This window comes from Streptomyces sp. CNX435, from assembly GCF_059570575.1.
Map to the genome: position 1 here is coordinate 1 of NZ_JCANTA010000018.1, position 57,671 is coordinate 57,671.

Genomic DNA, 57,671 nt, shown 5'->3' on the forward strand with positions numbered 1-57,671 from the left:
GAGATCCGCAAGGTGATCTGTTCCACGAACGCCATCGAGAGCGTCAACGCCCGCATCCGCAAGGCCGTCCGCGCCCGCGGCCACTTCCCCCACGAGCAGGCCGCCCTGAAGTGCATCTACATGGCGCTGATGTCGCTGGATCCCACGGGAAAAGGCCGCCGACGCTGGATGATGCGCTGGAAAGCCCCCTTGAACGCCTTCGAGATCGCCTTCGAAGGACGCCTGGCCGCAGCCAGGCGCTGACCACCAACCAACCGCAGATCAGCCGTCTACTGGACACACCCTGGCGGGGGAGCGCCGGATCCGACACCGAGGTCTTGAGGTCATCCCAGTAGTGGGTGACGATCTCGGCAAAGACCTGCTGGATCTCCGCGTGGGTGTGCTGGTCGTTCTTCGCGTAGTACTTGATCAGACTCTCCGCGTTCTCCGCCTGGAGCTTCTGCGTTTCCCGGGACGCGGCGGCCCGGCCGTCAGATTCCGTTCAGGTCTTCACCAAGGTCGGCCACCGAGGATTACACCGTACGCCGAGATCTCGGACTCAGGCCGGGATCTCGGACTTCAGCTGACTCAAGCTCAGGGAGTTGAATGCCGTGACGGTGCATGCACCCAAGACCCGGTCGGCTACGGCCGTCAGAAAACGGATACCCAGGCGGCGGGGTCTGGTGGTGCCGGCCGCCGCCGCAGCTCTGGTGATCACTGCAAGCGCCGCGTGGGCCGCCGAGGTCTACAACATGGTGCCGAACCCGCGCTACGACCGGCCCTGCCAGCAGACCGACTCGGACGGAGGGGGCGGGGTCTGCAGGACGGACAACGCCAACTGGCGGGTCTACCGGCAGAATTCCCTCGAGTCGACCGACAAGTCCAGGGTGCACGATGTGCTGCGGGAGCAGTACAGCCCCACCGACCTGGCCGTCCACTTCCCGGACTCGCCCGTCTACACGGGAGATTCGGAGACGGACCTCATCTACCAGGAGGGCTCGGTGTCCGGCAGCGCCAATGGCCGGACCTGGTGCAACGACCAGGCGGGAGACACACACGAGTGCGATCAGCAGTATGCGCGCATCGAGCCGGGTCACTACACCTACGGGCTCACCTGCCATGAGTCGGGGCACGCCGTGGGGTTGCTGCACGGGTACAACGCCGACCCCCAGACCTCGAACACTGCCGACATCCTCGGCTGCATGAAGACGCCGGTCAACAGCGACGCGAAGCTCCGGGCGAACCAGAAAGAGAACATCAACTCCGTCTACTGAGAGGGGTCAGCAATGCAACGCAGACTATGGGCCGTCGCCTCGGCCGGAGGAGTACTCGCCTCGATGCTGCTCGTGGCGTCCTGCGGCACGGACAACGGACAGACAAGCGCCACGCGCGCCACGGACGGCACGGACGACATCGTCATGTCGCACGGGGCGGACCGGCTCCCGAACCACACGGCGTCGGACTGGGTGACCTACGCCGACCACGTGGTGGTCGTCACCGCCGAGTCGGAGCGGGAGCTCCCGGCGACCGAGGAGGAGCGGAAGGCCGGGGAGGGCTACCTGCCGCGCGAGGTCACCCTCGAGGTCATGGACACGGTGTGGTCCCGCGACGGCGCGGCGAAGCCGGCCCCGGACCCGGACTTCACCTGGCCGGCCGACGGCTGGGCGTTCGACGGGGACGGCAAGACCCGGATGGCGATGGAGGACCAGCCGCGCATCGAGCTCGGGCACACCTATATCATGGCCCTCGTATGGGAGCCCGAGTTCACCGACGGGGCGGAGACCATCCCCGGGCAGTGGCGCGGGCTCGGGGAGAACTCCGTGCTGCCGTACGACGGCGGGGTGATCGGCAATGGCGAGTCCGAGGGGAGCGAGCAGGCCGCCGCGAAGTCCGAGGACTCGGACGGCGGACCGGACGGCCCCTCCATCGAGGACGCGATGAACGGCAAGTCGGTGGCTGACCTCGCCGGCGCGCTGAACACCGCGCAGCCCACCGTGCGGCAGGACTTCGGTCCGGAGAGCTGACACGCGCCCCGTAGCCGATCCTCAAGCTGAGCCCTCACATATGTGTTGCCCGGGGGCTTTGGTGTTCCCCGGCGGCGTGGGCAACACCTGGGACGACCCGGAGCGCTTCGCCTCCCTCCTGCACGACGTGGAGACGAAGATCTTCGCCGAACTCCCCGACGAGACCTGGGTCTACCCGGGCCACGGCGACGACACCACCCTGGGCGCGGAGCGCCCGCACCTGCCGGAGTGGCGCGAACACGGCTGGTGAGGGCGAAGATCCAAGCGGCCGACACCCTCGGCGGAGGTAACCTGTCGCAGCCCCGCACCGGCGGGAGGGACCGTGGAGGGAGCCGGTGGACGCATCGGATGACGTCGGGCGGGTCGTGCGCCCCCAGACGCTTCTGCTTGCCCTGTTCGGCGACCAGGTGCTCGGCCGCGGCGTGGCCGTCGCCGCGGGCAGCATCATCGCGGTGCTGAACCGGCTGGGGGTCGGCGAGCACGCCACGCGCGCCACCGTGGCCCGGATGGCACGCCGCGGCCTCCTGCGGCCGATACGCCGTGGCCGTCAGGTCTTCTACGGGCTGACACCGCGCGGGGACGCGGTGCTGCGCGACGGCCAGCGCAAGCTGGAGGCCGAGATCGTGGACCGGGAGTGGGACGGCCGCTGGACTCTGCTGGCGTTCTCCGTGCCGGAGACGCGGCGCGCCGACCGTCACGCGCTGCGGATCCGGCTGGGGTGGGCCGGGTTCGCCCCCCTGCGCAGTGGGCTGTGGGTCTCGCCGGGCACGACGGACGTCTCGCAGGTGCTGGCCGAGCTGGACCTGCTCGACCATGCGGCGGTCTTCCGGGGCGAGGCGGCGATGTGGAGCGACCCGGCGAAGATCGCCCGGGAGGCGTGGGACCTGCGGGCGCTCGCCGCGAGCTACCGGGGTTTCCTCGACCGCTGGTCGGGCGGTGCCTTCGGTGAGTTGGACGCGCTGTCGCAGCGGACGCGGATGACGGCGGAGTGGTTGCTGCTGATCCGCCAGGACCCGCGGCTGCCTCCCGCCCTGCTGCCGCCGGACTGGCCGGGTGTGCGGGCACAGGAGATGTTCCGGACCCTGCAGGCCGAGTTGATCGGCCCCGCGGACGAACTCGCCGCGGCGCGGCTCGCGACCATCGCCGACGCAGGGGCACAGCACCCTTCGGCCAATATTTGACACATCATTGACGGTCGTTTCAAAGCTGCCTAGCTTGATGCGCGCGGGGCCAGAACAGGAGGCAGCATGACTCGCATCAGAGCCGCACTCGCCGCCATCGCCAGCGGCTTACTGATCGCCCTCGCCGGCATCGCCGTCCCGGCGTCGGCAACCGCGGCCGAACTCGTCGAGGTAACCGACTTCGGCGATAATCCCGGCAATCTGCGTATGCACATCTACGTTCCGGATTCCACTCCCGCCAGCCCGGCGATCGTTGTCGCCATGCACGGCTGCGGCGGCTCGGGTCCGGGCTTCGCCGGGACCAGCGAGTTCATCTCGCTGGCCGATCAGTACGGGTTCGTCGTCATCTACCCGACCGCGACGAAGCAGACGGCGATGGGCAACTGCTTCGACGTGTGGTCACCGGAGTCCAAGATCCACGGCGGCGGCAGCGATCCCGCGTCGATCGTCTCGATGGTCGGCTACGCGGAGCGGCAGTACGGCGGCGATCCTGCACGGGTCTTCGCCACCGGCAGCTCGTCCGGCGGAATGGAGACGCAAGCCCTGCTCGCCGTCTACCCGGACGTGTTCAAGGCCGGGGCGTCGTTCATGGGCGTTCCCTTCACCTGCTTCGCCAACGAGGCCGATTTCCCGCCCGCCACGAGCCGGTGCGTGAACGGCAGCATGGACAGGACCCCGCAGGAGTGGGGTGACGCGGTCCGCGCGGCGTACCCGGACTACACCGGCGCCCGCCCCCGGGTACAGCTGTGGCACGGCACCGTAGACCCCCTCGTGCCGTACCAGCTTCAGCGGGAAGCGGTCGACCAATGGACCAACGTCTTCGAGCTGAATCAGACCCCGACCTCGACGGACCAGCCGCAACCCGGTTGGACGCGAGACCGGTTCGCCGACTCAAGCGGGACCGTGCAGGTCGAGGCCATCAGCGTCCAGGGCGCCGGCCACAGCCTGCCCATGAGCGGCATGGCCGCCGCGGCGGTGTCGTTCTTCGGCATCGTCGGCACCTGACCGCCTATGGCGGGACTTGACGGGGGAGGGAGCCGCAGTGCGGTCCCGCACTGACGGCTTCCCCCCGGCCGTCCGGCGGAAGCACGGCTGGCGGCAGCCGATGTCACCCTCGTGGGTGGCTCGTGGGTGGCGAATTCTGACTTCGTAGGGTAGTCGCTCGATTACGTGAATAGCCTGGCCGCGTCGGCATCTCACGAAGGGTGACGCGCATGGGCACGGACGGCAGCGAGCGGGCGAGGCAGCAGCGCAAGCCGGAAAAGAGAGTCCGGAGGGACAGGGACTGTGTACCGCCCATCTGGATCGCATACGCAAAGCTGCTCAAACTGCACCGCGACCGCGCGGGCATGACACAGCCCCAACTCGGCGAGGCGGTGGGCTACTCCACCGACACGGTCGCCGCCATCGAACAGGCCAGGCGCCCGGCGAAGCTGGCCTTCACCCGTGGCGCGGAGCGGGAACTCGACGCACAGGGCACGCTGATGGTGCTCCAGGACGACGTGGACCGGGCGAAGCTGCCGGAGTTCTTCCGGAACGTGGCGCTTCTGGAGGAGGAGGCGCTGAGCCGATACGACTGGGACCCGCTGCTGGTACCGGGGCTGTTGCAGACGGAGGACTACGCGCGCGCGTTGTTCTCGGCACACTGTCCGCCGCTGTCGGAGGACGAGATCGAGCTGAGCGTGGAGGCCCGTCTGGCGCGGCAGAGGTTGCTCACGCGGACGAAGCCGGTGGAGCTGTGCTTCATCATCGGCGAGGCGGCGCTGCGCAACTCGGTGGGCGGGAAGCGAGTACAACGGGAACAGCTGGAGGCGCTGCTCAAGCATGCGGAGCTGCCGCATGTGGAGATCCAGGTGATGCCCTGGACCTGCGGCTTCCACCCCGGGCTGAACGGGCCCATGGTTGTCATGGAAACGGCGGAGCACGAGGTGTTGGGGTACGTGGAGTCGCAGGAGGCCGGGTTCGTCGTCTCCGACCCTGAACAGGTCAGCGCGTTCACTCACCGGTATGGAAAGATGCGCTCACTGGCACTGAACCCCGATGAATCGGCACAGTTCATCGACCGCCTGGCAGGAGAGCTATGAGCGTGGAGCAGGCAGCGGACGCAGCCAGTTCGCATGAGTTGGCATGGGTGAAGAGCAGCTACAGCGGGTCGGACGGCGGCAACTGCGTCGAGGTGGCCGTCGCGTGGACGAAGAGCAGCTACAGCGGATCAGGCGGCGGCAACTGCGTAGAGGTGGCCGTCGCGCCCGAACACGTGCACGTGCGCGACTCCAAGGATCCTTCCGGCCCCGTCCTCACGGTCTCGCCCGAGGCATGGGCCTCGTTCGTCGCCTTCGCGGCGACCCAGGAGCCCCGCTGACGCGGTGAGTCGTACGTGCCCTGCCCCGGACGCCCTCCGGGGCAGGGCACACGTGTGAGCGGGCTGCGTTGGTGAAACGGCACAACGGATCACGCGAATACGACAGCGTCGCGTGGCAGGAATGGACCTTACGACACCCACGTAGGCAAAGATCCCGCCCCCACCCCCGATAAATACCTGCTGACCGTCCACCAGTGCAGCCCGACGGCTCTATGGCCAATCGTCGCCGGTTGTATCGACACGGTGCCGGGTACAGTTTGGTCACGTCGGCCACAAAGTCAGCTGGATACGGACGGCCAGCCATGTCGTATGAGTTCAGCCCCGAGCACAACGCATTCCTCAGCTCCGTCTCGGCGAAGCTGGTGCGGACCGCACCCCGGCTGATGCGCGACTACCTGGTCAGAACCGCGGTCGATGACGGCCGCCGGGAGGCGGAGATCTGGTTCAAGACCGCCGGCTGTCGCTTCTTCCTGCGCGGCGGCTGCACGATGTGCAACTACGGCCACAGCCAGAAGGTCCAGGTGGAGACCATGGTGGCCGGGGTGCGGGCGGCGCTCGCCGAGGCCGAGGTCGGGCAGGAGGACAAGCTGCTCGTCACGCCCTCGGGAAGCATGTTCGACCGCGTGGAGGTGCCGATCGAGGCATACCGCGGGATCATGGCCCTGGTCCGCGACCGCGCAAGCCACAGCTTCAAGACCGAGGCGCAGGCGCACTACATCACCCCGGACGCGGTCCGGCTGCACCGGGAGCTGATCGGTGACGACCGGAAGGCGCTGATCGTCTGTGGCCTGGAGTCGGCGAACCCCTGGCTCCGCCGGAACTGCCTGAACAAGGACCTGCCGACCGGCACCTTCCTCTCGGCACTGGCCACAGCCCACGCGCACGGCCTCGGGTTCTCCACGAACGTGCTGCTCGGCGTTCCACTCCTCACCGCCGCGGAGGCGATCGAGGACGCCGTCGACTCGCTCCGTTGGGTCCTCGGCCACGGCGTCGACGAGGCATACCTGTTCCCCGTGCACGTCAAACCGGGCACCGTCACCCACTGGTTCTGGGAGCACGGGCAATTCAGCCCGCCCTCGCTGTGGAGCCTGGTCGAGGTGCTGTCCCGATTCTCGGCCGAGGAGCTGCGCCGGATCTCGGTGGCCTGGCACAAGGCGTACTACGTGCCCGCAGCGGACGCGGATGCGAAGCGGCACCGCATCCCCTTCAGCTGCCCCGACTGCTATCAGCGGGTCGTCGGCCTGCTGGACGCGTTCGTCGCCACCCGCTCACCCGAGCCGGTGGCGAAGCTGGGCGGGTTGACCTGCGCCTGCCGGGACGTCTGGCGACGCGAGCTGGAGGCGGAGGCCGCGGCCATCACGCCTCCCCTGACCGACCGCGTACGGGCCGGATTCCGGGCCATGGCGACCGAGGTGCTCGGCCCCGGCTGGTTGGACCGCGAGGGACACGTCCTCGACGCGACGCTGGCCACCCGCGCCACCGACCGCCTCTAGGGAGCCGATGTGACCGACATTCCGATCAGCGCGTCCCTGGGCCGGTTCCGCGACGGCGTGCTGCTCGCGCACCCGGACGCCATCCTGGACGTGCTCGACTCGCTGGATCTGATCGAGCTCGCCCGTTATCTGGAGCGGACCTTCGGCATCAGAGTCGGCTTGGCCGACATCGACGCGACGAACTTCGGTACGCTCGACGGCCTGATCACCATGGTCCGGCAGAAGCTCGACTCAAAGGTGGGCTAATCCGGTGACAGCGCCGGCATCGAGAGGGCAACGAGCGGCGCTCGTGGATGAGTTATGCGCCCGGCACCCGGATCGGCGCCTGCTGGTGGATCTGCGTTCCGGGCGGACGGTCACCTTCGGCGAGTTACCCGGACTGAGCGGCGGGCTGGCGTCGGCGCTCCCGGTCGGTTCCAGCCGGGTGCTGCTGCGGTTCCGCTCCCCGTTCCTGTTCACGATCGCCTACCTGGCGCTGTTCCGTTGCGGGGCCACCATCATCCCCGTCAGCCCGGCCCTGCCCGCCGACGCCCTGGAACGGATCACGGCCGTGGCCCACGCGGACTGCCTCCTCACCGATCTGCCGACCGCGGAGCCCGGCTGCCGGGTGCGCCGGCTCACGGAAGCGGACCTGCGGCCCGGTCCCGGCCCGGTCCTGCCCGTCCCGCTGGACGAGACCGGCGTGGTCCTGTTCACCTCCGGCACCACGGGACGGCCGAAGGGCGTCCGGTTGAGCGCCCGCAGCCTGATCGACAACGCCGGGGACGTGGCCGCCGCGGCCGGCATCAACTCCTCACGCCTGCTGGGCATCCTGCCGCCCCACCACACGAACGGCCAGGTCTTCAACATCCTGATCCCGCTGCTCACGGGGTCCACCGTGTACGTCGGCGGCGACTACAGCCTGACCGCGCTCGCCGGGTTCTGGTCCGTGATCGCCGGCCACCGGATCGAGTACGTCGACCTGGTGCCCACGGTGATGCTGACCCTGCTCGCGCTGCCACCGGAGCACCCGCCCGACACCTCCTCGCTGCGCTATGTGATCTGCGGCGCGGCCCCTATCCCCGCGGAGACCCTGGCCGAGTTCGAGCGCCGCTTCGCCGTCCGCGTGCTGCAGGAGTACGGCCTGACCGAAGCGACCTGCGTCTCCGCCATGGAGACGCCCCAGCACCGGCGGCCGGGCACGGTCGGCCGGCCGCTTCCCGGCACCCGGATCGAGATCCGTGACCCGGCGGGCCGGCCGCTGGCGCCCGGCGAGCGCGGGGCGATCTGGCTCCGCGGCGGCGCCCTGATGCAGGGCTACGTCGGCGACACGGGCGACACCCGCGGCTACGGGCTGCCCGTCGTGGACGGCTGGCTCGGCACCGGCGACATCGGATCGTTCGACCAGGACGGGTTCCTGACCATCAGCGGCCGGGCGAAGGACGTGATCATCAAGGGCGGGGAGAACATCCAGCCCGAGGATGTCGAACGCGTCGCGCACCGGCATCCGGGGATCGCCGACGCGGCGGCCGTCGGCAGGCCCGACCCGTTCTACGGCCAGGTGGTCGAGCTGTTCGTGGTCTGGCGGAACCGGCACAGCGATCCGACCACCGAACCGGCGGAGCTGGCGGACCTGCTCCAGGCGGAGCTGCCGAAGGCGTGGCTGCCGGCACGAATCCACCCGGTGGCCAGGATTCCGCGCACTCCGTCCGGGAAGATCCTCCGCGACAGCCTGACGGCAGAGACAGATACGGACACGGACACGGACGGCCCAGAGCGGCCGGAGTAGGAGACGACGTGGCAGGGTGGCAGATCTCGGGGGCCTCCGACCTGAGGGAGAGGGCGGCGCAGTTGCCCCTCCCCGACCAGATGTGGGTGGGGGGCGCCTGGTCTGGGGCCGCTGACGGACGCACCCTGGAGGTGATCGACCCCTACACCGAGTCGGGGATCGTCACGGTGCCGGCCGGCGGCCCGGCGGACGCGGTGGCCGCCGTCGCCGCGGCCCGTGACGCGTTCGACCGCGGGCCGTGGCCGCGACTGAGCGGCCGGGAGCGGGCCCGGTACCTGTTCCGGGTGGCCGAGTTGATCAGGCAGCACCAGGAGGAGTTCGCACTGATCGAATCGCTCGACAACGGGAAACCCGTCCGGGAGTCGCAGTGGGCGGCGCCGACGGCCGCCGAGGTCTTCGAGTACTACGCCGGCTGGGCCGACAAGTTCCACGGCGAGGTGGTGCCGCTGAAGTCTAAGCACCTGAACGTGGTCACCCATGAACCCGTCGGGGTGGTCGCCGCGATCACCCCGTGGAACTTTCCGACCACCCAGGCCACCTTCAAGACCGTGCCGGCGATCGCCATGGGCAACACCGTGGTGCACAAGCCGGCCGAGTGGGCCCCGCTGACGGCGTTGCTGCTGGCCCGGCTGTGCGCCGAGGCCGGTATCCCTGACGGGGTGTGGAACGTCCTCACCGGCGTCGGCGAGGAAGCCGGCGCGGCGCTGTGCGAGCAGGACGGGGTCGACGCGATCGCGTTCACCGGTTCGACCGAGACCGGCCGGCTGGTGATGCGGGCCGCCAGCCGGGGCCTGAAGCCCGTATCCCTGGAGTGTGGGGGCAAGTCGCCGCACATCCTCTTCGCCGACGCGGACCTGGATGCCGCGATCCCGTCGGCGTGTTCCGGCATCTTCTACAACCAGGGCGAGGTCTGTAACGCCGGCTCGCGGCTGCTGGTCCAGGACGAGATCTACGACGAGGTGCTGCACCGGCTGGTGCGGTCCGCCAGGGAACTCCGGCTCGGCGACCCGCTGGAGCCGGAGACACAGATGGGCTGTCTGATCTCGGCCGAGCAGCTGGCGCGCAACCTGCGATACGTCGAGCTGGGGCTGGCCGAGGGCGCCGAGCTGGTCACGGGCGGTCGACGCTGGGGCGAGCGCGGTTTCTTCCTTGAGCCGACCGTCTTCACCGGCGTCGACAACGGCATGCGGATCGCCCGGGAGGAGATCTTCGGCCCGGTGCTGAGCGTGCTGCGCTTCGCGACCCCGGACCAGGCCGTCGAGCTGGCCAACGACTCCGCTTACGGCTTGGCCGCCGGCCTCTGGACCCGGGACCTCGGCACCGCGCGGCGCGTGTCCGAGCGGCTCAGGGCTGGCACGGTCTGGGTGAACACCTTCGGGCCCTTCGACATCGCGTCGCCTTGGACCGGCTGGGGCCACAGCGGCGTGGGTACCGAATGGGGGCGCAACATGCTGGACTTCGTGACGCTCCCCAAGAGCGTGTGGATCGCGGGATAGGGGCGGACATGCTGACCGAAGTGGGTGGGATCCGGGTGGGGCACTGCTCGGATCACGAGCACCAGACCGGCTGTACAGTGGTGATCTTCGACGAGCCGACGGTGGCCGGCGTCGACGTCCGTGGCGCCAATCCCTCGACCAAGGACACCGACCTGCTGCGGCCCACCTCCACCATGCCGGAGGTCCACGCCGTCCTGCTGACCGGCGGCAGCTCCTACGGGCTTGAGGCCGCGATGGGCGTGACGCGGTACCTGGAGGGCGTCGGCCGCGGCTACGACGTCGGCGTGGCCCGTATCCCGATCGTGCCGGCCGCGGTGATCTTCGACCTGGCCGTCGGCAGCCCCGACGTGCGGCCCAACCTCGCGATGGGCGTCAAGGCGTGCGAGGACGCCCGGGACGGCGTCTTCGAGACCGGGCGAGTCGGCGCCGGCACCGGTGCCGCCGTCGGCAAGCTCAACGGGATCCGCTTCGCCTCCGAGGGCGGCGTCGGCACAGCGCTGGTCACACTCAACGGCGGCGTCAAGGTCGGGGCGCTGCTCGTCGTGAACGCCTACGGCGACGTGATCGACCGCAGCACCGGCAGGATCGTCGCCGGCGCCCGTGACGAATCCGGCGCGTTCGTCGACACCTATGCGCGGCAGAAGGCCGGCCAGACCGGCGCCTCCTCGTTCAGGTACGGCACCAACACCCTGATCGGCGTGGTCAGCTGCAACGCCCGGCTCACCAAGGAGGAGGCCAACCGGGTCGCCACCCTGGCTCACAACGGGATCGCGCGCGCGGTGTCGCCGGCGCACACTAGCGTCGACGGCGACGCGATCTTCGCCACCGGGAAGCTGGACAGCGAACTGAGCTGCCCGGTCGACCTGCTCGGCAGCGCGGGTGCCGAAGCGGTCGAACTCGCGATCCTCAACGCCGTGCGGGCCGTGTGACGTGAGGTACCTCGTGCTGCGCGGGCGCCCTGCCGCCGCCGCGGACCCCTTCCTCGAACCGGTGGGGGTGTCGGCGGCCCAGGACGACGGGCCGTTACCGTTCGCGGCGGAGAGCGTCGAGCTGACCGACCGGGAGGCCGACGAGTTGGCCGGCAGCCCGGCCGTCGAGGATCTGGTGCCGTCCATCCCGTTGGCGCTGGTCGAGCCGCTCGCCGCGCCGGAACGCGGGCCGGAGACCGGCAGCACCTGGGGCCTGGAGGCCATCGGCGCCCACCGCTCGCCGTTCACCGGGGCCGGGGTGACCGTCGCGGTGCTCGACACCGGTATCGACCTGCGCTCTCCTGCGTTCGCCGGCCGGCAGATCGGCCCGCGGGACCTGATGGACTTCACCGAGGACGAGCGCGGCGTGCCCGGGGGGACCGACACGCACGGCCACGGCACTCACGTCGCGGCCACCCTCGTTGGCTCCCCGGTGGACGGGGTCAGGATCGGCGTTGCGGGCGGCGTCGACCGGGTCCTCATCGGCAAGGTACTCGGCCCCGCAGGCGGTTCCACCGAGACGCTGGTCAACGCGATCGAGTGGTCGCTTCGCCAGGGGGCCGACGTCATCTCGATGTCGCTGGGTATCGACTATCCCGGCATGGTCGCCCGGCTGGCCGGCAGCGGGCTGCCTGCCGAGGTGGCCACCTCCCGGGCCCTGTACGCCTACCGGGCCAACCTTCGGCTGTTCGACCGGTTGGCCGCCGCGATCGAGGCGTACGCCGCCCTCGGCCGCGGTGCGCTGGTCGTCGCGGCGGCCGGCAACGAGAGCCGCCGCGACGGGACGCCGCACCACACGGTCGGCGTCGCCCCGCCGGCTGCCGCGGACGGCTTCCTCTCCGTCGGCGCAGTCGGACCGGCCGAGGCCGGGGAGACTCCGTTCGCCGTCGCCCCGTTCTCGAACACCGGCTGCCACGTCTCCGCGCCGGGCGTCGGGATCTGCTCGGCGGCCCTGGGGTCCGGGCTGACCCGCCTGAGCGGCACCAGCATGGCGGTGCCGCACGTCGCCGGGGTGCTGGCGCTGTGGATACAGCAGCAGTTCCCCGACGGCACCCGGACGCCGCACTGGACGGCGGACGTCCGGCGGGAACTCGAACGGCACGTGATCCCCGTACCCAGACGGGTGCGCGGCGACTACGGCCTCGGCGTGGTGCAGGCCCCCCGATAGTGCGATCACAGGAGGATCGCGGGTGAGAACCGTGGAAACCAGTGGCGTCTGCGCGGTGGTCCCGGCGGGTCAGGCCGGGTTCCGGCCGCGGGTGCTCGGGATGGGACTGCTCACCGCCGACCGGGAAGTGGTGACGTGTGCCCACGTCGTCGACCTGGCGCTCGGCGTCGGCTGGCAGCGCGACGGCCGGCCGGCCCGGCTGCGGATCTGCTTCCCCTTCCATGATCGGGCCCTGTGCCTGGACGGGTACGTCGACCCTGACCGATGGTTCCCACCCGGCCGGTCCCTCGACGGAGAGCCCGCCGACGTGGCCGTGATCCGACTGGACGAGCCCGCCCCGGTGGAGGTCGGCCGGATGCGGTGGGGACCGTACCGGCCCGGCGCGGCGGTCCAGGTGTACGGCTTTCGCGGCACGGCACTCGCCGACGGCTCCTGGCGCAGCCATCCGGACGGTGAGTGGGCGTTCGGGAAGGTGGTCGGCCCTCAGCCGGGCGGGCGGGCTCAGTTCGACGGGCAGCGGACCACCGGCGCCCGGATCACCGGCGGCTTCAGCGGCGGCGCCGTCTACGATCCGGAGCAGCGGGCCGCCGTCGGCATGATCGTCGAGGCTGACCGGAACGCCGATAGCCGCATCGCCCAGTTCATCGACGCCGCGAGCCTGCGACAGGCGCTTGGCGAAGGGCAGGCGGCGGCGCCCTCACCGCCCGGCACGCTGTTCGACTCCAGCCTGCCGCACCAGAGCGAGCGGCTGTTCGTCGGCCGGGTGGGCCTGCAGGACCTGCTCCTTGAGCACACCACCGGCGAACGCCAACTGCCCCCGGTGCACCTGGTCGGGCACGGCGGGATCGGCAAGACCGCCCTGCTGCGCCAGATGCTCGACCGGGTGCCCGGCTCCGTCTACGTGGACGTGGCCTTCATCCGCAGTCCGCTGGACCTGCTGCGCAGGCTGGTCACCGAGCTGCTGCCGCAGCGGATCGGCTTCCCGAACTACCTGCGGGAGAGCGGCCGGTACGCCGATCTCGAACGCGGCCTGCTGCTGCGGCCGGACCTGAACCGGCAGGCCATCCTGTTCCTGTCCAAGCTGGCCGACCTGCAGCCCACGGGCGACGGGGGCGAGATCGGCTCGGCCAGCAGGCTCACACAGGGGGAGGCGCCGGGGGCGGCCCAGACGATGCCCATCTTCGAGGCGCTGTCACCGGCCGACCGCGAATTGTTCGTCAACCCGCTGCCGAGGATGACCCGCGCCTTCGCCGCCGACCTGGGCGCCGCGGGATACCGGCTCTGCCTCGCCCTCGACCGTACCGAGAGAGCACCGGCCCACCTGGGCGAATGGCTGTGGCGGGAGGTGCTGCCCGAATGCCCGGGGGTGCGCCTGATGACCGCGGGCCGGGACGACATCTCCCAGGCGTGGCGGCTGTCGCCGGGCCGGGTCAGGGTCCGGGAACTGGGGCCGCTGTCCGAGGCGGAGGGGGCGCGGATGATCAGCCGGATCGGGATCACCGACCCCGCCAGCCAGGACCGGATCCTGGCCTCGGCCGGGGGCATCCCGCTGGCCATCGAACTCGCTGCGGAGAGCATCGCCTGGGCATCGGCCGAACCGCCGGTCTCCAACGGCGCGGTGGACGCCTTCGTGGTGGACCGGATGGTCAAGGTGTTCATGGAGGAACTCGCGGGCCCGGAGCGGCGGTTGCTGCAGCACCTGGCGATCTTCCGCCGGTTCAACCGGGAGACGCTCAACGAACTGCGGCTCGGCAGCGAGCAGACCATCGACGCGATGCTCGCCATCCGGTTCGTGAAGCACGTGGAGCACGGCTACGCGCTGCACGACAGCGTCCGCGACTTCATCCTGCGCGACCTGCGCCGCCAGGAGCCGAGCACGTACCGCACGCTGCACGTCCGGGCCGCCGATCACTACCGGAACCAGCCGGGGCCGTTCACCGAGGGCGGGCCCAGATTCCTTGAGTGGCTCTACCACACGCTGTCCGCGAACGGCCCCGACGGCTTCGATCAGCTCCGCAGGTACTTCACGGTCGCGGCACTCGCGATCCGGCCGGACTTCTGCGGCGCGGTGATCCGTGTGGCCAGGGAGAGCGACGTCGACGGCGAACTGCCGCAACTGTGGCTGCGGTTCTTCGAGGGCGCGGTCAGCCGGCAGCGCTTCGACTTCGCCGACTGCGTCGCGATCTACGAGGAGATCCTGCGAGACGCCGACATCGAACTCGATCAGGAGCTCAAGGCCGAGCTGCTCTACCAGCACAGCGTGGCCCTGTGGTACCTGTGCCGCTTCGAGGAGGCCGAGCGGGTGGCCCGGGCCAGCATGGATCTGAACCGGACCCTGGGAAAAAACCACTTCTACAACCGCTCCCAGGGCGTGATCGGGCTGGCCCTCGACCGGATGGGCCGGTTCCCGGCCGCCATCCGGCAGGTCAGGCAGCTGGCCAGGCGGGCGGCCACCAGCGATCCGGTGAGCGAGGCGTACGCCCTGAACAGCGTGGGGTACTTCTCCTGGCACGCCGGCGACTGGCGGGGCAGCGAGTCCGCCCTGCTGGCCTGCCGGGAACGGTGGATCGCGCTGAAGAACCCGCTCGGCGAGTGCTACCCGCTGGGCCACCTCGGCCTGCTGTACACCGGCGTGCGGCAGTACGGGCTCGCCTGGGAACTGCTGCAACGCAGCGAGCACCTCTCCCAGGTCTCCGGCAACCCCGAGATGACCTCCGTCACCCTGCAGAACCTGAGCGCCTACCACCGCCGGACGGGAGACTTCCCCGCCAGCGTGGCCTGCGGCGAGGAGGCGGTGGAGGTCAGCCGCCGGCTGAAGCACCCCTACTTCCAGGCCGACAGCCTGCGCTGCCTCGGCGAGACCTACCTGGCGCTGGGCGAGGTGGACCGCGCGCGGCAGGCGGTCGACGCCGGACTGGCCGAGATGACCGGCTCCCAGGCGATCTACCTCCAGACCCGGCTCACGGCGCTCGGGCTGGCCGTGCGGGTCGAGGAGTGCCTGACCGCCGGCGGCGGCACGGGCGACCAGGAGCGGTTGCACGACGAGCTGCGCGCCCTGACCACGTCCTGCGTCGACAACGGCTTCCTGAACACCGCGGCGGACACCGTGTTCTCCACCCTCCGGCTCGTTCGGCCCGGAAGGGCCATCCCCGGCGACGCGGATCTCGTCACCCTCTTCGCGCAGGGCGCCGATCTGGCGTTCGCGTACAACTGGTACGTCGGCATGGACTACCTGGAGCGGGTGCGACAGCTCGGCGACGCGCGGCTCGACTCCGCGCTGGACGCCGCCTACGGCCCGGACCGGCTGCGCGAGCTGCACGACAGCCGGACCGCCCGGACCCTGAAGTCCTTCCACGCCGCCGAACTCGACCGGGTGGCCCGGTTCTGCGGCCCGCCGTGATCGCCGCCGGCTGGACCCTGGACCACGACCGCGATCTGATGTCCCCGGTGCTCGGCGAACCGGTCCGGCGCGGCCGGCTGCTGCTCTACCGGCACGACGCGGAGGTGTTCCTCTGCGGCTGGCCGCTGACCGGCGAACGCACACCCTCGGCGGCCGAACTGCTGGACGCCGCGGCATGGGCGGCTGAGGCGGGCGCCACCCGGCTCCACCTGTGGGGCCCGGCTCTGATCGAGCCGCCCGGCTGGGACCACTGGTACCTGCGGGTGCCCGCGGCGCACGACCGGCTGCTCCAGATCGAGCTGGCCGACTACGACCATGCCGCGGTCCGGCGGCAGCGCAACCACCAGCGGGCCCGGAACAGCCGGTACGGGCTGAGGACGGCAGAGGGGTACCCCGGTCCGGAGCCCCTCCGCCTGCTTCTCCCGTCCTATCTCGAACGACCGGACATCCCCGCACCGCAGCGGGAGATCATCGCGCTGGCCACCCGCCCGGAGCTCTACGTGGGCGCCCGGTGCTTCCTGGCCCTGGACGGCGAGCGCCCCGTCGGTCTGCAGGTCTGCCGGCCGCTGCCCCGCGGCACGGTGCTCGCCCGGTGGTCGCTGTTCGCCCCCGTCGCGACGGGCGCGTCCGATCTGCTCTACCTGGCGATGATCGAGCACTACCGGCGGGCGGGCGCCCGCGCCCTCGACCTCGGGTACGGGGTCACCCCCACGCTGTACGCGTACAAGCTGCGCTGGGGCGTCAACCGCCTGCTCGGCCCCGTATGGCGCTGCGGTTTCCGCCGCCCGCCGTCGCACCACGCGAGCGCTCGGACCGCCGGGGACCAGACGCGCGTGGGGCCGTTGGGCTGGTCCAGGCGCAGCACGGAATCACTGTGAGGGTGATCGGCGGTGGTGGTGGGGCCCCGCTGACGCGGTGAGTCGTACGTGCCCTGCCCCGGACACCCTCCGGGGCAGGGCACAACCGTGGGTCCGTCAGTCGTTGCCCGTGCCGGGGCGGCGGGCCGCTTCTGCCGGGTGCTCCTTCTCCTCCGCGTCGATGCGGCGGGAGGCGCGGAGGCTCGTGATCGTCGTGACGAGCAGGACGCCGCCGATGACGCTCAGGGACACCGCCGTGCTGATCTCGGGGACGTGGACTCCGGACTCGTGCAGGGCGTGGAGCACCAGCTTCACGCCGATGAAGCCGAGGATGATCGACAGGCCGTAGGAGAGGTGGACCAGCTTCTTCAACAGGCCGCCGATCAGGAAGTACAGCTGCCGCAGGCCCATCAGCGCGAAGGCGTTGGCCGTGAAGACGATGTAGGGGTCCTGGGTGAGGCCGAAGATCGCGGGGATGGAGTCCAGCGCGAAGAGCAGGTCCGTGGTGCCTATCGCCAGCATGACGATCAGCATCGGCGTCATCAGCCGCTTGCCGTTCTCGGTGATGAACAGCTTCGTGCCGTGGTACTTGTCCGTGGCGGCGAAGCGACGCTCGACCGCCTTGAGCAGCCGGTTCTCCTCCCACTCCCCTGCCTCTTCCTCGTTCCTGGCCTCCTCGACGAGCTTCCAGGCGGTGTAGATGAGGAACGCGCCGAAGATGTAGAAGACCCAGGAGAACGACGCGATCAGCGCGGCGCCGGCGGCGATGAAGGCCGCGCGCATCACCAGCGCGATGAGGACGCCGACCATGAGCACCCGAGCCTGGTACTGCGGCGGGACGGCGAACTTGCCCATGATGAGCACGAAGACGAAGAGGTTGTCGACGCTCAGGGACTTCTCGGTGACGTAGCCGGCGAAGAACTCACCGGACGCCTGGCCGTCGCCCCAGATCCACAGCCCGATGCCGAAGAGTCCGGCGAGAACGATCCAGATGATCGTCCAGGTGCCGGCCTCCTTGAGCGACACCTCGTGCGGTTTCCGGCCGACGAAGAAGTCGGTGCCGATCAGGGCACACAGGCCCACGATCGTGAGCACCCACAGGGTCAGCGATACGTCCACTCGTCCTCCGCGGCAGGTCCGGCATCGTTCAGCGTCATGGTTGCCGGGCGTGCCTCCCACCTGAAGGACTGGAAGTCCACCCCCAGCACTCGACTGTATAGAACGAGCCAAGGCATGGCAAAGTCCAGATCAAATACCGAGGTCACACGGGTCGCCAGCCGTCCACGCGGAGCATGCGAACGGCCCGCAGGCGCCATGCCTGCGGGCCGTACGTATAGCGGGACCGACCGGTCAGCGGCGCAGTGCGCGGCGGGCCGCCGCGACCTGGGCCAGCACCTGTTCCAGCACCCGGCTGCCCAGGGGGGCGCGGGCCGGTTCGTACGTCCAGGCGTGGCCGATCCAGGGGTCGGCCAGGTGGTCGTCCGGTGTGGGGGTGAGGCGCAGCATGCTGCGCCAGAGCGGGTCCAGCAGCGGACCGTAGCCCTTGGCGTCCTCGCGGTCGGCGACGATCAGCAGGTGCACGCCGACCGAGGGGCCCTCGTCGGCGAGGTACCGCAGCTGGTTGATGGCGCGGTCGTCGAAGCCGTGCGGGAAGTCGTTGACCACGAGGAGCTGCTGTGCCGGGTCGAGGTCCGGCGGCAGCGCGTCGGCCGCGCCGCTGCGCAGCGCCATCTGTACGAGGTCGATGCGCTGGGTCAGCCGGGTGAGGGTGTCGGTGACGCCCGCGGCGCCCTTCGGCGGCGGCTCGGCGAGGACGCCGGAGTGGAGCAGCGGAGTGAGCGCCGCGGTGGCGGTGCCGCCCGGGTCGATGAAGTGGACGTTGAACTCGCCCGCCGGGTGCACCGACAGCAGCCGTGCGGCGTGCGCCACGGCGGTGTCGAGCGCCAGCACGCGCCGCTCCGCGGAGTCCGGGAAGCCCAGCTCCGGGTCGCCTTCGAGCGCGCCCGGGCCGAGCGAGGACGTGCCGCTGTCCACCCACAGGCCGCGCTCCAGCGGCAGCCGTACGAGCAGCGGGATGCGCAGGTCCGTGTGCTCGGGGAGGTGGAGGTCGCCGAGGCGCAGGGCCATCGGGGCGTCCCCGGGCACCTCGTACTCGTGCCAGACCGGGCTCGCCCAGGAGGCGAACGCGGGCGGCAGCGCGGGCTCGACGACGCCGGCCTCGGCGTCGAGCTGCGCGAGGTCGCGGTCGAGGACCTCGCGCGCCCGGTCGACCAGGGTCGAGTGACGGGCGAGCACCTCGGCGCGCGCCGAGTCGGCGATGGAGCCCATGCGGGCGCGCGGGTCGGCCAGGAGCTGGTCCAGCTCGCGGTCCATGCGGGAGTCGGCGAAGTCGACGGCGCTGCGGTACGCGGCGACCGTGCGGGCCAGGTCCTCGAACATGCCCCAGACCTGGTTGTACAGCCGCTCCTCCATGCTCCAGCCGGCGGCGTCGCCGGCGACCGGTTCGGCGGGGCCCGTGGCGGAGCGGTCGGTCTGCGGCGGTACGCGACCGCCGCCCGCGGAGGCGGTCCCGGCACCCGGCCGTGCTCCCGCTCCGGTGCCGCTCGCGGCCCCGACCCCGGGGGTCGGCGCGGGCGGGGGCGCCGCGGCGGACGCGGGGGCGCGCGGCGCGCTGGACGCGCCCGGTCCGCCGTTCGTCGCGCCCGCGGCTCCCGCCGCGGCGGCGCGGCGCGGGTGGCGGTAGTCGACGGGTCCGGTCTGTGTCTGCCGCTCCTCGGCCGCCGGCTGCGGACGCCGTGCGCCCGCAGCCGGCGGCCCGCCCGCGGTCGGCGGCGGCGCCGGGGCGACGGCGCGCGCGAGCCCTTCGGCCACGGCCCGTTCGATGTCCGCGGCGAGCTGCTGTGCCCCCGGGAGGCCCTGGTCCGCGAGCATGGCGGCGAGCCCGCCCGCGTACCCCTGGCCCACGGCCCGGATCTTCCACGCGTCGGACCGCCGGTACAGCTCCACGGCGGTGACCGCCGACTCGCTGTCCAGGCCGGTGATGACGAACCGCGCGATCGCCGTGCCGTCGAGGCCGGTGACGGCCACCGACGGCGGCGGGATGGCGCCGAAGCTCCGCGGCCCCGGGACGCCCGCGGGCAGCGCCAGCAGGACGTGCACGCGCTCCACGTCCGGCGGCATCGCGTCCAGGTCCACCGCCAACCGGTGCTCCGCCGCCGCCTGGCCGGGCACTTCGAGCCCCGGCAGGTGCGGCGTACCGGGGTGCGCGATCCGGCCGGGGTCGCTGACCCTGCCGTCCTCTCCCCCCAGCGTGGCGCCCGGCGTCACCGGACTCCCCGCCGAAATCCTGATCTCCACCCGGGCCTGCGGCAGCGGATGATTCTGCCCGCGGACCAGTTCGGCCGTCATGCGGCCCTCCCCTGCACTCGCTGCGGCCGTCGACGTCGTGACATGCCTCTGAACCCGGTCCCGCCGCTTTAGAGAAGCGGCTGGAGCGACGGCATGAGGTCCTGGAATGTGCGGCCGTTCGCCGGCGAGCCGAGGGCCGTCATGCCCCAGCCGCCGCCCGTCCGGTGCACCTTGGCCATGATCTGGGCGGTGTACGTGCCGCCGCCGGTGAGGGTGTAGCGCGCGAGCTCCTGGCCGTTGCTCTCGTCCACGAGCCGGCAGAAGGCGTTCTGCACCTCCTCGAAGGTCTGGCCGGTGAAGGAGTTCACGGTGAAGATGATCTGGTCGATGTGCACCGGCACGCGCTGCAGGTCGACCAGGATCGACTCGTCGTCGCCGCCCTGGCCGGCGCCGCCCACGAGGTTGTCACCGGTGTGCCGCACCGAGCCGTCGTCGCTCACCAGGTGGCGGAAGAAGACGACGTCGACGGGCTCCTTGTCGGCGAAGAGCACGGCGGAGGCGTCGAGGTCGATCTCGCGCGTGCGCTTACCGAAGAGTCCGCGGCGTTCCGCGGCCTGCCAGCCCAGTCCCATGCGTACCGCGCTGAGGGTGCCGCCGTCGGACTTCTGCAGGCTGATGGCCTGGCCCTTGGACAAGTTGATCGACACGCTTACGTTCCCCTCCTGCTCCGAACGCGCCATGACCGGCGCGCTTCCACGCACATTACGCAGGACAGCGGCCCTGTGCTCCCCCCGGGGAAGGATTTGTGGCGCTCCTGCTACACAGCACCGGTTGTGCGCTCCCGGACGGCCACGCTCCGCGCACGCCCCGCCGGTCGTCCGCCTGCCCGCACGCCCCGCGCACCCCGGCTCTACGACAGCCCGGCCTCCTTCATCTGCCGCAGCTCCTTCTTCATCTCCGCCACCTCGTCCCGCAGCCGGGCCGCCACCTCGAACTGCAGGTCCGCGGCCGCGGCCCGCATCCGGGCGGTCATGTCCTCGATCTGCGCGGCGAGATCGGCGGCGGGCGTCTCGGTGGGCGCGGCCCCGGCCCCGGCACCCTTGTCGGACCGGCCGGCGGGCTTCGTCTTCTGCCGCAGCTCGGGCACCGGCGACTTCACGGGGGTCTCGGGCTTCGTGGACCGGTAGCCCGTGCCGAGCAGCGCCTCGGTATCGACCTCCTCGCGGGCGATCTGCGCGACGATGTCGTTGATCTTCTTGCGCAGCGGCTGCGGGTCGATCCCGTGTTCCTCGTTGTACGCGATCTGCTTGGCGCGGCGCCGGTTGGTCTCGTCGATCGCCTTCTCCATGCCCGGCGTGATCTTGTCCGCGTACATGTGCACCTGGCCGGAGACGTTGCGCGCCGCGCGGCCGATGGTCTGGATGAGCGACGTGCCCGACCGGAGGAAGCCCTCCTTGTCGGCGTCGAGGATGGCGACGAGCGAGACCTCGGGCAGGTCCAGGCCCTCGCGCAGCAGGTTGATGCCCACCAGCACGTCGAACTCGCCGGCGCGCAGCTCGCGCAGCAGCTCGACGCGGCGCAGCGTGTCGACGTCGCTGTGCAGATAGCGCACCTGGATGCCCAGCTCCAGGAAGTAGTCGGTCAGGTCCTCGGCCATCTTCTTCGTCAGCGTGGTGACAAGGACGCGCTCGTCCTTCTCCGCGCGCGTGCGGATCTCGTGCACCAGGTCGTCGATCTGGCCCTCGGTCGGCTTGACGACGACCTCGGGGTCGACGAGCCCGGTGGGCCGGATGATCTGCTCCACGACGCCGTCGCCGCGCGACAGCTCGTACGGCCCGGGGGTGGCGGAAAGGTAGACCGTCTGGCCGATGCGCTCCAGGAACTCCTCCCACTTCAGCGGGCGGTTGTCCAGCGCGGACGGCAGCCGGAAGCCGTGGTCGACGAGGGTGCGCTTGCGGGAGGCGTCGCCCTCGTACATGGCGCCGACCTGCGGGACGGTGACGTGTGACTCGTCGATGACGAGGACGAAGTCCTCCGGGAAGTAGTCCAGCAGGGTGTGCGGCGGGGAGCCGGTCTCGCGGCCGTCCATGTGCAGCGAGTAGTTCTCGACGCCGGAGCAGGTGCCGATCTGCTGGAGCATCTCCAGGTCGTACGTCGTACGCATGCGCAGCCGCTGGGCCTCCAGCAGCTTGCCCTGCTTCTCCAGGGCACCGAGCTGGACGCCCAGCTCGGTCTCGATGCCGGCGACGGCCTTGGCCATGCGCTCCGGCCCGGCGATGTAGTGGGAGGCGGGGAAGACGTACAGCCCGTCGTCCTCGCTCATCACCTCGCCGGTCAGCGGGTGGAGCGTGGACAGGGCCTCGATCTCGTCCCCGAACATCTCGATGCGGACGGCCAGCTCCTCGTACACCGGGAAGATCTCGATGGTGTCGCCGCGGACCCGGAACGTCCCGCGCGTGAACGCCTGGTCGTTGCGCGTGTACTGGATGTCGACGAAGCGGCGCAGCAGCTGGTCCCGATCGATCTCCTCGCCGATCTTCAGCGGCACCATGCGGTCGACGTACTCCTGCGGCGTGCCCAGGCCGTAGATGCAGGAGACGGAGGCGACCACGATGACGTCGCGCCGGGTGAGCAGCGAGTTCGTCGCGGAGTGGCGCAGGCGCTCGACCTCCTCGTTGATCGAGGAGTCCTTTTCGATGTAGGTGTCCGTCTGGGGGACGTACGCCTCGGGCTGGTAGTAGTCGTAGTACGAGACGAAATACTCCACGGCGTTGTTCGGCAGCAGCTCGCGGAACTCGTTCGCCAACTGGGCGGCCAGGGTCTTGTTGGGCGCGAGGACCAGTGTGGGCCGCTGGAGGCGCTCGACCATCCAGGCCGTCGTCGCCGACTTGCCCGTGCCGGTCGCGCCGAGCAGCACGACGTCCGTCTCGCCCGCCCGGATCCGCCGTTCGAGCTCTTCGATGGCGGCGGGCTGGTCGCCACTCGGCTGGTACGAGCTGACGACCTCGAAGGGCGCCGTGGTGCGTTCGATGTCTGTAACGGGCCGCATGCTCCCACCGTACGACCCGCCACCGACAACGCGGACCGGATCGCCCGGGCACCCTCACCGGCCCGGCCCCATACCGAAGGATCCGCTCAGTCGACCAGATGATTTCCAGCCAGATCTGCGGGGCTCACACACGGACGGTAAGCGCTTCCCCAATCCTTTCACCTGCACCGACCCGGGTCCGTCCGCGTTCACCGCGCCGATATCGGCGTTCATTCTCTGGCCATCCCCGGCCTCGTACTCTGTCGCCTGCCACTGGGACCCTGCGGCGACAAGTGATCACCTCTAGTCGAGGAGACTGCATGCCCTCCCGCACGCTTACGCGCGCGTCCGGCGCCCTGACGGCCCTGGCCGGCATCGTGCTCACCGCCGCCGCCACGACCGCCACCGCGACCGCTGCCGAGCCCGCAGCCGACTCCGCCTCCGCCGCACCGGTCGTGACCGTCGCGCACCGCGGCGCCTCGGCCGTCGCCCCCGAGAACACCCTCGAAGCCATCGACACCGCCCGCGAGATGGGGATCGACTGGGTCGAGAACGACGTGCAGCGCAGCAAGGACGGCGAGCTGGTCATCATGCACGACGACACTCTCGCCCGGACCACGAACGTGGAGGAGCTCTACCCCGACCGCGCCCCCTGGAAGGTCTCCGACTTCACCTGGAAGGAGATCAGCACCCTCGACGCGGGCAGCTGGAAGGGCGAGGAGTGGGCCGGCGCGCGGGTGCCGACCCTGCGGCAGTACATGCTGCAGGTGACGAAGAACCAGCAGAAGCTGGTGCTGGAGATAAAGAAGCCGGAGCTGTACCCGGGGATCGAGGAGGAGATCCTCACCGAGCTGCGCAAGACGGGCTGGCTGAGCCGCGAGGCGGTGGAGAGCAAGCTGGTCGTGCAGAGCTTCGGCGCGGACTCCATCAAGGCCGTGCACGAACTGCGGCCGGACGTGAAGACCGGCTTCCTCGGCACCCCCGCGGTGGCGGACCTGCCCGAGTACGCCGCCTTCTCCGACCAGATCAACTCCAACCACGGCACCGTGTCCGCGGACTACTACGCGGCGGTGCACGCTCTGACGGGCCCGCACGGCAAGCAGCTGGAGAGCTACACCTGGACGGTCGACGACCCGGCGCGGGCCGTCGAGCTGGCCGGGTGGGGTGCGGACGGCATCATCACCAACAAGCCGGACGTGATCGCCGCGGCGCTGGAGGACGCCGGCTTCGGGGTTGCCGCGGAGTAGTGTGCGGTGGAGTAGTGCTCGATGGCGTAGTGCTCAGCGGGGCGGTGCCCGCTCGGCGGTCCGGTACGGACCGGGCGCGGCGGGCGGTGAGCCCGGGCGCGGGTCGGTGAGCCCGCCGCGGTCAGCCGCCGCCGTGCCGGCCGCCCCGCTCGACGTACGACGCCGCTCCCGAGCCCGCCGGCTCGGGAGCGGCGGTGCCTCCGCCGCCGGTGCCGCCCTCGCCGTCGTCGACGGGCACCCGCCACTCGTTCTCCAGCGGGTCCATGCCGACGAACAGCCCGACGAACACCAGGAGCAGCACCGGCCCGATGAGGATCGGCGCCAGGATCTCCGCCGGGCTCCTGCCCTCCGCCGCCGCGTTCGTGGCGTGGGCCTGTACCTCCAGCGCCGCCATCCCCGTGTAGTGCATGCCGGAGACGGCCACGCCCATGATCAGCGCGGCGCCCACCGCGACGCCGAACCGCTTGACGGTCATCGACAGCCACAGCGCGGCGGTGGCGGCGACCACGGCGATGAGCACGGACAGCGCGACGACCGTGCCGTCGTACACCAGCCGGCCGCGGTCCATGTTCATGCCCGCCATGCCGAGGTAGTGCATGGCCGCGATGCCGAGTCCGGTGACGATGCCGCCGGTGGTGAGGGCGAACGCGGTGCGGCCGAGGTAGCCGACGACGAAGACGCCGATGCCGACCACGGCGACGGCGACGGCGAGGCTCGCCAGCGTGGTCGGCACGTGGTAACTGATGTGGACGGAGTCGGCGGTGAAGCCCATCATCGCGATGAAGTGCATGGAGAAGATGCCCGTGCCGATCGCGACCGCGCCGAGCAGCAGCCAGCCGGCCCGGCGCGCGGGTTCGACGGTCAGCGCGCGCATGGTGCAGCGAAGCCCCAGGGCGCTGCCGGCCGCGGCCATGACGAAGGCGGTGACGGGGGTGAGCAGGCCGTACGTGAGACCGTCGACGGGCACGGGGGCAGCAAGCACAGAGTGACTCCCGGGTCTACTGATGCGTCTACAGAAGTGTCGACAGACGTACGGGGCGACCAGAGAGAATCGTAGATCTGTGCGAGTCGGGACCGAAATGTTTCGATGCCGCGCGGCGCAGCCGATACGCAATCGGTACCCGGGCGTCCTGCCGTGTCGAACCGGAATCTTCCCTGCCGGAAGGCACGCGCAGGCGGTTGTCGGTGCCGTGTCCTACGCTCGCGGCATGAACGCCACCGATGCCCTCGCACCCCGGCAGAGCCGCCGGGTGGTCGACTCACCGATCGGCCCGCTGCTGCTCGCCGCCACGGACCGCGGGCTGGTCAAGGTCGGGTTTCACGCCAAGCTGGGCACCGCGGGCACGGGCGGCGGGGCGGAGCCGGCGGGTCCCGCGGAGCACATAGCGGTGGCCGAGCGGCAGCTGCGGGCGTATTTCGCGGGTGAGCTGACGGACTTCCGGCTGGAGCTGGACTGGTCGCTGTCCGACGGTTTCCACCGGCGGGTGCTGGAGGCGCTGGCGGCCCGGGTGCCGTACGGCTCGGTCGTCAGCTACCAGTTCCTCGCCGACCGCGTCGGCGAGCCGGGCGCCGCGCAGGCGGTCGGCCGGGCCATGGCCTCGAACCCGCTGCCGATCGTGGTGCCCTGCCACCGCGTGATCGAGAGCGACGGCGGCCTGGGCGGCTTCGGCGGCGGGCTGGAAACGAAGCGGAGCCTGCTGGCGCTGGAGGGTGTGCTGCCGGAGCCGCTGTTCTGACACCGCCGCTCTGCCGCGCTGAGAGATCGGCGGGACAGGGACAGGGACAGGGACAGGGCGCGGGACGGAGCCGGGGACGGGGCCGGGGATGGGCGTGGCCCGGGCCCGGGCGGCCGGCGTGACGAACGTACGAGGGAGGCTCCGGGAGTGAGCAAGCAGATCGCCCTGCTGCGCGGCATCAACGTCGGCGGCAAGAACAAGGTCCCCATGGCCGGGCTGCGCACCGCGCTGACCGACCGCGGCTTCCGCGGCGTCGTCACGTACGTCGCCAGCGGGAACGTGGTCTTCGACGACCCCGGCACCCCGCCGGAGGAGACCGCCGCGGCCGTGGAGGCGGTCGTCGAGGGGGAGTTCGGCCTGCGGACAGGGGTCGTCGTCCGCACCCGGGACGAGATCGCCGCCGTCGTCGCCGCCAACCCGCTGCCGGAGGGCGCCGCGGAACCGGCCCGCTTCCTGGCCGTGTTCCTGTCCGAACCGGCGCCGGAGGACGCCTGGTTCCGTACCGCCGACCGCGCGGCGTACGCCCCCGACCGGTACGAGATCGGGGACCGCGTCGTCTACGTCTGGTGCCCCGGCGGGCTCGGGCGGTCGAAGCTGGCCGCCGACTTCTCCGGCCGCAAGCTGGCGGTGACGGCGACGGCCCGTAACTGGAACACGGTCCTCAAGCTGCTGGCGCTGGCGGACGGCTGACGTGCGCCGCCGCCCGTCGGCCGCCCTCCTGCCGGCTCATCCGGGCCGGCGCTGATCCAGCTCCCGGGCCCACTCCTCCAGCGCCTCGAAGTCCTCCTCCACCAGCCCGCGCGCCGGGCTGATCTGCCGCAGCAGCGCCTCCCCCGCGTGGTGCTCGGCGATCCACGCCGCGTCGGCCGCCGTGATCTCGTCGTCCACCCAGGCGAACGTCCGGCCGGCGGCCCAGGCGGCGACGTGCCGCGTCTTCCAGTACAGCCCGTCCGGGTCGTCGGTGGTGAACATCGACGGCCACTCGATGACCGGCAGCGGCGGCAGCCCCAGCACCCGGTCGCCGATGACGGTGTTGGCCTCGTGCATCCACGTCGTCGCCCACACCAGTTCGTACGGCAGCGACAGCAGCCGCTCCCCGTGCGCCGGCCGCAGCCACAGCCGGATGGGCCCGGCGGGCATGCCGGTGACCACGTACTCACGGTAGCCCGGCGGCTGTGTCCCCGCGGCGTACGGGTTGAGAGGGCCGTCGACGTCGAGCAGGAGGAGGGGGCGGGCGGGGGTGTCGGAGGCGTCGGTGGGCGGGGCGGCGTCACGGTCGGCAGCACGGTCAACGTCGTCCATCCTCCGAAGGTAAGCGCTGCCGCCGCCGGTGTAGCCTCCCGCGCGTCCGCGCGCTCGCCCGGCATGCCGCCGCGCCCGCCCCGGGCGGGGCCCGGACGCCGGCCGCTCCGCCCACCCCTTAAGGTCTGGGCCATGGCGATCCCTGAGGTCATCCCGATACGTCACGAGCCCGGCTACCGCACCGAGAACATCGGCCGGTACGACCGCGGGCAGTTCCTGGCCTCGATCACCGCCGCATACCCGCCCGACTACCGCATGGGCCCGGACTGGCTGGAGCACCGCCGCTGGTTCGCCGTCCTGCACCGCTTCGACGCCGAGGGCCACCACACCGGCTCCGACATCTGGACCCCGGGCCCCGGTGTGCCCGCCGACGGGCGGCTGGACGCGAAGATGGAGGGCTGGCTCGACGAGTTGCCGGGGCTGGTCTTCGGCGACATCGCGATCAGGCCGTTCGAGGTCACGGTGGACGGGATCCGCTTCGGGCTGGTCGCGGAGCGGCACGCGGCGCCGGCACCGGGCACCGCGGGCGGCCCGGAGGACGAGCCGGACTGGGCGGAGTTGTACCCGGACCAGCTCGGGTTCCACGAGCCGTGGGACGGCCTGTACGACACGTAGGGGCTGATCAACGGCGTACGGACAGCACGTACGGTGGGCCCATGCACCTCACCGACGAGGTCCGCGACGCGCTCGCGGACCGGCGCCCGGTCGTCGCCCTGGAGTCGACGATCATCGCCCACGGCCTGCCCCGCCCCCGCAACCTGCAGGTGGCGGCGGAGCTGGAGGACATCGTCCGCTCCGCCGGCGCCGTGCCCGCCACCGTCGCCGTCCTCGACGGCACCCCGCGCATCGGCCTCGACGGGGAGCAGTTGGCACGGATCGCGTCCGACGACACCGTACGCAAGCTGACCGTACGCGACCTCGCGCCCGCCGCCGCCCTCGGCGCGAGCGGCGCGACGACCGTCGCGGCCACGGCGTTCCTCGCGGCCCGCGCCGGCATCGGCGTCTTCGCCACCGGCGGGCTGGGCGGGGTGCACCGGGAGTGGACGGAGTCGCAGGACGAGTCAGCAGACCTGCGGCTGCTGGCGGAGACGCGGATCGCGGTGGTGTGCGCGGGGGTGAAGTCGATCCTGGACGTGCCGGCGACGCTGCAGCGCCTGGAGACGCTGGGCGTGACGGTGCTCGGCTACGGCACGGCGGAGTTCCCGGGGTTCTACCTCCGTACCTCCGGCGAGCCGGTGGACTGGACGGTCCGTACGCCCGCGGAGGTCGCGGCGGTGCTGCGTGCCCAGCGGGACCTCGGCGTGCCGCCGTCGGCGGTGATCGTGGCCAATCCGGTGCCGGCCGACGAGCAGTTGGACCCGGCGGTGCACGACGCGGTGCTGGCCGACGCCCTGCGCGAGGCGGACCGGCGGGGGGTGAGCGGGCAGGCGATCACGCCGTTCCTGCTGGGATACCTCACCGAGCACACGCGGGGGGCGTCACTGGAGGCGAACCTCGCGGCGGTACGGGGAAATGTCCGGCTCGCCGCGGAGATCGCGGTGCAGGGCGGCGCATGAGCGGCCCGGTGCTGCTGGTGGTCGGCGACGTCGTCACCGACGTGGTCGCCCGCCACGCCGCACCCCTCGCCCCCGGCACGGACACACCCGCCGAGATCGCGATCCTGCCCGGCGGCGCCGGCGCGAACGTCGCCGCGTGGGCGGCGCATTGCGGCGCGCGGACGCGCCTGCTGGCGCGCGCGGGCCGGGACTCCGCCGACTGGCACCGCACCGAGCTGGTACGCGCCGGGGTCGACGCCCGCGTCCGCGTCGACCCGGCGGCGCCCACGGGCAAGGTCGTCGCCCTGGTCGACGGCGGCGGCGAGCGGTCCTTCCTGACGGACAGCGGGGCGGCATTCCGGCTGGGCCCGGACGACTGGGAGCCGGAGCTGCTGGCCGGCGTCACGCACGTACACCTCTCCGGCTATCTGTACTTCACCGCCCCCGGCCGCGCCCTCGCCGCGCTCGCCGCCGCCGAGGCGCACGCGCGCGGGGCGACGGTCAGCGTGGACCCGGCGTCGGCGGGATTCATCGCGGTGTCGGGCGTACGGGACTTCCTCGCCGCGATCGCGGGCGCCGACACCGTCCTCCCCAACGCCGCGGAGGCGACGCTGCTCACCGGCGTCCCCTCCCCCGCCGCCGCGGCCGAGGCCCTGGCCACGGCCCTCGACGCCACCGCCGTGGTCACCGCCGCCGCCGAGGGCGCCCACCTCGCCGCCCCCGGCGCTCCGGCCGTGCACATCCCCGCGACACCGGTCACCCCGCTGGACACGACGGGCGCCGGCGACGCCTTCACGGGCGCGTATCTGGCCGCCGTGCAGGCGGGCCGTGCCCCGCACGAAGCCGCGGCGGCGGGGAGTGCGAGGGCGGCGACGGCGGTTCGTACGCCGGGCGGGCGGCCGGGGCGCCGGGCGTAGTCGCCCGGCCGCGCGCCTCAGCCCTCCGCCGCCCGCCTCCCCCACGCGATGTACGCGTCGACCTCCCCGGTGGAGAACCCGCCCCGCACCAGCGCGAACACCGGCTCCCCCGCCGGCTCGTCCCCGCTCTCCAGCCGCCCCAGATACGCGTCGACCTGCCCGCGGTCGTATCCGACCCGCGCGACACGGAGGCCCCGTGGCCCCGACTCCCCGTGTTCTGCGCCCACTTGGTCAAGACTCGCGCGCTTGCGCCACGGGCGTGCCCGCAGCCGCCCGTCGGCCGGGCCGTACGGGCCGGCGGCGAGGGCGTCGCGGACGGCGGCGGTGAAGGCGTCCGGTTCGCGGAACAGCTGGCGGGGCGTGGTGTGGACGAGGTGCAGGCCCATGGATTCGAGGGCGTTGTGGTGGTCCACGGTGCCGTCGTCGTCGCGGTACGGCGGCTCGGCGAGGTGGAGGAGGACGCCGGTGCGGGGCCAGTGGGCGTGCGGGGTGGTGAGCCAGTAGCCGTCGAGGTGCAGGGGGACGCGCCAGAGCGGGGGCGGCAGGGCGGCGGCGCGGAGCACGGCGCGGGCCCGGACCTCGGCGGGCGGGCGGACGGCGCGGCCGAGGGCGGCGAGTGCGGCGGCGACGTCGGGGCGGGTGTGCAGGGCGGCGGCGCGCAGTGCGGTGGCCAGGTCGGCGGGCGGGGTGCCGTGGGTGTCCTGCAGTTCGCGGAGGAGGGCGGCGGTGCGGTCGCGGTCGAGTACGCCGCGTACGGCATCGCCGGCCGCGACGGCGGCGACGGCATCGACGGCGGCGCGGAGCGGCGGGGCGGCGGGGAGCCCGGGTGGCAGGCGGACGGGCGGCGGCAGGCGGCGCGGGGGGTGGTGGATGCGTACCCCGGGCGGCGGGGTGAGGCGCCGGGCGGGCGGTACGAGGACGTCGACCACGCGCACGTCAGCGGCGGCGGGCACGCTGCGGAACCCGTACAGCGCCAGCGCCGCAACCCCCGTCAGCAGCGCCTCCCCCCGGCCGCCGGCCCGCCGGAGCGCGGCGCGGTAGCGCGTTTCCCAGTCGCCGGGCGGGGTCTCGCGGGGGCCGTTCGCGTACGTCATGGGGGCGCCCTGCCCGCCGCCGCCCGCGGCTACGGCGTTCCGGCGGCGGACTCACCGGGTCGGGTGGCGGCAGGGGGGCGGGAGTTGACCGTACGCGCTACGCCGCGTGGACGGCCGGGTCCGCGGGGGCTTCCGCCTCGGGGGCGGTGCAGGCGCCGGCCAGGGCGTCGAGGGAGACGCCCAGGGTGGTGGCCAGGGCGGCGATCGTGAAGAAGGCCGGGGTGGGGGCGCGGCCGGTCTCGATCTTCCGGAGCGTCTCGGCGGAGATGCCGGCTGCCGCGGCGACGTCGGTCATGCTGCGCTCGCCCCGGGCGGCGCGCAGCAGGGCGCCGAAGCGCTCGCCGCGGCGGCGCTCCTCGGGGGTCAGTGGAGTACGAACCATGAGCGTGATACTAATACCGGTATAGTAATTGGGAGGCCGAGGGAGAGCCACGTCATGGTCGAAATCAAGAACGACGCAGCGCTGGACGCCATGCGCGAGGCCGGTCGTGTCGTCGCCGACGCCCTCGCCGCCGCGCGGGACGCGGCCGGCGTCGGGGTCAGCCTGCTGGAGCTGGACGAGGTCGCGCGCGAGGTGTTGGACAAGGCGGGGGCGGGATCGCCGTTCCTCGGCTACCGGCCGACATTCGCCACCACGCCCTTCCCCGCGGTCGTGTGCACCTCCGTCAACGACGCGATCGTGCACGGCATCCCCACCGGCTACCGGCTGCGCGACGGCGACCTGGTGTCCCTCGACTGCGGTGCCGAGCTGGACGGCTGGACGGGCGACGCGGCGATCAGCTTCACCGTGGGCACGGCGCGGCCCGAGGACACCGCGCTGATCGCCGCCACGCGGCGCGCGCTCGACGCCGGGATCGCGGCCGCGGTCGCGGGCGGGCGGCTGGGCGACATCTCGTCCGCCGTGGGGCGCGTGGCCGCGGAGGCGGGCTGCGGGATGCCGGCGGACTTCGGCGGGCACGGCATCGGGCGGCGGATGCACGAGGACCCGCCCGTGCCCAACCGCGGGCGCCCGGGGCGGGGTTTCCCGCTGCGGCACGGGCTGACGCTGTCGATCGAGCCGATGCTGCTGTCGGGGGGCTCGGACGCGTACGGGGTGGACGGCGACGGCTGGACGCTGCGGACGACGGACGGGAGCAGGGCGGCGCACATCGAGCACACGATCGCGGTGACGGAGGACGGGCCGCGGGTGCTGACGGTGCAGTGACGAGCGCGTGGTGAGGCGGGGTGCTCTGCGGCGGGGCGCTCTGGGGCCGGGGCGCTCTGCGGCGTGGTGCTGTTGAGGCGTGGTGCTGTGAGGCGTGCGGCGTAAGCGGGCGGCGGTGTGGCGGTCAGCGCCACCCGTAGCGCAGGCGCAGGCGGTGCTCGACGAGGTGGAACCGCTGGCGGTCGAGGGCGCATGCCTCGCGGCGCATGCCGCCGTCGTGGACGCGCAGCACGCGGTCCAGGTCGACCCACGACTCGCGGCCCGCGCGGTCCCAGGGGCCGACGCCGATGCGTACCCAGTCGTGGTCGTCGTCGCGGCGCCTGCTGGACAGCTGGACGGCGAGGACCGTACCGGTGCGCTCGCGGGCGACGACGAGGACGGGGCGGTCCTTGCCGCGGCCGTCGTTCTCCTCGTACGGCACCCAGGTCCAGACGATCTCGCCGGGGTCCGGGTCGCCGTCGGGGTCGGGGGCGTAGGAGGTGCGGACGGCGCCGGCGGCGCGCGGGTCTATCTCGGCGGTGGCGGTCGGGCCGTGCTGGCCGGGCTGGCTCGGTCGGCCGTTGCCGTCGGTGGGCGTGGTCACGCCAGGCACCGTAGCAACCCGGGGGCGGCAGGCCGTCATATGCCGGGGAAAAAGGGACGCAGAGGCCGGGCGGGGCGGGCGTTGTCAGTGGGGGGTTGTAGCTTCCAGGGCATGGACTACCACGACGTTGTCGACGAGCTCGAGTCGGCGGAGCAAGAGCTCGGCCTGGCCGCGTGCGACGTGGACGAGACCGAGGGGGCCGGGCTGGACCTGGCAGGGCTGGCCGCCGAGCTGGCGGAGCGCACGGAGCCGGCCGGGGCGGGCCGGCCGGGCGCACCGGCGGATGTCCGGGACGCGCCGGACGCCGCGGTGTGGGCCGCCCGCAGGGCCGACGGGCTCGCGGACGCCGAGCGGGCGGAGGAGCTGCCCGAAGCGGCGTGGCAGCCGGGCCGGCAGATATCCCTCGCGCGCAGCGCGCGGTAGGCGGTCGTACGCGCAGCGTGCCACGTTGGACCTCGACCCCCGGATGGCCGGATGCTGGAGGCAGGAGGTGCTACGCATGAGGCCGCTCCGCACCGGCGACGAGCCCGTGCACGCCCGCTCTCCGCTCCGGATGCGCTTCTGGCTGGCGCTCTGGGGAGTGCTCTGGATGATCGCGGGCACGGTGTTCTTCGTCGCCGTCGACCAACCGGTCTGGGCCGCGGTGACCGCGGCTCTCGCCGCGATCACGGCCGTCGACATGGTGGTGGTGGTCCGGCACATCAGACAGGGCCCGCACTTCCAGCCGGGCCGGAACATACCCCCGTACGAGCCGGTGCGGGAGGAGGGCGAACCGCCCAAGCCGAAGCGGCTGCCCTGAGGCCGGGGCGCACGCGCCGCCGGCGGGGCGCAGGCCGGAAGCCGCCGGCACCGGGCGGCGCGGGGGTTCCCGCCTGACCCAACGGCCACCGGCCGGTCTCGCTCCGTAGCGACCGGCGCGACCGGCGCGACCGGTGCGACCGGTGCGACCGGTGCCGACCGCCTACGGCCGCTCCGGGCGCCAGGCCGGGCGGCGCGGGTCATCGAGCCGTACGAGTACGTCTGCGGTCTCCGCGGGGTCGGCTTCTTCCTCGTAGCGGGCGAAGGCGGGCAGCGTCCAGCGGTCCTGCTCCGGTGTGCGCCGGGCAAGGGCGGAGGCGGAGAGACGGAGGTGAACGGTCAGGTCGAAGGGGAACCAGCGGCCGAGCAGCAGCGGCCCGTGCAGCAGCACGACGGCGCCGGGCGGGAGTTGCGTGTACGGGCTGCGCGTCGCGCGGTCGGTGACGGGGTCCCACAGGTCGGGCAGGACGCGGCCGTCGCCGCCGGGCTCCAGCGGACCGAAGACCTCGCGCCAGAGTGCGCCGGTGTCGAGCCAGGTGTCGTAGTACGCGTCGGGGTCCTCACGCCCGAACTCGTAGCGGAGGGAGGCCGGCCGCAGAAACGCGCCCTCGTCGAGGACGAGGCTCTCGCGCCCGCGCACGCGCAGGGCGTCGCCGACGCGGGCGGCGAGCGCACCCGGCTCCGCCGCGGGGGCGCCGTCCACCGCGACGCGCAGCCACGGGCCGCCGTCCGCCGCCTTCGACTCCGCGACGCGCTCGGCCAGCGCGTCGGTCAGCCGCTCCCAGGAGATCGCTTCGAGGCGCACGGTTCCATGATGCCCGGGGGCCGGGAGGGGCTGCTGCCCGGGCAGCGGGGCCCAGCCCGTGGGCCGTCCCGCGGGAGCTCGCGCTCCTCGCGGTGGTCGGACGGCTCGGCATGCGCCGGGGACGTCCCCGGTGCCGCGGCGTCGCGTCGGCGCGTCCGCGTGGCGCTCCCGGGTACGGGCGGCGGCATCCGGCGGGCCGTGCACTCCCGGAGGGTCGGCGGTGGTGCGGTGCCGCCACCTGACGGGCTGCCCAACCGGGCGGCCGGCGGGGGTGATTGAGTACGGAGGCGGACCCGAGCGCGCGTACCGCGTTCGGAACGGGAAACGAGGGGGGAACGGCACACGTGGGACCGGAGGATCTGAGCCCGCCCGAACGGCGGCTGTGGGACGCCTTCCCCACCGCCGGCCGCGTCGACCTCCGCGTCGGCGACCCCGCCGCGGACGACCCGGCCCGCGGCGCCGCCTGGGGCCCGGAGCGCGTCGTGCGCGCCGAGGTCGTCGCCGCGCTGCTGCTCGGCGCGCGCGAGGCCGAGTCGGGGCACACCGCCGGGGTGCAGCTCGTCGGCGCCCGGATCGCCGGCCGACTCGCGCTCGACCACGCCGAGATTCACCAACATCTGCGGCTCACGGACTGCTCGTTCGAGGAGTCCGTCGACCTCTACGGCGCCCGCACCCGCCAGCTCACCTTCAACGGCTCGCACCTGCCGGGCATGCTCGCCTCCCACCTCTGGGCGGAGGGCAGCCTCCGCCTGACCGGCTGCACGACGACCGGCAAGGTCCGGCTCGTCGCCACCCGCATCGCCGGCGCCCTCATACTCAACGCAGCCCGGCTCCACAACCCCGACGGCGAGGCCCTCAACGCCACCCGTCTGCAGGTCGACAACGACATCCTCATGCGCGACGGCTGCACAGCCCAGGGCACCGTCGTGCTGCGCAGCGCCCGCGTCGGCGGCAGCATCGACCTGCGCGGCGCCCGGCTCGACGCCACCACCGGCGAGGCCGCGCTCGACGCCGCCCGGGTGCAGATCGAGGGCGACTTCTCCGCGTACCGGCTGTCGGCCACCGGCAGGCTCGCCCTGCGGAACGCCACCGTCGCCGGCGCGACGTTCCTGCGCGCCGCCGAGCTCGACAACGCCGCCGGCCGCACCCTGGACGCCCCCGGCGCGCACCTCGGTTCCGATGTCGTGCTCGACAACGGCTTCCGCTCCCACGGCCAGATACGGCTCGCGGACGCGACCGTCGGCGGCCGGCTGGTGATGAGCGGCGCAGAGCTGCGGGCGGATGCGGACGACGCCGCACTCGACGCGTACGGGATCCAGATAGGCGCCGACGCCGTGCTGGACCGCCTGACTGCCACCGGCCTGGTCCGGATGTCGGGCGCGCAGATCACCGGCCGCATCCAGGCCGGCGGGAGCCGCATCAGCGCGCACAGCCCCGGCGGCAGCGGCATCTACGGCCCCGGCACCACCGCGCTCAGCCTGCGCCGCACCGCCGCCCGCGAGGCCGACCTGCACACCACACGCCTCGACGGCGCCCTCGACCTGCGCTACTCCGCCCTCGGCGTCCTGCACGACGCGGCCGACACCTGGCCGGCCCGCATCCGCCTCGACGGCGCGGTGTACGAACAGCTCCACAACCCGCTCTCCGCCGCCGAGCGCCTGCCCTGGCTGAACCCCGGCGACGGCACCTACGTCCCGCAGCCGTACGAGCAGCTCGCCGCGGCGTACCGCGGCCTCGGCCACGAGGACGACGCCCGCCGCGTCCTGCTCGCCAAGCAGCGGGCCCGCCGCGCCCGGCTGCCCTGGTACGCCCGCGCCTGGGGCATCGTCCAGGACGCCACCGTCGGCTACGGCTACCGGCCCGAACGCGCCGTCGGCTGGCTGGCCGGGCTGCTGGCGCTGGGCTCCCTGCTCTTCCACGCCGACCCGCCGCGGCCGTTGGAGCCCGACAAGAAGGTCGACTTCAACCCGTTCGTCTACACGCTCGACACGCTGCTGCCGGTCGTCGACTTCGGCCAGGGCACCGCCTTCACGCCGGACGGCGGCACCCGGTGGGTGGCGTACCTGCTCGTCGCCGCCGGCTGGATCCTCGCCACCGCCGTGGCCGCGGGCGCGGCCAGAGCGCTGAACCGGCCGTAGCGGCGGGCGCGGCCCGGGCGGCAGCGGCCTTCGACGGGGGCCAGGAGAGCCCGCCGAGAGGGCCGCTGCCGCCGCGCCGGGACCCGCGAACACCCGCCCGGGTGCGGGTCCGCCCGGCGCGTTCCCCGCCCGGGAACGCGCCGGAGGCACTCGGCGAAACGGCAGCGCGTCAGTAGCGCAGTGCGTCGAGGTACTCGTAGCTGTTGCGCGCCGTCGCGAACGGGTCGGACGGGTTGTCGTGCTCGACGAGCCACTGCCTGACCCCGCCGCTCTTCGCCCCCTGGAACATCCCCGCGAAGTCCAGCACGCCGGAGCCGACGTCGGCGAAGTCGCCGTTCGGCGCCATGTCCTTGACGTGCAGCGCGGGGAAGCGGCCGGGGTGCCGGCGGAAGTACGTGAGCGGGTCGGCCCCGCCGCTCACCGCCCAGTACAGGTCGAACTCGAAGGCGACCAGCTGGGGATCGGTCTCGTTGACGAGGATGTCGAAGAGCACCTCGCCGTCGACGGTGGCGTGGTCGTTGCCGTGGTTGTGGAAGAGCACCTGCTGCAGACCGGCGTCGCGGCAGGCGCGGCCCGCCTCGTTCAGGACGCGGGCGGCCTCGCGGAAGCCGGCCGGCGTGTGCAGGGAGCCGGGCAGGCTGGGGACGACGACCCACTGGCCGCCCAGGGTGTGGACGTCCTCGATCGCCTGCGGCAGGCCGCTGCCGGAGACGATGTCGTACGCGACGTGCTCCAGCACCGCCGAGAGCCCGGCGTCGTCGATCATGCCGCGGATCTGCTGGGCGTTGTGGCCGTGCCGGCCGCTGACGCCGACGGTGGCGTAGCCGATGTCGGACAGCTGCTGCAGGGTGCCGGCGAAGTCGGTGGCCAGGGGCCCGCGCATGGTGTACAGGTGCATGCCGATGCCGCCCGGCGGGATGCGCCGCTTGCCGTCCGGGCCGCACCCGGCGAGGCCCGCCGCGTCGGCGGCCGCGGCCGGACCGGCCGCGCCGCCGAGCGCCGCGGCGGTGCCGGCGCCGAGCGCCGCGGCGAGCAGCGCGCGCCGTCCCATCCCGCTGTTCGCCGGCCGCCGGGACCTGCCCGTCCCGTCGGCTCCGTGGTCCGTCTCGTGCCTGCCGTTCATGCGCACAACCGCCTCTCCCGCGTCTGACGAGCCATTTAGAAAGCGCTTACTGGCATGCGCGCCTCAGAGTAAGCGCGCCGCGTCACGTGGTCAACGGGTCGGCACGCGCCGTGCGGTGGACGGCTCAGCCCGCGGCGTACGCCACCTGGCACGCCCGGCACGCGCAGCGTGCCCCGCGACGCCCGTCCGGCGACCGGCCGCAGTCGGACCAAAGGCGAGGATGGCCGACGGTGCCGGCAGGTGGCGGCGATCGCGGTTGCCTTCAGGTGGGTCCTGTCCGGTGGAGAAGGGGCGTCAGGCGGTCATTGCGTCGCGGACCTTGGCGGTGTCGACGAACTGCTCGAAGCGGACGATTCGACCGCCCCGTACGACGAAGTGGTGGGCGACACGTACGTCGATGTCCTTGCCGGTGGCCTTGTTGGTGCCGGTGTAGCGGGCCAGGACCACGACGTTCTCGCCGTCGACGACGTAGGTGTCGTCATGGGCGGCCCAGCCGTCCCAGTCCTTGCCGAGCCGTTCCATGACCGCGGAGGTGACGCCAGCCGGGGTGCGGTAGGTGCCGGCAAGGGGGAAGCCTGCCATCTCGGTCCACTCCACGTCGTCGGCCAGGGTGGCGCGCAGGGCTTCGAGGTCGCCGTTCGCGGAGGCGATGTACTGGCGGCGCACCACGTCGGCGGGGGCGGCCGAGGTGGCGAAATCGGTGGTCTCACACATGGGTCGGGCCTTTCTCAGAACGAGTCGGGGTCGGCGGTCGGGCACAGGCGGTAGGTGGGTACGCGCCTGACTCCGGCGTGGCGTCGCAAAAGCAGGTGGATGCCCGCGCCGAGGGCGGCGCCGATGATCGGCGCGAGCAGATAGACGCCCAGGTATCCGTACGTGCCGGACAGAAGCGCGGGACCGCCTCGGCGAGGAAGACGGTGAAGGTGTTCCAGGCGGGGGCCGGCTGGACGGCGGCGTACCCGACGGGAGCGGCGGCCACGACATGGCCCCAGACCTGGCGGGCGAGTCCCGCCCCGGCCAGCGACCCGCCCAGCTGGGCGATGACGTACGGCACGACGCTGCGCGCGGGGAAGGCACCCATCGGCCACAGGGCGACGCTGACCGCCGGGTTTATGTGCGCGCCCGAACGCCGTCCCCACCGGCCTGCGGATCAGCAGGAGCAGCACCAAGCCCACGATCACTCCAGCGACGGCCAGGGCGGCCTGGACGTCGGCGATGAGGAACGGAGAGCCGGGGGCCGTGATCCAGCGGACGGCGGTGACGACCGTGAACAGCAGGACGGTGGTCAGCGCGAACTCGCACAGCGAGTAGGCGGGGAGGACGGCAGGCGCGGGGTGCGCGGCCTGGCTGTCGCGGGCGGTGGTGCTCATCGGCCCTCACAGGGGAGGCGTCGCGATCTGACAGAGGCCCGGTGCCGGGGGTCGCCCGGCACCGGGCTCGTGGGGGCGGGGTCAGCCCCAGGTCATCTCGCCCTTGGCGACCTTCGCGCCGAGCTGGGCCGCGATGAGCATGCCGGACTCGGGGTAGCGGGCGACCAGTGCGTTCGTCAGGGCCTCGCCGCTGCTGGCCTTGCCCAGCTCGTCCTCGAAGGCGGCGAGATAGGTGCGGGTGTACGTGATCGGGCTTGCGTCGAGGGCGGCGGTAGTGGGCAGCCGGTGGCCGGGGACGGCGAAGGCGGGGTTCAGGGCGCTCATCTCGTCCAGCAGCTCGGTCCATACGGCGCGGTCCTCGGGCTTGCCGGTGTCGGCGACCCAGACGTGCTCGTTGTCGAAGAGGAGGACCCCGGCGACGATCGCCCGGTGCTCGGCCTGCCACAGGTAGTGCCGGTCGGGGAGGCCGGGGTGGCCGCCCTTGAGCTGGAAGACGTGCCCTTCGAAGGTGATGTCACCGGTCAGCGGGGCCAGCTCGACCAAGCGGGTGGGGCGGTTGACACCAACCGGCTCCCACGCCTTGAGCTTGCCTTCGTACGCGTCCTTGATGTGCTCGATCACCAGCGGGGTGGCGACGATCGCGGCGTCGGGGAATGCGTCGGCGATCACCTCGGCGCCCCAGTAGTAGTCCGGGTCGGCATGGCTGACGAACACCGTGGTCAGCGTTTTGCCGGAGTCGAGGATCTCGGCGACCAGACGGTGACCGTCGGCGCGGGTGAACCCGGCGTCGATCAGGAATGCCTCCTCCTCGCCGGTGATGAGGGTGGCGGTCTTGTTCTTCGAGCCGACTGGGAAGTCCAGGTCGATGACCTTGAAGTCGAGGGTGCTCATGACGATGTCCTTCGTAAGTGGAGAGAGCTGGTCAGGATGCGGCGGTGAGGTTGTTCAGGCGTTGGTCGATCTCATCGGCGGTGGCATGGCCGACGGCCAGAGGGGTGGCGTGCCGGCCGTCGACGGCCAGCAGGGTGGGGAAGCCTTCGACGCCCAGACGCGCCGCCCGTGCGAAGTCGGCCTGCGCGGCGGCGGCGGACTCCGGTGCGGTGTACGCCGCAACGACGCTGTCCGCGTCCACTCCGGCCGCCTCGGCGACCGCCCGGTAGGTGGCCGGATCCGACAGGCTCAGACCGTCCAGGTAGAACGCGTCCTGGAGCGCGGCGGCCATCTCCACCATGCGACCGGGCGTGACCTCCCGCAACGCGGCCACCCCGCGCGCGGCGGCTTCGGAATCCATGACGAACGAACCGTCCGCGATGCGCTGCACGTAACCGGCTCCGAACACGGCCCCGGTCAGTTCAGTGATCTTGGCGTTGGCGCCCTGGACGTAACCGAACTCGCGCACCGGCACGGCCCGCGGGCCGGTGAACAAGCCACCCGATACGACCTCGACGGACACCTCGGGATGGCGCCGGGTGACCTCAGCGAGGGTGGGGGCAAAGCCGTATGACCAGCCGCAGTAGGCGTCGAAGACGTAAACGAGTTTCATGGGGACCTTTGCTGAAGCAGGGGGAGCCGCTCCGCACGGGAGCGATTTACCTTCCTCAACAGTATCTGAACCATCAGGTATTCCCTGTGAGGCGAAAGTCCTCCCTCCCCGGGACCTCCGCCCCTGTCACCGCAGGCGCGGCAGGGCCTCCCGTGCGGAGTGGGACAGGATCCGCAGGCAGTCCATGAACTGCTCCCGGGCCTCCTCGGGCAGCGGCGCCAGGAAATACCGGCGGATGTTCTCCACGTGCAGCCGGCTGGCCCGCACCACGATGCCCTCACCCTGCCTGGTGAGCCGCACCAGCTTGCCCCTGCGGTCCGCGGGATCGTCGGCGCGCACCACCAGGCCGGCCGCTTCCATCCGGTCCACCAGCCGGGTCATCCCGCCGGTCGTCAGGACCCGCTCCTGCGCGATCGCCCGCATCGAGAGGCCCGGATCGCCCGCCCGGCCCACGATCAGCAGCACCTCGTACATCAGATGGCTGATCCCGAACTCCTCCTCGATCGCACCGCCGAGCAGGTACTCCAGCCGTCCCGCGGCCCCCTGCAGCCGCCCGAACGCAAGCACCAGCTCATCGTTCGCCGCCTCCTGCGCCGAAGTGATCCCCGCACCTTCACCCACCCGCCACACCCTTCGCTCGTCCGCACTCAGCACGATCATCGCCCCTCCCGCCGCCCGGCTCGCAGCAATGCCCTCCCTGGGCAGGCGCCGGGGAGAGCTCCGACCCGACGGGTCCGGTGGTCTGGCCGTCACTGTGCGCCGGCTCCGCCGGAGTGCTCCCGGCTCTGGCGGATCAGTCGTGGCGGGTAGGCGGCCCAGTCGATCAGGGAGGCCGCGATGCCGTTGAGGCCGGCGCCCAGCAGGGCGAGAGCGCATTCCCCCCGCTACAGCCGGGCCGCCCACCATCAGCAACTGAAACCGGGTTCTCAGAAACGTTCCTTTGCGCGAGCAAGATCAGAAACGGGCCGCCGAACCCCCGCCGATCCCCCGGGTCCATGACGGCCCCTCAGCAGCCCTCCCTGGCCGACCGGTCGGACGCCAACGACGTCGAACAGCACGCCGGTCCGAAGTGTGACGCCCAGCCCGGCCCACCCTGCCGCTCACGCGGCGGAACACGGCCCGGAGGACGTGGCCCAGACCTGATACGGCCCCGGTAAGCCCCCGCCGCGCCCCTCCGGCACGGGCACCAGCGTCGTGGTCCCCGGACCCCGCTTACTCCTCGAACCCCGCCGCGTCCACGAAGTCCGGCCGCGGGTCGAGCGCCGCCGCCAGCCGGAAGTGCCGGCGCACCTCGTCCGGGTCGCCCCCGGCGCGCTCCAGCGTGCGGGCCAGTGCGAAGTGCGCGTAGGCGTTGTCCGGTTCCCGGTCGATGACCGTGCGGAAGTCGGCCTCCGCCGCGCGCAGGCGGGCGCTCATGAAGTAGGCCCGGGCGCGCAGCAGCCGCGGCGAGACCTTCTCGGGATGGGCCTCGACCAGCGGGTCGAGCAGTTGGACCGCGCCGCGCGGATCACGGGCGGCGAGCAGCTGCTCGGCCGCCCGGTAGTCGACGACGTCGGTTTCCGGGCTGCGCTCGGCCACGGCGACTCCTTCCTCGTCTTCTCGGTCTTCGTCTTCGGTCTGCCGTCTTTTGTCTGGCGTCTTCGTCATCCGGCGGCGATTCGTCCCCCCAACACGGGATCATGCCCCGCTATTCCGCCCCCTGACCCCCTTGAGCGCCACCAGTTCCTCCCAGACCTTCCGCACCCGCAGCTCCAGTTCCCCCGGGGTCCCGTCGTTGTCGACGACGATGTCGGCGACCGCGAGCCGCTGCTCGCGCGTGGCCTGCGCCGCCATGCGGGCGCGCGCCTCGTCCTCGGCCATGCCGCGCAGCCGCACCAGCCGGTCGAGCTGGGTGGCGGGCGCGACGTCGACGACCACGACGACGTCGTACAGCCCGGCGAGCCCGTTCTCGGCGAGCAGTGGCACGTCGTTCACGACGATCGCGTCCGGGCCCGCCGCCTCCTGCAGGGCGGCGGAGCGCTCGCGCACCAGGGGGTGGACGATGGCGTTCAGCGCCCGGCGCCGCTCGGCGTCGGCGAAGACGATGGCGCCGAGCTTCGCCCGGTCCAGGCTCCCGTCCGCCGCGAGGACGTCCGTCCCGAACTCCGCGACGACCGCCGCCAGCCCCGCGGTGCCGGGCTCCACCACCTCGCGGGCGATCTTGTCGGAGTCGACGATCACGGCACCGTACGAGGCCAGCAGCTGCGCCACCGCGCTCTTACCGGCGCCGATCCCGCCGGTCAGTCCCACCGTCAGCATGCGCCCAAGCCTAGGGCGCGCACGCGCCCGGGGCGGCGGCCGCGCGCCCGGGCCGGGGCCGGAGCGCAACGTCCGCGCTCCGGCCCCGCCACACGCCACCGGGTCGCCTCCTCGGCCACCCTCCTCGGCCGCCGCCCTCTCAGTCGCCCTCCTCGCGCTCCGCGAGGAACTGCTCGAAGGCGTTGCCCAGCTCGTCCGCCGAGGGCAGCTCGGCGGGCTCGGCCATCAGGTTCTCCCGGTCCGCGCCGCCGGCCAGCGCGTCGTACTGGTGCTCAAGTCCGCGGACCATGCCTACCAGTTCCTCGTCGCCCTCGTCGACCTGGCGCTCGATCTCGTTCTGCACCTTCAGCGCCTCGGAGCGCAGCGCGTGCGCGACGCCCGGGAGGACGAGGCCGGTCGCCGAGGTGATCGACTCCAGCACGGTCAGTGCCGCGTCGGGGTAGGGGGTGCGGGCCAGGTAGTGCGGCACGTGGGCGGCGACGCCGAGGACGTCGTGCCCGGCCTCGCCGAGCCGGTACTCCAGGAGCGCGTCAGCGCTGCCGGGGACCTGGGCCTCGTCGAAGACGCTGCGGTGGCCCGGCACCAGGTCGATGCGGTTGCCGTGCGGGGTGAGGCCCACCGGGCGGGTGTGCGGCACGCCCATGGGGACACCGTGGAAGTTGACCGCCAGGCGCACGTTCAGCCGCTCGACGATCTCGCGCACGGCCTCGGCGAAGCGCTCCCACTCCACGTCCGGCTCGGGGCCGGAGAGCAGCAGGAACGGGCTCGCGGTCGCGTCACGCACGAGGTGCAGTTCGAGCGCGGGGACCTCGTACGCGGCCCAGTGGTCGCGGCGGAAGGTCATGAGGGGGCGGCGCGCACGGTAATCGACGAGCCGGTCGTGGTCGAAGCGGGCGACGACCTCGTGCGGCAGGTCGTCGAGCAGCCGCTCAGTGATCTGCGCACCGGTCTCGCCGGCGTCGATGAAGCCTTCGAGGTGGTAGAGCAGGGTCAGCCCCGCCGAGTCGTGCTCCAGCACCGTGTCGACAGCCGCGAGCCCGCTGGGGTCCCATTCGTACATGCTCATGAGGGTGTAACACCCCGCGTGCCCGCGGTGATTCCCGGTGACGCGGACGGATTGTGCGCGCGCCGGCCCGGCACCCGCCGCGGAGCGCCGGTGCGGCAGGTCAGCGCCGCTGCCGCCACCGGAGGTCCGGCTGGATCTTCCTGTCCGGCGACGGAACCTCGCCGCGGCCGATTGCGTCCTTCTCCGCGGAAGGAGGGGGTCGTCGTGCCTGAGGAGGGGCCGGGAGGCGAAGTCCCGGGCGGGCGCGGCACGTTGCGGGAGCCGCTACGGCCCCGGCGCGAGGGCCGGCGCCGGGTGTCGCGCTCTCTGACGTTCGCCGCGATCGGTGCCTGCGTCCTCGTGATCGCGAGCATCGTCGTGTCCGCATGGCCCGGCGGCACCGGGCTGGGACCGCCCGGAGGGCCGTCGCCCGACGCCACCACGGCCGCCGCCTTCACCGGCGTGTACCGCATCGGCGCCCTCGGGGACGCCGACCCGGGCGGCGGGCGGGACACCGTCCTGACCCGGAGCGTGACCCGCGCGCTCGCCGACCACAGCGGCGGCGGCGCCGGCAACGGCGGCGTGGCCGCGCCGCCGCTGGGCGTCGCGGACCTCACCGCCCACAAGGAGTCCACCGAACCCGCGAACCGCCGGCTGATAGCGCGCTGGCTGGAGATGGAACCGGGCCTCACCGGAGTCGTCGGCGGCGACCACACCCTCAAGCTGCCGGAGAGCGGCCTGACGTCCTTCCGCCTCCCGGTCGTACGCGCCTGCCGCCACGACAGCGCCGGCCCCGAGCCCCGCTACGCCGACACCGGCGAGCTGCGCTCCTCCGCCTCCACCGCCGACATGGGCGTTGTCATGGCCCGCCACCTCGCCGCCACGCCCGGCCTGCGCAAGGTCTACGTCCGCGGCGACACCGCCGCCGACCCCACCCGCGCCCTGGTCGACCGGCTGCGCGCGGACGGCGTCGAGGTGCGCACCGACGACGCGGAGCCGCTCGCCGACGGCATCGGCCGGTTCCGGCCGGACGCGGTGTTCCTGGAGGGCGGGGTGCGGAACCTGGCGGAGTGGCTGGAGGAGGTGGAGGACAGCGGGTTCGCCGGGGTGAAGGCGCTGTGGGACCCCACCGCGCCGACCTGCACCGGCCGCAACGCCGCCGACGCGGACTTCTCCGTACCGGACGGCTGGCTGACCGTCCGCGGCCACTACGACGTCCGCCTGGACCCCGACGCCGACCGCCGCGCCGCCGTGCGCCGGGCCCTCGGCACCGACCTGGCCACCCGCCCGTACGCCGTCGAGACCTACGACGCCGCCCGCGCCCTGCTCTCCGCCTGGGACACCGTCTCCGCCGAGGACCGCAACAGCGACGAGCCGGACATGGCCCGCGCCGCGCTGGCCGAGGAGCTGCCGACGGTGCCGGTGCGGGTGGCGCTCGGCGGCTGGTGGACGCGGCTGTCGGAGGCCGAGGCGCACCCGGTGGTGTGGCTCGACCGCCGGGAGGGCGGGGAGTGGCGGCAGGAGGCGGAGAAGCGCCGCTGAGCGCGGGCGGCACGGGTGCGGGCGCGCCGCCCGCGCCTGGCGCGGGTACGTACGACGCCGGTGCGTAGGTACGACGACGCCCGCGGGCCGGCCCGCGGACCCGCCCGTGGCCGTGACCGCAGCCATGGCTGTACGGGCGGACCCGCCGCGCCGCACCCGCGCGCATCGCGGTGCCTACGAGACCCCGACGCCCCGCGGCGCGGAGCGCTCCGGCCCCTCGTCCGCGTACCCCGCACGCCCCTCGGGCCGCTCCAGCGCCACCTTCGGCAGCCTCCTGGCCAGCGGACCCGGCAGCCACCAGGCGTGCCGGCCGAGCAGCTGCATCACCGCGGGCACGATCAGGCAGCGGATCACCAGGGCGTCCAGCAGGATCGCCACCGCCAGCCCCAGGCCGAACTGCTGCAGCATCCGGCTCGGGCTGAGGACGAACGCCGCGAACACCACGATCATGATCAGCGCCGCCGCGGTGATCACCTGCCCGGTGACGGCCAGGCCCTCGCGCACCGCGTGCGAGGCGTTCTTCGTACGCTCCCACTCCTCGTGCATCCGGGAGACGAGGAAGACCTCGTAGTCCATGGAGAGCCCGAAGACGATCGCGAAGATCATCACGGGGATGAACGCCTCGATGGGCCCCGGCTCGACGCCGAACCAGCCTTCCTGGAACACCAGCGTGATCACGCCGAGCGCGGCCCCGATGGACAGCAGGTTGAGCGCGGCGGCCTTGAGGGGGATCCACAGCGACCGGAACACCACCATCAGCAGCAGCGTCGACAGCCCGACGACCAGGGCGACGAACAGCGGCATCCGGTCGGCAACGGTGTCGGAGAAGTCCTGGGTGCCGGCGGTGGCGCCGCCGACCAGGTACTCCGCACCCGTCTCCGCCGCCAGCGGCGGCAGCACGTCGTCGCGCAGGTCGTGGACGAGGTCCGCGGTCGCGGCGTCCTGCGGCGCCGACTCGGGGAAGACGACGACGGTGGCGACCTCGCCGTCCTCGGACGGCAGCGGCGGGGTCGTCGCGGCGACCCCGCCGGCCTGCGCGATCCGGGCCTGCGCCTGCTCGCCGGCCTCGGCGGCGCCGGCGTCGCCACCGCCCTGCGCAACGACGACGAGCGGGCCGTTGAAGCCGGGCCCGAAGCCCTCGGCGAGCAGGTCGTACGCCTGCCTGCTGGTGCTGGAGGCGGCGTCGTTCCCGGCGTCGGCGAAGCCGAGCCGCAGGCCGAGCGCGGGCGCCGACAGGGCCAGCAGCGCGACCAGGGCCGCGACCAGCGCGGGCAGCGGACGGCGCTGCACGGCGGCGGCCAGGGCCCGCCAGCGGCGGCCCTCGGCCTTGCCCTTGGCCGCCGCCTTCTCGGCGCGCTTGAGGACGTGGCGCTGGATGCGCCGGCCGAACACGCTGAGCAGCGCGGGCAGCAGCACCAGCGACGCGGCCATCGTGACCAGCACGGTCAGCGCCACCGCGAGCGCCACGCCCTGCAGCGAACCGAGGCCGAGGGCGACCAGGCCGAGGAGGGCGATGATGACGGTGCAGCCGGCGAAGAAGACCGTGCGCCCGGCGGCGTCGAGCGCGATACGTGCGGCGCCGTCCCGGTCGGCGCCGCGGATCAGCTCGTGGCGGTACCGGTAGAAGATCAGCAGAGCGTAGTCGACACCGACGCCGAGGCCGACGAGCATCATGATCGGCGGGGTGAAGTCGGCGACGGTGAAGGCGTGCCCGGCCAGGGTGATCAGACCAACGGCGGTGCCGACCGCGAACAGCGCGGTGACCAGCGGCACGGCCGCCGCCACCAGCGAGCCGAAGAGCAGCACGAGGATCACCAGCGCGGCGAGCATGCCGGCGCCCTCGGCGGCACCCCCGCCCGCCTCCTCGGCGCCGCGCACGGCCTCACCGCCCAGCTCGACCTGCCGCACGTCGCTCCCAGCCTGCCGCGCGGTGTCGATGATCTTCTCGACATCCGCCTTCGGCACGGTCTCCGCCTTGCCGTCGAGGGTGACGGTGGCGTACGCGATGTCGCCGTCCGCGGAGACCGCCGCGCCGCCGTCGGCGTACGGGCTACGTACGTCCACGACGCTCGGCAGCCCGCGCACCCGCTCCAGCATGCGCTCGACGTCCTGCTCGGTGCCCGCGGCGCGCATCCCGCGCCGGTCCTTGAACACGATCTCCACGCTGTCGCCCGCCTGCGCGGAGCCGTGCCGCTCCAGCAGGTCGATGGCGGCCTGCGAGTCGGTGCCGGGGAGGGAGAAATCGTTGCGCCAGCTGCTTCCGGCGGCCTGGGAGGCGGCGGTGACGCCGAGGAGGACGACGACCCAGAGCAGGATCGCGACCCGGCGGCGCCGGCGCGACCAGTCGGCGAGACGGGCGAAGAGCCCGGGCCGTACGGCGGGGGCGGCGGGCGGTGGAGCTGCGCTGTGTGCGGACATGACGCCAGCGTGCGGCGCCGCCTGCGGCGGGCGCGTCGCCCGGGCGCGGACACCGTCCCTACCCCGCTGGTTGCGGCCTCCGCCGGCCCCGTACTACCCGGGTTGCGCCCGGCCCCCGAATCCGGACCGATCCCCTAAGGGACCCCCTACAGAACCCCCCAGGGCCCCCACAACCCTGCACACCCGCCCCAGGGTAGGCCGCCCCGCCGACATCGACGTGTGCGCCGGACGCCGACGGTCTGCTACGCCAGGGACGCACCACCACGACAGCCGCTCCCACGGCGCCGCCGCACCCGCCTCCCGCCGGTCCCGCACGCACGCCCCCCGTCAGGGCGCCAACCACCCCGGCCGCACCATCCCCGACTCGTACGCCAGCACCACCAGCTGCGCCCGGTCCCGTACCCCCAGCTTCGTCATGATCCGGCTCACGTGCGTCTTCGCCGTCGCCGGGCTCAGCACCAGCCGCGCCGCGATCTCGTCGTTCGACAGCCCCGCCGCCACCAGCTCCATCACCTCGGCCTCCCGCTCCGTCAGCGCGTTCAGCCGCGGGCTCGGCTCCGGCGCCTTCACCCGGCCGGCGAACTCGGCGATCAGCCGCCGCGTCACCGACGGGCTGATCAGCGCGTCGCCGCGCGCCGCCACCCGCACCGCGTGGATCAGCTCCTCCGGCTCGGTGTCCTTGACCAGGAACCCGGCGGCGCCGGCGCGCAGCGCCCCGTACACGTAGTCGTCGAGGTCGAACGTCGTCAGGATGACGACCCTCACGTCCGCCAGCCGCTCGTCCGCGGCGATCCGCCGGGCGGCCTCCAGGCCGTCGGTGCCCGGCATCCGGATGTCCATCAGCACGACGTCGGGGCGCAGTTCGCGGCAGGCGGCCACCGCCTCGTCGCCGTCGCTCGCCTCCCCGACCACGTCGAGGTCGTCCTCGTCCGCCAGTATCGAGCGGAAGCCGGCGCGCACCAGCTTCTGGTCGTCCGCGAGCAGAATCCTGATCATGCCTGCGCGTGCTCCGTTCCGTAGGGCAGCCGGGCGGTGACGACGAAGCCGGCGCCGCCCGGCCGCGGCCCGGCGGCCAGTTCCCCGCCGACCGCCCGCGCCCGCTCCCGCATGCCGCCGATCCCGCTGCCGCCGCCGGGCCCGCCGCCCCCTCCGATGCCGGCCCCGACTCCGCTCCCGGCTCCGGCCCCGCTCCCGGCTCCGCCCCGGGCGTCACCGGCGGCCGGCAGCGGCCCGCCCCGCCCGTCGTCCTCGACCTCCAGCCGCAGCTCACGCTCACCGTAGTCCACCCGTACGGTCACGGACGTCGCTCCCCGCGCATGCCGCGTGACGTTCGTCAGCGACTCCTGTACGACGCGGTACGCGGCCAGGTCCAGCTCCGCCGGCAGCGACCGCTCCGCACCCGCCACCACCGTCCGTACCCGCAGCCCTGCCGTGTCCGCCGTGCGCTCGGTCAGCTCGCCGAGGCGCGCCAGCCCGGGGGCGGGCGCCGTGGGCGCCTCCTCGTCGACGTGCCGCAGCACGCCGAGGGTGGTACGCAGCTCGCGCAGCGTCTCGCGGCTGGTCTCCTTGATGGCGGCCAGGGCGTCGGCGGCCGCCGGGGCCGGGGCGTCGCTCTTCTTCAGGCGGTGCAGTGCGGCACCGGACTGGACGTTGATGAGCGAGATGTTGTGTCCGATGACGTCGTGCAACTCGCGTGCGATACGCAGCCGTTCCTCGGTTGCGCGCCGGCGCGCCTCGCCCTCGACGTGCGCCCGCCGCCCGTACCACATGGCGCCCAGCGCCAGGACGGCGACGACCCAGCCGCCGAGCATGAACAGCGCGACGCCGTTGACGTCGTCGTTGCCCGACAGCGTCCCGGCGGCGGCGCCGGCGACGACGAGCAGACCCAGCGCCACCGCCGCGCGCAGCCGCCCCGCCGCCGCCACGCAGTACAGCGCGACGACGAGCACGACGAACAGCGGGCCGTCGTAGGGGCTGCTCACGTAGTAGACGCCGACGGCCGGGATGACGAACACGCCCACGGCGACCGGATGGCGGCGGGCGAAGTACAGCGCCCCGCACACCAGCGTGATCAGCGCCCACCCCAGCGCCGTCGCCGCCCACGACTCGCGCCGGTGGCCCACCAACGACTGCAATGTGCCCAGCGCCACCAGCACGCCCGTCCCGGCCGCGAGGGCGGCGTCCGCCGCGCGGCCCTGGGGCAGGCGAAGCCGGCGTACGGGCAGGGGCATGGCCCCAGCGTACGCGCCGGGAGGGGCAGGCCCGGGCGCGTACGGTACGCGCCCCGCGAGCCGCCGCCCGCCGCCAGCACGCCCGGCAGCACCGACGGCACCGACGGCAGCGGCGCAGGCCAGCACCAACCGCAAGGCCGCCGCGAATAACGGAAGGGCAGAAACGCGGAAAGCCCGCCGCCCCCGAAGGGGACGACGGGCTTCCGTCTGTCCTGCCGCGTACTACCTGCTACGCCACGCGACCGCGGTCAGCTCTGGCCGCCGGCCAGCTTCTCGCGGAGCGCCGCCAGCGCCTCGTCCGAGGCCAGCGCGCCGGAGTCGTCGGCACCCTCGGAGGAGTACGAACCGCCGCCGGACGGAGCCGGCGCCGAGTCCCCCGCCTCGGCCGCCGCCTGGGCGTCGGCCTCGCGGGACTTGACTACCTGCGCCTGGTGCTGCTCGAAGCGGGCGTGGGCCTCGGCGTACTGGCCCTCCCACTCCTCGCGCTGCTTCTCGTACCCGTCGAGCCACTCGTTGGTCTCGGGGTCGAAGCCCTCGGGGTAGATGTAGTTGCCCTGGTCGTCGTACGAGGCGGCCATGCCGTAGAGCGTCGGGTCGAAGTCGACGGCCATCGGGTCGGGCCCGAAGGTCTCGTTCGCCTGCTTCAGCGAGAGGCTGATGCGGCGACGCTCCAGGTCGATGTCGATGACCTTGACGAAGATCTCGTCGCCGACCTGGACGACCTGCTCCGGGATCTCCACGTGCCGCTCGGCCAGCTCGGAGATGTGGACCAGGCCCTCGATGCCCTCGTCGACGCGGACGAACGCACCGAACGGCACCAGCTTCGTGACCTTGCCGGGCACGACCTGACCGATCTGGTGCGTGCGCGCGAACTGCTGCCACGGGTCTTCCTGGGTCGCCTTCAGCGACAGCGAGACACGCTCGCGGTCCATGTCGACGTCCAGAACCTCGACCGTGACCTCCTGGCCGACCTCGACGACCTCGGAGGGGTGGTCGATGTGCTTCCAGGACAGCTCGGACACGTGCACCAGGCCGTCCACGCCGCCCAGGTCCACGAAGGCGCCGAAGTTGACGATCGAGGAGACCACACCCGATCGCACCTGGCCCTTCTGCAGGGTGGTGAGGAAGGTCTGGCGGACCTCCGACTGGGTCTGCTCAAGCCAGGCACGGCGGGACAGAACCACGTTGTTCCGGTTCTTGTCCAGCTCGATGATCTTGGCTTCGAGCTCCTTGCCGACGTAGGGCTGCAGGTCGCGCACGCGGCGCATCTCGACCAGCGATGCGGGCAGGAAGCCCCGCAGGCCGATGTCGAGGATGAGACCGCCCTTGACGACCTCGATGACGGTACCGGTGACGATGCCGTCCTCTTCCTTGATCTTCTCGATGGTGCCCCACGCGCGCTCGTACTGCGCGCGCTTCTTCGAGAGGATCAGCCGGCCTTCCTTGTCCTCCTTCTGGAGCACAAGGGCCTCGATCTCGTCGCCGACGGCGACGACCTCGTTCGGGTCGACGTCGTGCTTGATCGAGAGTTCCCGCGAAGGGATGACACCCTCGGTCTTGTAGCCGATGTCGAGCAGGACCTCGTCCCGGTCGACCTTCACGATGACGCCGTCGACGATGTCGCCGTCGTTGAAGTACTTGATCGTCTCGTCGATCGCGGCGAGGAAGGCTTCCTCGGAACCGATGTCGTTGACCGCGACCTGCTCAGTGGCGGCCGCGGTGTTCTCGGTGCTGCTCGTCATGTGGGATTGGGCTCCGGTACGGGCAATTGAGTCGTCGTCACTCCACGCCGAGAGCCCTGTGATCGCACCGCCGAAGCCGGACAGCCTGAGAGGCGCTTTCCCGACTCCACACTGGGAGTCCGGCAGCGCCTCGTGAACCGAGGGGACATACAACAGATGCGAGCGCGGCCTGCTCCGTCCGAGGCACGCAGGCCCGCAGCGCAACTTGTAGCATACGGGGGCAGCCGGGCATGGTCAATGCGCGAAGAGTGCACCTGGGGCATGCCGCCCCATACCCGGCAGTAGTGGCGCTCCGTCACTCTCGCGCGTGCCAGAGAAGAGAGTACGACGGGTCCGGCGCCTATGGTCCACGAGTACGAAACCCACGACAACGGGGCCGAAGGCGCCGCTGACGCGGATGTTCCGGCAGAGGCTACCCGACGGCCCGTCCCCGCGCGGGAAACCCGGCAAGCAAGCCGGGGCTGGTGGGACCGCAACGCCGACGACTACCAGCGCGAGCACGGCGGCTTCCTCGGCGGCGCGGACGGCGCACGCTTCATCTGGGGCCCGGAAGGGCTGGACGAGGCGGAGGCCCGGCTGCTCGGGCCCGCGGGTTCGCTCGCCGGGCGCGCGGTACTGGAAGTGGGCGCGGGCGCGGCGCAGTGCGCGCACTGGCTTGCGGAGCAGGGAGCGAAGCCGGTCGCGCTCGACCTGTCGTACCGGCAGCTGCAGCACGCACGCCGGCTGGCCGCCGATGCCGAATACGCCGTCGGGGCCGACGGCACGGGTGGGACGGACGGCGCAGGGGTCGCGCCGTTCCCGCTGCTACAGGCCGACGCCGCGGCGCTGCCGTTCCGCGACGGGGCGTTCGACCTGGCCTGCTCCGCGTACGGCGCCGTGCCGTTCGTCGCCGACCCGGTCGCGGTGATGCGGGAGGTCAGGCGGGTGCTGCGGCCGGGCGGGCGGTGGGTCTTCTCCGTCACCCACCCCGTGCGCTGGGCCTTCCCGGACGAACCGGGGCCCGCGGGGCTGTCGGTCGCCGCGTCGTACTTCGACCGCACGCCGTACGTCGAGCAGGACGAGGACGGACGCGCGGTCTACGTCGAGCACCACCGGACACTGGGCGACCGCGTCCGCGACGTGGTCGCGGGCGGCTTCCGGCTGCTGGACCTGGTGGAGCCGGAATGGCCGGAGTGGCACGACCAGGAGTGGGGCGGCTGGTCGCCGCTGCGGGGGCACCTGATCCCCGGGACGGCGATCTTCGTCTGCGAGGCGGCCTGAGAGGGCCCGGCAGGCGGCCGGGACGAGCAGTGTGGCAAAAAGTGGCGGGCATGAGCAGGGGGCCCGGGCGGTGGGCGAGGCCGTGGGCCGGAGGGCGGTGGGCGAGGCCGTGGGCCGGAGACGGTAGGCCGAGGCGGTGGGCCGGAGACGGAAGGCGACCGTCGCCGGGGGCGCGGCCCGTAGCACACTGGCATCCGTGACCCTCCGCTCCGACGCACTCGACGCCCTGCCCGTACGGCACGCGCTGCCCGCCCTGCACGCGGCCCTCGACGGCCCCGGCGTCGCCGTACTCGGAGCACCGCCCGGCACCGGCAAGACCACGCTCGTCCCGCTCGCCCTCGCCGGCCTCGTCCCCGGCTCCGCCCCCCGCACCCCGGCCCGCCGCGTACTCGTCGCCGAACCCCGCCGCATGGCCGCGCGGGCCGCCGCCCGACGGATGGCCTGGCTGCTCGGCGAGGAGACGGGCGACCAGGTCGGATTCACCGTCCGCGGCGAGCGCCGCGCCGGACCCCGCACCCGCGTCGAGGTCGTCACCACCGGCGTCCTCCTCCAACGGCTCCAGCGCGACCCCGAACTGGCCGGAGTGGACGCCGTACTGCTCGACGAGTGCCACGAACGGCACCTCGACGCCGACACCACGCTCGCCTTCCTCGTCGACGTACGCGCCACCCTCCGCCCCGGACTACGCCTCGTCGCCGCCTCCGCGACCTCCGACACCGACGCCTGGGCCCGGCTCCTCACCGGCCCCGACGAGGCCGCCCCCGCCCCCGTCGTACGCGGCGAAGGCACGATGCACCCCGTCGCCATCCGCTACCGCCCCCCGCCCGCCGGCGTACGCCCCGCGCACGGCACCCGGGTCGACCCCGCGCTGCTGACCCACGTCGCCGACGTCGTACGCGAAGGACTGCGCCGGCCCGAAGGGGACGTGCTGTGCTTCCTGCCGGGCGTCGGCGAGATCGCCCGCGTCGCCGGCCTGCTGACCGGCGCAGGCGCGGAAGTCATGCAGCTGCACGGGCAGGCGCCGGCCGACGTCCAGAACGCCGTACTGCGCGGAAGCACCCCCGGCCAGCGGCGGGTCATCCTCTCGACCGCGGTGGCCGAGTCGAGCCTGACCGTCCCAGGCGTACGGACCGTCGTCGACGGCGGACTCGCCCGCGAGCCGCGCATGGACCACGCCCGCGGCCTCGGGGCGCTCACGACCGTACGGGTGTCCGCGGCCACCGCCACCCAACGGCTGGGCCGAGCCGGGCGAGAAGCCCCCGGGCTCGCGCTGCGCTGCTGGTCCGAGGCCGAAGACGGCCGACTGCCCCGCTACCCGTCACCGGAGATCGCCGTCGCCGACCTGGCCGGCTTCGCCCTGCAGGCCGCCTGCTGGGGCGACCCCGACGCGACCGGCCTGGCACTCCTCGACGCCCCGCCGCCCGGCGCGATGGCCGCGGCCCGCGACGTACTCCGCGCCGTCGGCGCCGTCGACACCGCCGGCCGCCCCACACCCCGCGGCACCCGCCTCGCCGGACTCGGCCTCCACCCCCGGCTCGGCCGCGCGCTCCTCGACGCCGCCGCCGAAGCCGGTCCCCGGGCCGCCGCGGAAGCGGTCGCCCTGCTCAGCGAAGAACCGCCGCGCTCCTACGGCGACGACCTCGCCACCGCCTGGCGCCGCGCCCGCCGCGGCGGCGACACCTACGCCCCCCGATGGCGCCGCGAAGCGCAGCGCCTGCGGCGCGCCCTGGGGACACCGGAGGATCCCCCGAACCCCCCGGGCCCCCCAGGCGCGCGGCGAAAGACGGAGGCCCGTGCCGCATCGTCCGAACCGGGCCCGCAGACCGGACCGGCCCTCCAGACCGGCGACGACGCCGTCGCCGGGCTCGTCGCCGCGCTCGCCTTCCCGGAACGCGTAGCCCGCGGACGCGGCGAAGGGTCGTACCTCATGGCATCCGGAACACGCGTCGAAACCGCCGCGGAATCCGCCCTCCGCGGACAGCCCTGGCTCGCCGTCGCCGTCGCCGACCGCCCCATCGGCGCCGCCGGAGCCCGGCTACGACTCGGCGCCCCCACCGACGAAGCCACCGCCCTGCGTGCCGCCGAAACACTCCTCCGCACCGAGGAAGAAGTGACCTGGTCCACCGAGCGCCACGACGTCGTCGCCCGCCGCGTCACCCGCCTCGGAGCCGTAGAACTCCGCGCCCTCCCCCTCCCCCACCCCGACCCCACCCGCCTCCGCGCCGCCCGCCTCGACGGACTCCGACGCGAAGGCACCACCCTCCTCCGCTGGACCGACACCGCCCGCGCACTCCGCCGCCGGCTCGCCTTCCTCCACCACACACTCGGCGCACCCTGGCCCGACGTCACCGACGACGCACTCCTCGCCCACGCCGACGACTGGCTCGACGACGACCCCCACCGCATCGACGCCCGCCGCCTCCTCCAAGGACTCCTGCCCTGGACCCGCGGCGAAGCCGCCCGCCTCGACGAACTCGCCCCCGAACGCCTCGAAGTACCCAGCGGCTCCCACATCCGCATCGACTACGACGACCCGCAGCAGCCCGTACTCGCCGTCAAACTCCAAGAACTCTTCGGACTCGACGAAACACCGCGGATCGCCGACGGCCGCATACCACTCCTGGTACACCTGCTCTCCCCCGCCGGCCGCCCCGCCGCCGTCACCGCAGACCTGAAGTCCTTCTGGCAACAGGGCTACCCCGCGGTCCGCGCCGAACTACGCGGCCGCTACCCCAAACACCCCTGGCCCGAAGACCCCGCCACCGCCACGCCCACACGCCACACCACGCGACGCACGAACGCCGACCGCTGACCGCTGACCGGCGCGGGAATCCGGCGCTTACTCGACCGTCAACTCCAGCGTCAGCGTGACGCCCTCGTTCGTGGTCAGCAGCAGCAGGAACTTCCCCGCCTCGTCGCCCGCAAAGACGGTCGGCAGCTTCACCGTGCCGTCCCCGGCCGTCGTCAGGTTCAGCTTGCGGACAGGATTACCCTCCGCGTCCTTGAAGAACGGACCCTTGCCGTTCTGCTCGCCGGCCTCCGTGACCATCGTCGCCGTCAACGGCGCCTCCGCCGCGGGACCACCCCGGTACGTCACCATGGCCTCGACGGCACCGAACTCGCCGCCCACCGCCGCCGTCAGCGCCGCGTCACCTATCCGCGCCAGCCCGTACGACGCCTCCACCTCGGCGGCGAAGTCCACCGGGCTCACACCACTACCCGCCGTCGCGCGGATCGTGAAGCCCCCCGCCAGCTGCCCCGCCTTCACCACCGGCGCCGTCGCATAACCCGAAGAGTTCGTGGTGACCGACGCGGTCTTCCCGCCACCGGCGAACACCGCCCCCGTCTGACCCTGGATGCTGAACGTCACCGTCTTACCCGACACACCCGCGCCGCGCGACGTCACCCCCCGCACCTTCGGGCGCTCGGCGAAGTCCGCCCCGGTGTACGCGGTGGACGACTGCGGACTCGCCACGCGCAGATCGTCGATGACCGGCGCCGGCTCGCCCGGCTCGTCGTCGCCATCGTCCGGCGGCGAACTGCCGTCCGGATCCGGGCTGACACTCCCGTTCCCGCCGCCGGTCCCACCGCCGGTCCCGCCACCCGTGCCGTCGCCCTTACCGTCGTCCGCGCCGTCGCCGCCACCCCTGCCCGGCTCGCCGCTCTCCGAGAGGCTCGGCGACGGGCTCGGCGTGTTGATGCCGTCACTACGGTCACCCGGATCGGGACCGGAGCCATCCGGCACCGGGTCGGCGCCACCCTCCTTGTAGAAGTCGTACCAGGTCAGAACCGTCCGGAGATACGACTCCGACCGGTTGTACCCAAGGATCGCGGCTTCCAGATCCGCCTGCGACGACAGATCACGCCCACCCGCACACAGATACCGCCCCGCGGCAAGCGCCGCGTCATAGACGTTGTCCGGATTCCGCTCCCCGTCATCGTTCCCGTCGCTGCCCCAGGTGGCCCACGTCGACGGGATGAACTGCATCGGGCCGACAGCACGGTCGTAACCGGTGTCCCCGTCGTACTCACCACCGTCGGTGTCCGTGATGTTCGCGAACCCGTTCCCGTTCAACACCGGCCCCAGGATCGGATTGCGGGTCGTACCATCCGCGGTCACGTCACCGCCACGCGCATGCCCCGACTCCACCCGGCCGATCGCCGCCAGCAGCTCCCACTCCAGATTGCACCCCGGGTTGCTACGCGCCAGCCGACTCTCGGCCTGCTTGTACGCATCCAGCACCGTCGCCGGAATACCAGACTCGTCGGCCTCGTCCTCCAGCTCGTCACCCGGCGAGGGATTGGCACTCTCCAGCGGCGGCAGGTCGGTGTAGTAAGGAGAACCACCCGTAATCGAGTCCTCCCCGCCCCCCGGCGCCTGGTCAGGCGCACTCTTCCCGGGAGCCTCCGGCCCCGCCGAAACCCCCGGCGCCTGCGACGCGGTCAACGCCGCCATCGCCGCGGCGGCCACCGCCGCGGTCATCGCACCCTTGCGCATTCGTCGTCGCGTCGGCGCAGACATCGCCTACCGTCCCCTCCCGTAGGTCTGCAGGCTCCCCCGCACAGCAATGCTCGCGACCATACGTCAAGTTGATGCCGCGTTCTACCGCCTGTGGATGAACGGTGACAGCACCCGGACACCGCAGGCGGGGAGGGGGCGGCGACTCA

General features: G+C 72.8%; 53 protein-coding genes and 1 pseudogene (1 of these 54 running past the window's edge). 29 read left to right on the forward strand and 25 right to left on the reverse strand.

The genetic code is table 11. From position 1 onward, the window contains the following. From T328_RS25495 to T328_RS25570, 16 genes and pseudogenes are all read left to right on the forward strand, one after another. The coding region (locus tag T328_RS25495; RefSeq protein ID WP_496498507.1) for a transposase at positions 1-243 on the forward strand (243 nt) is incomplete at its 5' end. 446 nt (positions 244-689) lie between these two features. Then, positions 690-1,253, forward strand: coding sequence for a hypothetical protein (locus tag T328_RS25500; RefSeq protein ID WP_496498508.1), 564 nt, complete (start codon positions 690-692; stop codon positions 1,251-1,253). Between the two features lie 12 nt (positions 1,254-1,265). Further along, on the forward strand, positions 1,266-2,003 hold the full coding sequence (locus T328_RS25505) for a hypothetical protein (RefSeq protein WP_496498509.1): 738 nt from the start codon (positions 1,266-1,268) through the stop codon (positions 2,001-2,003). Positions 2,004-2,061: 58 nt separating this feature from the next. Continuing rightward, a pseudogene (locus T328_RS25510) lies at positions 2,062-2,253 on the forward strand (MBL fold metallo-hydrolase); the annotation flags it as partial. An 85-nt stretch (positions 2,254-2,338) separates the two neighbouring features. Beyond that, positions 2,339-3,184, forward strand: a complete 846-nt coding sequence (locus T328_RS25515) for a PaaX family transcriptional regulator (RefSeq protein WP_496498510.1) — start codon at positions 2,339-2,341, stop codon at positions 3,182-3,184. Between the two features lie 66 nt (positions 3,185-3,250). Then, on the forward strand, positions 3,251-4,189 hold the full coding sequence (locus tag T328_RS25520) for an extracellular catalytic domain type 1 short-chain-length polyhydroxyalkanoate depolymerase (protein WP_496498511.1): 939 nt from the start codon (positions 3,251-3,253) through the stop codon (positions 4,187-4,189). 209 nt (positions 4,190-4,398) lie between these two features. Further along, positions 4,399-5,268, forward strand: coding sequence for a helix-turn-helix domain-containing protein (locus T328_RS25525; protein ID WP_496498512.1), 870 nt, complete (start codon positions 4,399-4,401; stop codon positions 5,266-5,268). Next, the gene (locus T328_RS25530; RefSeq protein WP_496498513.1) at positions 5,265-5,546 is read left to right on the forward strand and encodes a DUF397 domain-containing protein; all 282 of its coding nucleotides are present in this window, start codon (positions 5,265-5,267) and stop codon (positions 5,544-5,546) included. Before T328_RS25525 ends, T328_RS25530 begins: the two co-directional genes overlap by 4 nt. 302 nt (positions 5,547-5,848) lie before the next feature. Then, positions 5,849-7,039, forward strand: coding sequence for a hypothetical protein (locus T328_RS25535; protein WP_496498514.1), 1,191 nt, complete (start codon positions 5,849-5,851; stop codon positions 7,037-7,039). 9 nt (positions 7,040-7,048) lie between these two features. Then, positions 7,049-7,285, forward strand: coding sequence for a phosphopantetheine-binding protein (locus T328_RS25540; protein ID WP_496498515.1), 237 nt, complete (start codon positions 7,049-7,051; stop codon positions 7,283-7,285). 43 nt (positions 7,286-7,328) lie between these two features. After that, positions 7,329-8,807, forward strand: a complete 1,479-nt coding sequence (locus T328_RS25545; protein WP_496498516.1) for a class I adenylate-forming enzyme family protein — start codon at positions 7,329-7,331, stop codon at positions 8,805-8,807. An 8-nt stretch (positions 8,808-8,815) separates the two neighbouring features. After that, positions 8,816-10,303, forward strand: a complete 1,488-nt coding sequence (locus tag T328_RS25550) for an aldehyde dehydrogenase family protein (RefSeq protein WP_496498517.1) — start codon at positions 8,816-8,818, stop codon at positions 10,301-10,303. 8 nt (positions 10,304-10,311) lie between these two features. After that, positions 10,312-11,232 (forward strand): P1 family peptidase, encoded by a 921-nt coding sequence (locus T328_RS25555; protein WP_496498518.1) that lies wholly within the window; start codon positions 10,312-10,314, stop codon positions 11,230-11,232. A gap of 1 nt (position 11,233) precedes the next feature. Then, a complete protein-coding gene (locus T328_RS25560; RefSeq protein ID WP_496498519.1) occupies positions 11,234-12,439 on the forward strand; it encodes a S8 family serine peptidase in 1,206 nt (401 codons plus the stop codon). Positions 12,440-12,461: 22 nt separating this feature from the next. Continuing rightward, a complete protein-coding gene (locus T328_RS25565) occupies positions 12,462-15,839 on the forward strand; it encodes a tetratricopeptide repeat protein (RefSeq protein ID WP_496498520.1) in 3,378 nt (1,125 codons plus the stop codon). Further along, positions 15,836-16,717 carry a hypothetical protein gene (locus T328_RS25570; RefSeq protein ID WP_496498521.1) on the forward strand — a complete coding sequence of 294 codons (882 nt, stop codon included), beginning with the start codon at positions 15,836-15,838 and terminating at the stop codon, positions 16,715-16,717. Before T328_RS25565 ends, T328_RS25570 begins: the two co-directional genes overlap by 4 nt. A 96-nt stretch (positions 16,718-16,813) precedes the next feature. Here T328_RS25570 and T328_RS25575 read toward each other — a convergent pair whose 3' ends face one another. The 4 genes from T328_RS25575 to uvrB all read right to left on the reverse strand — a co-directional run bounded on the left by T328_RS25575 (position 16,814) and on the right by uvrB (position 23,093). Continuing rightward, entirely contained in the window at positions 16,814-17,815 is a 1,002-nt protein-coding gene (locus T328_RS25575; RefSeq protein WP_496498522.1) for a TerC family protein, read from the reverse strand. Between the two features lie 231 nt (positions 17,816-18,046). After that, positions 18,047-20,104 (reverse strand): TerD family protein, encoded by a 2,058-nt coding sequence (locus T328_RS25580; RefSeq protein WP_496498523.1) that lies wholly within the window; start codon positions 20,102-20,104, stop codon positions 18,047-18,049. 68 nt (positions 20,105-20,172) lie between these two features. Continuing rightward, positions 20,173-20,784, reverse strand: a complete 612-nt coding sequence (locus T328_RS25585) for a TerD family protein (RefSeq protein WP_496498524.1) — start codon at positions 20,782-20,784, stop codon at positions 20,173-20,175. 170 nt (positions 20,785-20,954) lie between these two features. Further along, a complete protein-coding gene (gene uvrB, locus T328_RS25590; RefSeq protein ID WP_496498525.1) occupies positions 20,955-23,093 on the reverse strand; it encodes an excinuclease ABC subunit UvrB in 2,139 nt (712 codons plus the stop codon). Between the two features lie 299 nt (positions 23,094-23,392). Between uvrB and T328_RS25595 the strand changes: the two genes are divergently transcribed. Then, complete coding sequence (locus tag T328_RS25595) at positions 23,393-24,319, forward strand: glycerophosphodiester phosphodiesterase (protein WP_496498526.1); 927 nt, start codon at positions 23,393-23,395, stop codon at positions 24,317-24,319. A gap of 121 nt (positions 24,320-24,440) precedes the next feature. Here the strand turns inward: T328_RS25595 and T328_RS25600 are convergent, their stop codons facing one another. Continuing rightward, positions 24,441-25,286 (reverse strand): MHYT domain-containing protein, encoded by an 846-nt coding sequence (locus T328_RS25600; RefSeq protein ID WP_496498527.1) that lies wholly within the window; start codon positions 25,284-25,286, stop codon positions 24,441-24,443. Between the two features lie 241 nt (positions 25,287-25,527). On the opposite strand from T328_RS25600, the gene T328_RS25605 reads away from it, so the two are divergent. Beyond that, on the forward strand, positions 25,528-26,055 hold the full coding sequence (locus tag T328_RS25605; RefSeq protein ID WP_496498528.1) for a methylated-DNA--[protein]-cysteine S-methyltransferase: 528 nt from the start codon (positions 25,528-25,530) through the stop codon (positions 26,053-26,055). A gap of 147 nt (positions 26,056-26,202) precedes the next feature. Next, positions 26,203-26,745, forward strand: a complete 543-nt coding sequence (locus T328_RS25610; protein ID WP_496498529.1) for a DUF1697 domain-containing protein — start codon at positions 26,203-26,205, stop codon at positions 26,743-26,745. Between the two features lie 36 nt (positions 26,746-26,781). Here the strand turns inward: T328_RS25610 and T328_RS25615 are convergent, their stop codons facing one another. Beyond that, a complete protein-coding gene (locus T328_RS25615) occupies positions 26,782-27,357 on the reverse strand; it encodes an HAD domain-containing protein (protein WP_496498530.1) in 576 nt (191 codons plus the stop codon). Positions 27,358-27,489: 132 nt separating this feature from the next. Here T328_RS25615 and T328_RS25620 point away from each other — a divergent pair, with 132 nt between their 5' ends. From T328_RS25620 to T328_RS25630, 3 genes are read left to right on the forward strand one after another with little or no spacing between them, the layout of a single operon-like run. Next, positions 27,490-27,972: a hypothetical protein gene (locus T328_RS25620; protein ID WP_496498531.1), complete on the forward strand. Its 483-nt coding sequence runs from the start codon at positions 27,490-27,492 to the stop codon at positions 27,970-27,972. Between the two features lie 41 nt (positions 27,973-28,013). Beyond that, positions 28,014-28,913, forward strand: coding sequence for a pseudouridine-5'-phosphate glycosidase (locus T328_RS25625; protein WP_496498532.1), 900 nt, complete (start codon positions 28,014-28,016; stop codon positions 28,911-28,913). After that, positions 28,910-29,809, forward strand: a complete 900-nt coding sequence (locus T328_RS25630; RefSeq protein ID WP_496498533.1) for a carbohydrate kinase family protein — start codon at positions 28,910-28,912, stop codon at positions 29,807-29,809. The genes T328_RS25625 and T328_RS25630 overlap by 4 nt, the downstream gene beginning before the upstream one ends. A gap of 17 nt (positions 29,810-29,826) precedes the next feature. Here T328_RS25630 and T328_RS25635 read toward each other — a convergent pair whose 3' ends face one another. Together T328_RS25635 and T328_RS25640 are read right to left on the reverse strand one after the other, a co-directional pair. Further along, complete coding sequence (locus tag T328_RS25635) at positions 29,827-30,903, reverse strand: hypothetical protein (RefSeq protein ID WP_496498534.1); 1,077 nt, start codon at positions 30,901-30,903, stop codon at positions 29,827-29,829. 97 nt (positions 30,904-31,000) lie between these two features. Next, complete coding sequence (locus T328_RS25640) at positions 31,001-31,285, reverse strand: helix-turn-helix domain-containing protein (protein ID WP_496498535.1); 285 nt, start codon at positions 31,283-31,285, stop codon at positions 31,001-31,003. A gap of 54 nt (positions 31,286-31,339) precedes the next feature. On the opposite strand from T328_RS25640, the gene map reads away from it, so the two are divergent. After that, positions 31,340-32,107, forward strand: coding sequence for a type I methionyl aminopeptidase (map, locus tag T328_RS25645; protein ID WP_496498536.1), 768 nt, complete (start codon positions 31,340-31,342; stop codon positions 32,105-32,107). Positions 32,108-32,231: 124 nt separating this feature from the next. Here the strand turns inward: map and T328_RS25650 are convergent, their stop codons facing one another. Beyond that, positions 32,232-32,690, reverse strand: a complete 459-nt coding sequence (locus tag T328_RS25650) for a type II toxin-antitoxin system PemK/MazF family toxin (protein WP_496498537.1) — start codon at positions 32,688-32,690, stop codon at positions 32,232-32,234. A gap of 111 nt (positions 32,691-32,801) precedes the next feature. On the opposite strand from T328_RS25650, the gene T328_RS25655 reads away from it, so the two are divergent. Beyond that, positions 32,802-33,113 (forward strand): hypothetical protein, encoded by a 312-nt coding sequence (locus T328_RS25655; protein ID WP_496498538.1) that lies wholly within the window; start codon positions 32,802-32,804, stop codon positions 33,111-33,113. Positions 33,114-33,189: 76 nt separating this feature from the next. Further along, entirely contained in the window at positions 33,190-33,489 is a 300-nt protein-coding gene (locus T328_RS25660) for a DUF6343 family protein (protein ID WP_496498539.1), read from the forward strand. 162 nt (positions 33,490-33,651) lie between these two features. Here T328_RS25660 and T328_RS25665 read toward each other — a convergent pair whose 3' ends face one another. Further along, positions 33,652-34,293, reverse strand: coding sequence for a nucleoside/nucleotide kinase family protein (locus T328_RS25665; protein ID WP_496498540.1), 642 nt, complete (start codon positions 34,291-34,293; stop codon positions 33,652-33,654). 344 nt (positions 34,294-34,637) lie between these two features. Here T328_RS25665 and T328_RS25670 point away from each other — a divergent pair, with 344 nt between their 5' ends. Then, positions 34,638-36,431 (forward strand): hypothetical protein, encoded by a 1,794-nt coding sequence (locus T328_RS25670; RefSeq protein ID WP_496498541.1) that lies wholly within the window; start codon positions 34,638-34,640, stop codon positions 36,429-36,431. Between the two features lie 169 nt (positions 36,432-36,600). Here T328_RS25670 and T328_RS25675 read toward each other — a convergent pair whose 3' ends face one another. From T328_RS25675 to T328_RS25715, 9 genes are all read right to left on the reverse strand, one after another. Then, positions 36,601-37,482 (reverse strand): sugar phosphate isomerase/epimerase family protein, encoded by an 882-nt coding sequence (locus T328_RS25675; RefSeq protein ID WP_496498641.1) that lies wholly within the window; start codon positions 37,480-37,482, stop codon positions 36,601-36,603. A gap of 366 nt (positions 37,483-37,848) precedes the next feature. After that, a complete protein-coding gene (locus T328_RS25680) occupies positions 37,849-38,268 on the reverse strand; it encodes a nuclear transport factor 2 family protein (protein ID WP_496498542.1) in 420 nt (139 codons plus the stop codon). Then, positions 38,261-38,635, reverse strand: a complete 375-nt coding sequence (locus T328_RS25685) for a hypothetical protein (RefSeq protein WP_496498543.1) — start codon at positions 38,633-38,635, stop codon at positions 38,261-38,263. Before T328_RS25685 ends, T328_RS25680 begins: the two co-directional genes overlap by 8 nt. Before the next feature lie 370 nt (positions 38,636-39,005). Next, positions 39,006-39,815, reverse strand: coding sequence for an MBL fold metallo-hydrolase (locus tag T328_RS25690; protein ID WP_496498544.1), 810 nt, complete (start codon positions 39,813-39,815; stop codon positions 39,006-39,008). 31 nt (positions 39,816-39,846) lie between these two features. Continuing rightward, entirely contained in the window at positions 39,847-40,467 is a 621-nt protein-coding gene (locus tag T328_RS25695) for a DsbA family protein (RefSeq protein WP_496498545.1), read from the reverse strand. A gap of 126 nt (positions 40,468-40,593) precedes the next feature. After that, the gene (locus tag T328_RS25700) at positions 40,594-41,088 is read right to left on the reverse strand and encodes a MarR family winged helix-turn-helix transcriptional regulator (protein ID WP_496498642.1); all 495 of its coding nucleotides are present in this window, start codon (positions 41,086-41,088) and stop codon (positions 40,594-40,596) included. A 591-nt stretch (positions 41,089-41,679) separates the two neighbouring features. Further along, entirely contained in the window at positions 41,680-42,045 is a 366-nt protein-coding gene (locus T328_RS25705; RefSeq protein ID WP_027771297.1) for a tetratricopeptide repeat protein, read from the reverse strand. 99 nt (positions 42,046-42,144) lie between these two features. After that, a complete protein-coding gene (gene coaE, locus T328_RS25710) occupies positions 42,145-42,765 on the reverse strand; it encodes a dephospho-CoA kinase (protein ID WP_496498546.1) in 621 nt (206 codons plus the stop codon). 139 nt (positions 42,766-42,904) lie between these two features. Then, positions 42,905-43,825 (reverse strand): PAC2 family protein, encoded by a 921-nt coding sequence (locus T328_RS25715; protein ID WP_496498643.1) that lies wholly within the window; start codon positions 43,823-43,825, stop codon positions 42,905-42,907. Between the two features lie 210 nt (positions 43,826-44,035). Here T328_RS25715 and T328_RS25720 point away from each other — a divergent pair, with 210 nt between their 5' ends. Next, positions 44,036-45,352, forward strand: coding sequence for a type 1 periplasmic-binding domain-containing protein (locus T328_RS25720; RefSeq protein ID WP_496498547.1), 1,317 nt, complete (start codon positions 44,036-44,038; stop codon positions 45,350-45,352). 174 nt (positions 45,353-45,526) lie between these two features. Here T328_RS25720 and T328_RS25725 read toward each other — a convergent pair whose 3' ends face one another. The 4 genes from T328_RS25725 to rpsA all read right to left on the reverse strand — a co-directional run bounded on the left by T328_RS25725 (position 45,527) and on the right by rpsA (position 51,743). Continuing rightward, the gene (locus T328_RS25725; protein ID WP_496498548.1) at positions 45,527-47,770 is read right to left on the reverse strand and encodes an MMPL family transporter; all 2,244 of its coding nucleotides are present in this window, start codon (positions 47,768-47,770) and stop codon (positions 45,527-45,529) included. A 327-nt stretch (positions 47,771-48,097) separates the two neighbouring features. Further along, the gene (locus T328_RS25730; protein WP_496498549.1) at positions 48,098-48,766 is read right to left on the reverse strand and encodes a response regulator; all 669 of its coding nucleotides are present in this window, start codon (positions 48,764-48,766) and stop codon (positions 48,098-48,100) included. Beyond that, the gene (locus T328_RS25735) at positions 48,763-50,001 is read right to left on the reverse strand and encodes a sensor histidine kinase (protein WP_496498550.1); all 1,239 of its coding nucleotides are present in this window, start codon (positions 49,999-50,001) and stop codon (positions 48,763-48,765) included. Before T328_RS25735 ends, T328_RS25730 begins: the two co-directional genes overlap by 4 nt. Positions 50,002-50,249: 248 nt before the next feature. After that, the gene (gene rpsA, locus T328_RS25740; RefSeq protein ID WP_496498551.1) at positions 50,250-51,743 is read right to left on the reverse strand and encodes a 30S ribosomal protein S1; all 1,494 of its coding nucleotides are present in this window, start codon (positions 51,741-51,743) and stop codon (positions 50,250-50,252) included. Between the two features lie 342 nt (positions 51,744-52,085). Here rpsA and T328_RS25745 point away from each other — a divergent pair, with 342 nt between their 5' ends. Together T328_RS25745 and hrpB are read left to right on the forward strand one after the other, a co-directional pair. Then, entirely contained in the window at positions 52,086-53,003 is a 918-nt protein-coding gene (locus T328_RS25745) for a class I SAM-dependent methyltransferase (protein ID WP_496498552.1), read from the forward strand. Positions 53,004-53,199: 196 nt separating this feature from the next. Beyond that, a complete protein-coding gene (gene hrpB / locus T328_RS25750) occupies positions 53,200-55,815 on the forward strand; it encodes an ATP-dependent helicase HrpB (RefSeq protein WP_496498553.1) in 2,616 nt (871 codons plus the stop codon). A 27-nt stretch (positions 55,816-55,842) separates the two neighbouring features. On the opposite strand, the gene T328_RS25755 is transcribed toward hrpB, so the two are convergent. Together T328_RS25755 and T328_RS25760 are read right to left on the reverse strand one after the other, a co-directional pair. Then, complete coding sequence (locus T328_RS25755; protein ID WP_496498644.1) at positions 55,843-57,285, reverse strand: lytic transglycosylase domain-containing protein; 1,443 nt, start codon at positions 57,283-57,285, stop codon at positions 55,843-55,845. Between the two features lie 383 nt (positions 57,286-57,668). Then, positions 57,669-57,671, reverse strand: partial view of a transcriptional regulator gene (locus T328_RS25760; RefSeq protein WP_496498554.1) — the 3' portion only. It continues 777 nt past the right edge of the window; the window shows 3 of its 780 coding nt (coding positions 778-780); its start codon lies beyond the right edge, outside the window; the stop codon is at positions 57,669-57,671.

What these genes read in the sequence shown, in the direction of transcription:
- T328_RS25505 (WP_496498509.1), top strand. Translation starts at nt 1,266, where the DNA reads ATGCAACGCAGACTATGGGCCGTCGCCTCGGCCGGAGGAGTACTCGCC.
- T328_RS25520 (WP_496498511.1), top strand. Translation starts at nt 3,251, where the DNA reads ATGACTCGCATCAGAGCCGCACTCGCCGCCATCGCCAGCGGCTTACTG.
- T328_RS25525 (WP_496498512.1), top strand. Translation starts at nt 4,399, where the DNA reads ATGGGCACGGACGGCAGCGAGCGGGCGAGGCAGCAGCGCAAGCCGGAA.
- T328_RS25530 (WP_496498513.1), top strand. Translation starts at nt 5,265, where the DNA reads ATGAGCGTGGAGCAGGCAGCGGACGCAGCCAGTTCGCATGAGTTGGCA.
- T328_RS25535 (WP_496498514.1), top strand. Translation starts at nt 5,849, where the DNA reads ATGTCGTATGAGTTCAGCCCCGAGCACAACGCATTCCTCAGCTCCGTC.
- T328_RS25555 (WP_496498518.1), top strand. Translation starts at nt 10,312, where the DNA reads ATGCTGACCGAAGTGGGTGGGATCCGGGTGGGGCACTGCTCGGATCAC.
- T328_RS25580 (WP_496498523.1), bottom strand. Translation starts at nt 20,104, where the DNA reads ATGACGGCCGAACTGGTCCGCGGGCAGAATCATCCGCTGCCGCAGGCC.
- T328_RS25585 (WP_496498524.1), bottom strand. Translation starts at nt 20,784, where the DNA reads ATGGCGCGTTCGGAGCAGGAGGGGAACGTAAGCGTGTCGATCAACTTG.
- uvrB (WP_496498525.1), bottom strand. Translation starts at nt 23,093, where the DNA reads ATGCGGCCCGTTACAGACATCGAACGCACCACGGCGCCCTTCGAGGTC.
- T328_RS25595 (WP_496498526.1), top strand. Translation starts at nt 23,393, where the DNA reads ATGCCCTCCCGCACGCTTACGCGCGCGTCCGGCGCCCTGACGGCCCTG.
- T328_RS25605 (WP_496498528.1), top strand. Translation starts at nt 25,528, where the DNA reads ATGAACGCCACCGATGCCCTCGCACCCCGGCAGAGCCGCCGGGTGGTC.
- T328_RS25615 (WP_496498530.1), bottom strand. Translation starts at nt 27,357, where the DNA reads ATGGACGACGTTGACCGTGCTGCCGACCGTGACGCCGCCCCGCCCACC.
- T328_RS25620 (WP_496498531.1), top strand. Translation starts at nt 27,490, where the DNA reads ATGGCGATCCCTGAGGTCATCCCGATACGTCACGAGCCCGGCTACCGC.
- T328_RS25625 (WP_496498532.1), top strand. Translation starts at nt 28,014, where the DNA reads ATGCACCTCACCGACGAGGTCCGCGACGCGCTCGCGGACCGGCGCCCG.
- T328_RS25630 (WP_496498533.1), top strand. Translation starts at nt 28,910, where the DNA reads ATGAGCGGCCCGGTGCTGCTGGTGGTCGGCGACGTCGTCACCGACGTG.
- T328_RS25635 (WP_496498534.1), bottom strand. Translation starts at nt 30,903, where the DNA reads ATGACGTACGCGAACGGCCCCCGCGAGACCCCGCCCGGCGACTGGGAA.
- T328_RS25640 (WP_496498535.1), bottom strand. Translation starts at nt 31,285, where the DNA reads ATGGTTCGTACTCCACTGACCCCCGAGGAGCGCCGCCGCGGCGAGCGC.
- map (WP_496498536.1), top strand. Translation starts at nt 31,340, where the DNA reads ATGGTCGAAATCAAGAACGACGCAGCGCTGGACGCCATGCGCGAGGCC.
- T328_RS25655 (WP_496498538.1), top strand. Translation starts at nt 32,802, where the DNA reads ATGGACTACCACGACGTTGTCGACGAGCTCGAGTCGGCGGAGCAAGAG.
- T328_RS25660 (WP_496498539.1), top strand. Translation starts at nt 33,190, where the DNA reads ATGAGGCCGCTCCGCACCGGCGACGAGCCCGTGCACGCCCGCTCTCCG.
- T328_RS25675 (WP_496498641.1), bottom strand. Translation starts at nt 37,482, where the DNA reads ATGGGACGGCGCGCGCTGCTCGCCGCGGCGCTCGGCGCCGGCACCGCC.
- T328_RS25680 (WP_496498542.1), bottom strand. Translation starts at nt 38,268, where the DNA reads ATGTGTGAGACCACCGATTTCGCCACCTCGGCCGCCCCCGCCGACGTG.
- T328_RS25685 (WP_496498543.1), bottom strand. Translation starts at nt 38,635, where the DNA reads ATGGGTGCCTTCCCCGCGCGCAGCGTCGTGCCGTACGTCATCGCCCAG.
- T328_RS25690 (WP_496498544.1), bottom strand. Translation starts at nt 39,815, where the DNA reads ATGAGCACCCTCGACTTCAAGGTCATCGACCTGGACTTCCCAGTCGGC.
- T328_RS25695 (WP_496498545.1), bottom strand. Translation starts at nt 40,467, where the DNA reads ATGAAACTCGTTTACGTCTTCGACGCCTACTGCGGCTGGTCATACGGC.
- coaE (WP_496498546.1), bottom strand. Translation starts at nt 42,765, where the DNA reads ATGCTGACGGTGGGACTGACCGGCGGGATCGGCGCCGGTAAGAGCGCG.
- T328_RS25715 (WP_496498643.1), bottom strand. Translation starts at nt 43,825, where the DNA reads ATGTACGAATGGGACCCCAGCGGGCTCGCGGCTGTCGACACGGTGCTG.
- T328_RS25725 (WP_496498548.1), bottom strand. Translation starts at nt 47,770, where the DNA reads ATGTCCGCACACAGCGCAGCTCCACCGCCCGCCGCCCCCGCCGTACGG.
- T328_RS25730 (WP_496498549.1), bottom strand. Translation starts at nt 48,766, where the DNA reads ATGATCAGGATTCTGCTCGCGGACGACCAGAAGCTGGTGCGCGCCGGC.
- T328_RS25735 (WP_496498550.1), bottom strand. Translation starts at nt 50,001, where the DNA reads ATGCCCCTGCCCGTACGCCGGCTTCGCCTGCCCCAGGGCCGCGCGGCG.
- rpsA (WP_496498551.1), bottom strand. Translation starts at nt 51,743, where the DNA reads ATGACGAGCAGCACCGAGAACACCGCGGCCGCCACTGAGCAGGTCGCG.
- T328_RS25745 (WP_496498552.1), top strand. Translation starts at nt 52,086, where the DNA reads ATGGTCCACGAGTACGAAACCCACGACAACGGGGCCGAAGGCGCCGCT.